The organism is Leisingera sp. ABM4_060, assembly GCF_056158765.1.
In genome coordinates this window covers 1,898,687-1,953,642 of the sequence record NZ_JBSWTX010000001.1, presented here as the reverse complement: position 1 = coordinate 1,953,642, position 54,956 = coordinate 1,898,687, and the positions used below count along the sequence as shown (strand labels likewise).

At 65.0% G+C, this 54,956-nt stretch carries 54 protein-coding genes, 1 tRNA gene and 1 riboswitch (2 of these 56 running past the window's edge); of the genes, 14 read left to right on the top strand and 41 right to left on the bottom strand.

The features are described 5' to 3' along the window. From ACXAEH_RS09705 to ACXAEH_RS09690, 4 genes are all read left to right on the top strand, one after another. A protein-coding gene (locus ACXAEH_RS09705) for a glycosyltransferase family 2 protein (RefSeq protein ID WP_475032335.1) crosses the window boundary here: on the top strand, positions 1-554 show its 3' end. Its footprint begins 1,726 nt before the window's first position; 554 of the gene's 2,280 nt are visible here — the last part of the coding sequence; the start codon falls outside the window, past its left edge; the stop codon is at positions 552-554. Positions 555-661: 107 nt separating this feature from the next. Next, the gene (locus tag ACXAEH_RS09700) at positions 662-2,230 is read left to right on the top strand and encodes a class I SAM-dependent methyltransferase (RefSeq protein WP_475032333.1); all 1,569 of its coding nucleotides are present in this window, start codon (positions 662-664) and stop codon (positions 2,228-2,230) included. 137 nt (positions 2,231-2,367) lie between these two features. After that, positions 2,368-3,741, top strand: a complete 1,374-nt coding sequence (locus ACXAEH_RS09695; RefSeq protein ID WP_475032332.1) for a hypothetical protein — start codon at positions 2,368-2,370, stop codon at positions 3,739-3,741. A 63-nt stretch (positions 3,742-3,804) separates the two neighbouring features. After that, positions 3,805-4,707: a hypothetical protein gene (locus ACXAEH_RS09690; RefSeq protein ID WP_475032331.1), complete on the top strand. Its 903-nt coding sequence runs from the start codon at positions 3,805-3,807 to the stop codon at positions 4,705-4,707. Between the two features lie 41 nt (positions 4,708-4,748). Here ACXAEH_RS09690 and ACXAEH_RS09685 read toward each other — a convergent pair whose 3' ends face one another. From ACXAEH_RS09685 to ACXAEH_RS09660, 6 genes are all read right to left on the bottom strand, one after another. After that, complete coding sequence (locus tag ACXAEH_RS09685; protein ID WP_475032329.1) at positions 4,749-5,681, bottom strand: hypothetical protein; 933 nt, start codon at positions 5,679-5,681, stop codon at positions 4,749-4,751. Positions 5,682-5,685: 4 nt separating this feature from the next. Next, positions 5,686-6,996: a TRAP transporter large permease gene (locus tag ACXAEH_RS09680; protein WP_475032328.1), complete on the bottom strand. Its 1,311-nt coding sequence runs from the start codon at positions 6,994-6,996 to the stop codon at positions 5,686-5,688. Positions 6,997-7,001: 5 nt separating this feature from the next. Then, complete coding sequence (locus ACXAEH_RS09675; protein ID WP_475032327.1) at positions 7,002-7,535, bottom strand: TRAP transporter small permease; 534 nt, start codon at positions 7,533-7,535, stop codon at positions 7,002-7,004. A 72-nt stretch (positions 7,536-7,607) separates the two neighbouring features. After that, positions 7,608-8,582 carry a TRAP transporter substrate-binding protein gene (locus ACXAEH_RS09670; RefSeq protein ID WP_475032325.1) on the bottom strand — a complete coding sequence of 325 codons (975 nt, stop codon included), beginning with the start codon at positions 8,580-8,582 and terminating at the stop codon, positions 7,608-7,610. A 51-nt stretch (positions 8,583-8,633) separates the two neighbouring features. Continuing rightward, complete coding sequence (locus tag ACXAEH_RS09665; protein WP_475032324.1) at positions 8,634-9,887, bottom strand: NAD(P)/FAD-dependent oxidoreductase; 1,254 nt, start codon at positions 9,885-9,887, stop codon at positions 8,634-8,636. After that, complete coding sequence (locus tag ACXAEH_RS09660; RefSeq protein WP_475032323.1) at positions 9,884-11,011, bottom strand: enolase C-terminal domain-like protein; 1,128 nt, start codon at positions 11,009-11,011, stop codon at positions 9,884-9,886. Before ACXAEH_RS09660 ends, ACXAEH_RS09665 begins: the two co-directional genes overlap by 4 nt. Before the next feature lie 102 nt (positions 11,012-11,113). Here ACXAEH_RS09660 and ACXAEH_RS09655 point away from each other — a divergent pair, with 102 nt between their 5' ends. From ACXAEH_RS09655 to ACXAEH_RS09645, 3 genes are all read left to right on the top strand, one after another. Further along, on the top strand, positions 11,114-12,016 hold the full coding sequence (locus ACXAEH_RS09655) for a LysR family transcriptional regulator (protein WP_475032321.1): 903 nt from the start codon (positions 11,114-11,116) through the stop codon (positions 12,014-12,016). Between the two features lie 195 nt (positions 12,017-12,211). Further along, positions 12,212-12,904: a GntR family transcriptional regulator gene (locus tag ACXAEH_RS09650; protein WP_475032320.1), complete on the top strand. Its 693-nt coding sequence runs from the start codon at positions 12,212-12,214 to the stop codon at positions 12,902-12,904. 9 nt (positions 12,905-12,913) lie between these two features. Further along, positions 12,914-13,648 carry an aspartate/glutamate racemase family protein gene (locus tag ACXAEH_RS09645; protein WP_475032318.1) on the top strand — a complete coding sequence of 245 codons (735 nt, stop codon included), beginning with the start codon at positions 12,914-12,916 and terminating at the stop codon, positions 13,646-13,648. Positions 13,649-13,763: 115 nt separating this feature from the next. On the opposite strand, the gene ACXAEH_RS09640 is transcribed toward ACXAEH_RS09645, so the two are convergent. From ACXAEH_RS09640 to ACXAEH_RS09610, 7 genes are all read right to left on the bottom strand, one after another. Beyond that, a complete protein-coding gene (locus tag ACXAEH_RS09640; RefSeq protein ID WP_475032317.1) occupies positions 13,764-14,696 on the bottom strand; it encodes an AEC family transporter in 933 nt (310 codons plus the stop codon). A 123-nt stretch (positions 14,697-14,819) separates the two neighbouring features. Next, positions 14,820-15,617 carry an MBL fold metallo-hydrolase gene (locus ACXAEH_RS09635; protein WP_475032316.1) on the bottom strand — a complete coding sequence of 266 codons (798 nt, stop codon included), beginning with the start codon at positions 15,615-15,617 and terminating at the stop codon, positions 14,820-14,822. Continuing rightward, positions 15,617-16,426: a TatD family hydrolase gene (locus ACXAEH_RS09630; RefSeq protein ID WP_475032315.1), complete on the bottom strand. Its 810-nt coding sequence runs from the start codon at positions 16,424-16,426 to the stop codon at positions 15,617-15,619. Before ACXAEH_RS09630 ends, ACXAEH_RS09635 begins: the two co-directional genes overlap by 1 nt. Before the next feature lie 37 nt (positions 16,427-16,463). Further along, a complete protein-coding gene (locus tag ACXAEH_RS09625) occupies positions 16,464-17,582 on the bottom strand; it encodes a DNA polymerase III subunit delta' (protein ID WP_475032313.1) in 1,119 nt (372 codons plus the stop codon). Continuing rightward, a complete protein-coding gene (gene tmk, locus ACXAEH_RS09620) occupies positions 17,579-18,226 on the bottom strand; it encodes a dTMP kinase (protein WP_475032311.1) in 648 nt (215 codons plus the stop codon). The genes ACXAEH_RS09625 and tmk overlap by 4 nt, the downstream gene beginning before the upstream one ends. Continuing rightward, positions 18,223-19,392, bottom strand: coding sequence for a D-alanyl-D-alanine carboxypeptidase family protein (locus ACXAEH_RS09615; protein WP_475032309.1), 1,170 nt, complete (start codon positions 19,390-19,392; stop codon positions 18,223-18,225). Before ACXAEH_RS09615 ends, tmk begins: the two co-directional genes overlap by 4 nt. A 10-nt stretch (positions 19,393-19,402) precedes the next feature. Continuing rightward, the gene (locus ACXAEH_RS09610; protein ID WP_475032308.1) at positions 19,403-20,332 is read right to left on the bottom strand and encodes an SPOR domain-containing protein; all 930 of its coding nucleotides are present in this window, start codon (positions 20,330-20,332) and stop codon (positions 19,403-19,405) included. A 252-nt stretch (positions 20,333-20,584) separates the two neighbouring features. Between ACXAEH_RS09610 and ACXAEH_RS09605 the strand changes: the two genes are divergently transcribed. Continuing rightward, a tRNA-Ser gene (locus ACXAEH_RS09605) sits at positions 20,585-20,674 on the top strand. Between the two features lie 36 nt (positions 20,675-20,710). Here ACXAEH_RS09605 and ACXAEH_RS09600 read toward each other — a convergent pair. Next, on the bottom strand, positions 20,711-21,136 hold the full coding sequence (locus ACXAEH_RS09600; RefSeq protein ID WP_475032307.1) for a hypothetical protein: 426 nt from the start codon (positions 21,134-21,136) through the stop codon (positions 20,711-20,713). A 215-nt stretch (positions 21,137-21,351) separates the two neighbouring features. Between ACXAEH_RS09600 and ACXAEH_RS09595 the strand changes: the two genes are divergently transcribed. Further along, positions 21,352-22,836 (top strand): CHAD domain-containing protein, encoded by a 1,485-nt coding sequence (locus tag ACXAEH_RS09595; protein WP_475032305.1) that lies wholly within the window; start codon positions 21,352-21,354, stop codon positions 22,834-22,836. A 2-nt stretch (positions 22,837-22,838) separates the two neighbouring features. Here the strand turns inward: ACXAEH_RS09595 and cobF are convergent, their stop codons facing one another. From cobF to cbiE, 6 genes are read right to left on the bottom strand one after another with little or no spacing between them, the layout of a single operon-like run. Next, positions 22,839-23,591 carry a precorrin-6A synthase (deacetylating) gene (gene cobF, locus ACXAEH_RS09590; protein WP_475032303.1) on the bottom strand — a complete coding sequence of 251 codons (753 nt, stop codon included), beginning with the start codon at positions 23,589-23,591 and terminating at the stop codon, positions 22,839-22,841. Between the two features lie 26 nt (positions 23,592-23,617). Further along, the gene (cobA, locus tag ACXAEH_RS09585) at positions 23,618-24,340 is read right to left on the bottom strand and encodes a uroporphyrinogen-III C-methyltransferase (RefSeq protein ID WP_475032302.1); all 723 of its coding nucleotides are present in this window, start codon (positions 24,338-24,340) and stop codon (positions 23,618-23,620) included. Continuing rightward, a complete protein-coding gene (locus ACXAEH_RS09580; protein WP_475032300.1) occupies positions 24,337-25,656 on the bottom strand; it encodes a cobyrinate a,c-diamide synthase in 1,320 nt (439 codons plus the stop codon). Before ACXAEH_RS09580 ends, cobA begins: the two co-directional genes overlap by 4 nt. Before the next feature lie 4 nt (positions 25,657-25,660). Further along, positions 25,661-26,455 (bottom strand): precorrin-4 C(11)-methyltransferase, encoded by a 795-nt coding sequence (cobM, locus tag ACXAEH_RS09575; RefSeq protein ID WP_475032298.1) that lies wholly within the window; start codon positions 26,453-26,455, stop codon positions 25,661-25,663. Next, positions 26,452-26,829, bottom strand: coding sequence for a cobalamin biosynthesis protein (locus ACXAEH_RS09570; protein WP_475032296.1), 378 nt, complete (start codon positions 26,827-26,829; stop codon positions 26,452-26,454). Before ACXAEH_RS09570 ends, cobM begins: the two co-directional genes overlap by 4 nt. After that, a complete protein-coding gene (gene cbiE / locus ACXAEH_RS09565) occupies positions 26,826-28,022 on the bottom strand; it encodes a precorrin-6y C5,15-methyltransferase (decarboxylating) subunit CbiE (RefSeq protein WP_475032294.1) in 1,197 nt (398 codons plus the stop codon). Before cbiE ends, ACXAEH_RS09570 begins: the two co-directional genes overlap by 4 nt. Between cbiE and ACXAEH_RS09560 the strand changes: the two genes are divergently transcribed. Further along, on the top strand, positions 28,021-28,761 hold the full coding sequence (locus tag ACXAEH_RS09560; RefSeq protein WP_475032292.1) for a cobalt-precorrin-6A reductase: 741 nt from the start codon (positions 28,021-28,023) through the stop codon (positions 28,759-28,761). The two genes, cbiE and ACXAEH_RS09560, sit on opposite strands and share 2 nt — an antisense overlap. Before the next feature lie 3 nt (positions 28,762-28,764). Here ACXAEH_RS09560 and cobJ read toward each other — a convergent pair whose 3' ends face one another. From cobJ to ACXAEH_RS09525, 7 genes are all read right to left on the bottom strand, one after another. After that, a complete protein-coding gene (cobJ, locus tag ACXAEH_RS09555) occupies positions 28,765-29,529 on the bottom strand; it encodes a precorrin-3B C(17)-methyltransferase (protein WP_475032290.1) in 765 nt (254 codons plus the stop codon). Continuing rightward, positions 29,526-30,242 (bottom strand): precorrin-2 C(20)-methyltransferase, encoded by a 717-nt coding sequence (locus ACXAEH_RS09550; protein WP_475032288.1) that lies wholly within the window; start codon positions 30,240-30,242, stop codon positions 29,526-29,528. Before ACXAEH_RS09550 ends, cobJ begins: the two co-directional genes overlap by 4 nt. A 5-nt stretch (positions 30,243-30,247) precedes the next feature. Continuing rightward, on the bottom strand, positions 30,248-30,877 hold the full coding sequence (locus ACXAEH_RS09545) for a precorrin-8X methylmutase (RefSeq protein ID WP_475032286.1): 630 nt from the start codon (positions 30,875-30,877) through the stop codon (positions 30,248-30,250). Position 30,878: 1 nt separating this feature from the next. Beyond that, entirely contained in the window at positions 30,879-32,051 is a 1,173-nt protein-coding gene (gene cobG / locus ACXAEH_RS09540) for a precorrin-3B synthase (protein ID WP_475032284.1), read from the bottom strand. Further along, positions 32,048-35,293, bottom strand: coding sequence for a cobaltochelatase subunit CobN (gene cobN, locus ACXAEH_RS09535; protein WP_475032282.1), 3,246 nt, complete (start codon positions 35,291-35,293; stop codon positions 32,048-32,050). Before cobN ends, cobG begins: the two co-directional genes overlap by 4 nt. 183 nt (positions 35,294-35,476) lie before the next feature. Then, positions 35,477-36,511 (bottom strand): cobalamin biosynthesis protein CobW, encoded by a 1,035-nt coding sequence (gene cobW / locus ACXAEH_RS09530; protein ID WP_475032281.1) that lies wholly within the window; start codon positions 36,509-36,511, stop codon positions 35,477-35,479. Between the two features lie 2 nt (positions 36,512-36,513). Continuing rightward, positions 36,514-36,924 (bottom strand): DUF1636 family protein, encoded by a 411-nt coding sequence (locus tag ACXAEH_RS09525; RefSeq protein WP_475032280.1) that lies wholly within the window; start codon positions 36,922-36,924, stop codon positions 36,514-36,516. Positions 36,925-37,022: 98 nt separating this feature from the next. Next, positions 37,023-37,230: riboswitch (cobalamin riboswitch) on the bottom strand. A gap of 50 nt (positions 37,231-37,280) precedes the next feature. Here ACXAEH_RS09525 and cobO point away from each other — a divergent pair. Beyond that, on the top strand, positions 37,281-37,916 hold the full coding sequence (gene cobO, locus ACXAEH_RS09520; RefSeq protein WP_039163474.1) for a cob(I)yrinic acid a,c-diamide adenosyltransferase: 636 nt from the start codon (positions 37,281-37,283) through the stop codon (positions 37,914-37,916). Positions 37,917-38,109: 193 nt separating this feature from the next. Here the strand turns inward: cobO and glpD are convergent, their stop codons facing one another. The 12 genes from glpD to metG form a co-directional block, all read right to left on the bottom strand. Continuing rightward, positions 38,110-39,687, bottom strand: coding sequence for a glycerol-3-phosphate dehydrogenase (glpD, locus tag ACXAEH_RS09515; protein WP_475032279.1), 1,578 nt, complete (start codon positions 39,685-39,687; stop codon positions 38,110-38,112). Further along, positions 39,680-40,465 carry a DeoR/GlpR family DNA-binding transcription regulator gene (locus tag ACXAEH_RS09510; RefSeq protein WP_475032277.1) on the bottom strand — a complete coding sequence of 262 codons (786 nt, stop codon included), beginning with the start codon at positions 40,463-40,465 and terminating at the stop codon, positions 39,680-39,682. Before ACXAEH_RS09510 ends, glpD begins: the two co-directional genes overlap by 8 nt. A gap of 139 nt (positions 40,466-40,604) precedes the next feature. Continuing rightward, positions 40,605-41,684, bottom strand: coding sequence for a DUF1513 domain-containing protein (locus ACXAEH_RS09505; protein ID WP_475032276.1), 1,080 nt, complete (start codon positions 41,682-41,684; stop codon positions 40,605-40,607). Positions 41,685-41,699: 15 nt separating this feature from the next. Next, a complete protein-coding gene (locus ACXAEH_RS09500; protein ID WP_475032274.1) occupies positions 41,700-42,701 on the bottom strand; it encodes an imelysin family protein in 1,002 nt (333 codons plus the stop codon). Between the two features lie 4 nt (positions 42,702-42,705). After that, complete coding sequence (locus ACXAEH_RS09495) at positions 42,706-44,268, bottom strand: di-heme oxidoreductase family protein (RefSeq protein ID WP_475032273.1); 1,563 nt, start codon at positions 44,266-44,268, stop codon at positions 42,706-42,708. Continuing rightward, on the bottom strand, positions 44,225-44,713 hold the full coding sequence (gene bfr, locus ACXAEH_RS09490; RefSeq protein WP_039163463.1) for a bacterioferritin: 489 nt from the start codon (positions 44,711-44,713) through the stop codon (positions 44,225-44,227). Before bfr ends, ACXAEH_RS09495 begins: the two co-directional genes overlap by 44 nt. Continuing rightward, positions 44,676-44,954: a (2Fe-2S)-binding protein gene (locus tag ACXAEH_RS09485; protein WP_475032271.1), complete on the bottom strand. Its 279-nt coding sequence runs from the start codon at positions 44,952-44,954 to the stop codon at positions 44,676-44,678. The genes bfr and ACXAEH_RS09485 overlap by 38 nt, the downstream gene beginning before the upstream one ends. Before the next feature lie 214 nt (positions 44,955-45,168). After that, positions 45,169-46,182: a porin gene (locus ACXAEH_RS09480; protein WP_475032270.1), complete on the bottom strand. Its 1,014-nt coding sequence runs from the start codon at positions 46,180-46,182 to the stop codon at positions 45,169-45,171. Positions 46,183-46,269: 87 nt separating this feature from the next. Further along, positions 46,270-47,538, bottom strand: coding sequence for an imelysin family protein (locus tag ACXAEH_RS09475; RefSeq protein ID WP_475032269.1), 1,269 nt, complete (start codon positions 47,536-47,538; stop codon positions 46,270-46,272). Between the two features lie 27 nt (positions 47,539-47,565). After that, complete coding sequence (locus ACXAEH_RS09470; RefSeq protein WP_475032268.1) at positions 47,566-48,045, bottom strand: hypothetical protein; 480 nt, start codon at positions 48,043-48,045, stop codon at positions 47,566-47,568. 10 nt (positions 48,046-48,055) lie between these two features. After that, complete coding sequence (gene hemP, locus ACXAEH_RS09465; protein ID WP_024089159.1) at positions 48,056-48,226, bottom strand: hemin uptake protein HemP; 171 nt, start codon at positions 48,224-48,226, stop codon at positions 48,056-48,058. A gap of 369 nt (positions 48,227-48,595) precedes the next feature. Next, positions 48,596-50,314: a methionine--tRNA ligase gene (gene metG, locus ACXAEH_RS09460; protein WP_475032266.1), complete on the bottom strand. Its 1,719-nt coding sequence runs from the start codon at positions 50,312-50,314 to the stop codon at positions 48,596-48,598. Positions 50,315-50,548: 234 nt separating this feature from the next. Here metG and ACXAEH_RS09455 point away from each other — a divergent pair, with 234 nt between their 5' ends. After that, complete coding sequence (locus tag ACXAEH_RS09455) at positions 50,549-51,310, top strand: OB-fold-containig protein (RefSeq protein ID WP_475032264.1); 762 nt, start codon at positions 50,549-50,551, stop codon at positions 51,308-51,310. Positions 51,311-51,384: 74 nt separating this feature from the next. Beyond that, complete coding sequence (locus tag ACXAEH_RS09450; protein WP_475032262.1) at positions 51,385-53,133, top strand: flotillin family protein; 1,749 nt, start codon at positions 51,385-51,387, stop codon at positions 53,131-53,133. 68 nt (positions 53,134-53,201) lie between these two features. Here the strand turns inward: ACXAEH_RS09450 and ACXAEH_RS09445 are convergent, their stop codons facing one another. After that, the gene (locus ACXAEH_RS09445) at positions 53,202-53,813 is read right to left on the bottom strand and encodes a hypothetical protein (protein WP_475032260.1); all 612 of its coding nucleotides are present in this window, start codon (positions 53,811-53,813) and stop codon (positions 53,202-53,204) included. A gap of 368 nt (positions 53,814-54,181) precedes the next feature. Between ACXAEH_RS09445 and ACXAEH_RS09440 the strand changes: the two genes are divergently transcribed. After that, positions 54,182-54,355, top strand: coding sequence for a hypothetical protein (locus ACXAEH_RS09440; RefSeq protein ID WP_475032259.1), 174 nt, complete (start codon positions 54,182-54,184; stop codon positions 54,353-54,355). A gap of 17 nt (positions 54,356-54,372) precedes the next feature. On the opposite strand, the gene ACXAEH_RS09435 is transcribed toward ACXAEH_RS09440, so the two are convergent. Continuing rightward, positions 54,373-54,956 carry the final stretch of an MFS transporter gene (locus ACXAEH_RS09435; RefSeq protein ID WP_475032257.1) on the bottom strand. It continues 640 nt past the right edge of the window, so 584 of the gene's 1,224 nt are visible here — the last part of the coding sequence; the start codon falls outside the window, past its right edge — the gene reads right to left on this strand; its stop codon occupies positions 54,373-54,375.

The following is a 54,956-nucleotide window of genomic DNA, read 5'->3' as shown; positions in this document are numbered from 1 at the left end:
GGGAGGACATCCGCTGGGTCAACGGCTCAGGGCGGGACATGCCGCGCGAAATGTTCCGCAACGGCTGGCGTTCGTCGATGAGCACCTACGGCTATGACCTGGTGCAGCTCAATCACTACGCGGTGCGCAGCGCCGAAAGCTTCCTGGTCAAACGCGACCGGGGCCGGGTGAACCACGTGGACCGCGACCAAGGCCTGTCCTACTGGTTCCGCATGAACAACAACGCCGAAGAGGAACGCTCGATCCAGCGGATGATCCCGGCGCTGGAGGCGGAGATGGCGCGGCTCTTGGCGGATCCTGATATCGCCGCTGCGCATGAATTCTCCTGCCGCAAGCACCGCGAGAAGATCGAGGAGCTGAAGGAGCGGGATGACATGATCGAACTGTTCCGCGAACTCACCGGCGGCAAGCTGTGCAAACTGTCGCGGATGCATGCGCATTTCGGCGCCAATGTTTTCTTGAGCGGCCCCGGCGTGATCCCGGACGAGATCGCGGAAAACGAGCCGGGCAGCGATTTCTGGTTCACGGTGGAGCGCGGCGAGACCACACATTGACGCCCGCTGCCTGCGCACATTGACAGGAATCCGGGCGCCGGGTTAAAATTCCTTAACAAAAGCTGCGGTCAAACCGCTGCACGGACAGGTATCGAGAGGCAGAAATCATGGCACTTCCGGCCATCGCGTCACTTTGGGTGGGGCCTGAGCTTAGCTGGCTGGAACAGCTTTGCCTGAAGTCCTTTGTGGACAACGGCCACGAGATGATCCTGTTCACCTATGACGAGGTCAAGGGCGTGCCCGACGGGGTGCGGGTGGCGGATGCCAACGACATCCTGCCGTCAGAGCGCATCATCCGCCATGCCAGGACCGGCAGCCCGGCCTATCACGCGGATGTCTTCCGCCTGCATATGCTGCGCCAGACGGATTATGTCTGGGCCGACACGGATGCCTATTGCTGCCAGCCCTGGGACATCAAGGGCAAGCACTTCCACGGCTGGATCTCGGACAAGAAGCCGATGGTCAACAATGGGGTGCTGCGGCTGCCCAAGACCTCCAAGACGCTGAAGGCGATGCTGCGCTTCACCAGCGACGAATATCCCATTCCGCCCTGGTACAGCGCCGGGAAACAGGCCGAGCTGCAGGCGCTGAAGGACAAGGGGGAGGGCGTGCATGTCTCGCTCCTGCCCTGGGGGGTCTGGGGGCCGGATGCGCTGACCTGGTTTCTGCAGGAAACCGGCGAGGTGTCCCATTCGCGGCCCGGCCATGTGATTTACCCTGTGCCCTTCAAACATGCGGGCGTGGTGCTGAACCCGAACCGCCCGAACCAGGCCCGCAAGCATATCCGCAGCGATACGCTGTCGATCCATTTCTGGGGCCGCCGGTTCCGCAATATCGCGGCCAAATACGGCGGTGTCCCGGCCGAGGGCTGCTATGTGCACGAGTTGCTCGCCAAGCACGGCATTGATCCTGAGAAAACCCGGCATCTGCTGCAGCCGGCTCCGGAACCGGAAGAGGAGACACCGGTGCACATTGATCCCGCCGCCCTGGATTTCTCCATGTTCACCGACCAGGATGTGGCCAACATCCTGCTGCAGCGCTCGGAACTGGCAAGCTCGGGCCAGGTCATCAAGGACTGGACGGCAGGCGACGCCGGCCCGCTGCTGGAAGATGCCCGGGCGCAGCGCGACCATATCCTGCAGGAATCGATCCGGATTGCCGGGCGGGAGTGTGATTTCTTCCTGACCTCCACCGACACCATCGCCCCCAAACGGGCTGCAGACATCGGCTGCGGCTATGCCTTTGCCAGCCTGCTGCTGCACCGCCGCTACGGCTGCGGCATCGTCCTGATCGATATCGAAGAAAGCAACGGCCGCCACTTCGGGTTCCAGGGCGAGGGTGCAGGCTACACCAGCCTGGACACCGCCCGGGCCTTTCTGGAGAAAAACGGCGTGCCGCCGGAGAAAATCACCACCGTCAACCCCAAGACGGACGACACCGCGGCGCTGGGCAGTTTCGATCTGGTCATCAGCCTGGCCTCCTGCGGCTTTCATTACCCGGTGGACACCTATCAGGAGCTGTTCCGCAATCAGATCAGCAAAGGCGGCGGCATCGTCCTGGATATCCGCAAGGGATCCGGCGGCATCCCGGCGATGAAAAGTTTCGGCGCTGTCGAGGTGCTGGCCAAACACGGCAAGTACTCCACCGTTCTGACCCGGGCCGGGCTGGAGGCGTGACCACCGGCAGGCAGAGCGCTGGTGACCGGATCCTTAACCCTTTTGGGGTAAACCAATGGCAAGGGGATGCCGCCAGCGGGCGCTCCGCATTGCACCGGTCCGGTGCCGGCGCGTTCCTTGGGGGCAGTTGAAACGGCATGCTGAGCGAAGATTTTGATTTCAAACCGGTTCTCCCGGCGCTGGATGTGGACGACGTCCGCACCATTGCCGATGTCAACGGCCAGGCCCCCGAACTGGCGATCCTGCTGCATCAGCGCTATGGCTGCAGCGTCGATTTTGTCAGCCTGGACCGCAAGGGCCAGCCGGTGGCGCCCGATGCGCAGCAGCTGCAGGACTGGCGCGCCCGGCTGGCGCGCGGCGGCGTGGACCCGGATGCGGCCACAACCGTGGACACACAGGACGGGCTCGGCAGCTATGATGTGATCCTGGCGCTGAACAGCTTTGGCGCCCGTCACAAGATCCAGAATTTCAAGCCGGTGCTGGATAAGGCCCTGCACCCGCTCAGCCGCCTGGTGATCGAAATCCGCAAAGGGTCGGGGGCCTACCCGTTCCTCAAGGCCTATGGCAGCTGCAACACGCTGGCAAAGCCCGCAGGTGACAGCAACGGGCTCGCCATCCTCTCGGTCGAGCCGCAGGAAGACCTGCAGCCGTCTGGAGAATGGTCCGGGATCGCAGCCCGTCTGGCGGGCAAGGAAGGGTTCTTTGACGAATTGGAAGAGCATTCCTTCCTGTTCATGCCGCGCGGCGACACGCTGGTGGTGACCTTCGACAATCTCGACATTGCCATGACCAAGCGGGATGACCGGCGGCCCTGGGGCTTCAGCTTCATCGAGGCGCAGGGCTGGTCGATGCTGGGGGTCATGGCCAACGGCTGGACCTGGTTCCGCCACCCGGAGGTTTCGGCCAAGTTCGAAGAGCTGCGCGACAGCGGCTTTTTTGCGCAGTTCAAGCGGGTGGTCTTTTACGGCGCTTCGATGGGCGGTTACGCGGCAGCGGCCTTTGCGGCGGCGGCGCCGGGATCGACGGTCTTTGCAATCAGCCCGCAGTCGACGCTGGACAAGACCCTGGTGCCCTGGGAGATGCGCTACAAGAAGGTCTGGGGCAGGGACTTCTCCGGCCCCTTTGGCGATGCCGCGCTGGCCAGCCAGGGCGCAGGCGATGTGCATATCATGTATGACCCCTATGTGGCGCCGGATGCGGCCCATGCGGCCCGGTTCACCGGTCCCAACGTGACCCTCTGGCGCTGCCCGCTGCTGGGCCACCGGCTGGGATCGTCCTTGCAGCAGATGGGCATCCTGCAGGAGATTGCCCGCGGTGCAATCGCCGGCAATCTGACTCCGCACCGGTTCCACCAGCTGCTGCGCAGGCGGCACAGCTTCCCCCGGTTTCAGCGGGAACTGGCCAATCTGGCGCTGGACCGCGGCCATCCGCGCCTTGCGAAACAGGTCTGCAGCTATATTTTGCGGCAGCGGGACGACCGGTTCTTCCGCCGCATGATGGCGCGGCTGTGAACCGGGCGGGTGCAGGCCGCGCGCGGGCTGCGGCAACGAGACGGGAAAAGGCCGGGCGATAAGATGAACCAGGCAAATGCCAGCATGCGGGACATTACCCTCGCCCTGCACCTAGGGGCGCCCAATACCGACAACGGCCAGCTGACCTGGTCGCTGCGCAAGGATGCGCAGCGCCTGTTGGAGCGCGGCGTCATGATCCGCCGCCCCGGCACCTATGTGAAGGCGGTCAGCCAGATGCTGCGCAGGCAGGACCAGGAGTTTGTGCCGGAGGAGGAGCGCGAGGCGCTGCTGGCGAGCCTGGTCAAAGGCAACCCGGTGTCCCGCATCATCCTGACCAACTCCGGCTTCATGGGGGTGCCGGGCTGGATGCTGAGCAAGGGGCGGCTGTTCCGCAATGCGGGCAAGAACGCCGCCGCGCTGCGCAACCTGTTTCCCGGCAATCCTTGCGGGTTCTTTCTGGGGCTGCGCAATCCCGCAACCCTGATCGGGCCGGTGTTCAAGTCGCAGTCCGGCAAGACCTGGGCCGAATTCACGGCAAACACCGATTTCCGAAGCCTGCGCTGGTCCCATGTCGCTGAGGATATTCTCAACAGCAACCCGGGCTGCGCGCTGACCGTCTGGTGCAACGAGGAAACGCCGGTGATCTGGCCCAGCGTCCTGGGCCAGGTGACCGGGCTGGGCGATGGTTTCAGGTTCAGCGGCGAGCTGGATATCAGCCGCGGCATCATGTCCAATTCCGGCCACGCGCGGCTGGAAGCCTATTTGGAGAGCCGCCCGGGGCTGAGCGAGGACCAGCGCGAGCGGGTGCGCGGGCTGTTCCTGAGCTACTTCCACTCGGAAGAGGCGGTGGAGGAGGAAATCGACCTGCCGGGCTGGTCGCAGGACCTGGTGGATGAGATGACGGAAATCTATCATCAGGACGTCAGCCTGATCCGGCATATGCCGGGAGTGACCTTCCTGTCCTGAAGACGGGCCGGCAGGGGGCTGGCAAGGGGGGGCTGGCGGGCCTAGGCCGGGTGTGCGGGCCGGCCATAGAACCGCTGCATCAGGATGGCGGTCAGATACATCGGGATCTGGTAGCAGCCGAGGAAAATCAGCAGCGGATCGGTCGTGGCTGCGGGCAGGGCGATCAGGAAAAGAGCGAAGTTCCGGTTGCCGGCCACAACGGAGACAGGCACGGCGCCGCTGCCCGCCCGGCGGCGCACCACAGCAAAGGTCAGCATTTGCAGGCCCAGGTTGGCGGCCAGCGCAAAGCCCAGCCATTGCAGAACCAGCGCTGGGTCCGCGTGCAGTGCAGGGCCAAGCGCGGCCATCAATCCCACCACGATCACCGCCAGCGCGATCACGGTCAGCCCGTCGATGGCCTTCCCTTGTTCCTCGCTCAGGCGGGGCAGGGTCAGGCGGCGCAGCAGAAAGGCGGCCGCGACAGTGAGGCCGATCACGCCGATCAGCCGCCCGGCGGCCCGCAGCACCTCCCCCAGATCGCCGAGACTGGGGGCCAGCAGGAACACCGGGATCACCGTCAGCGGCATCAATGCAGTGCCGAGGATCAAGAGGCGGAAGGCAGGTTCCGGCGCATGCCCCATCAGGGCGGTGATATTTGGGCTGCCGGTCACCGAAGGGGCGCTCAGCATCAGGATCAGCGCCACCGCGGCGGGCGTTTGCGCCACCCCGAGCAGCGAGGCTGCTGCCAGCGCCAAGAGCGGCAGGCCCATTTGCAGCAGGGCAATGGCCTTGAGTGAGCCGATCCCGTCCGCCAGTCCGCCCGCGGCTTTGCGGAAGCCGATCCGGTAGGCATTCAAGAACAAAAGCCCGGCCACCATTTCCGGCAGCCAGGGCTGGAGGGCAGCGGCGAGACCGGGCAGCAACAGCCCGGCCAGAAGCCCCAGGACCAAGGCGGCCCGCCCGTGCCGGGCGGCAAAGGCGAGCGCGCGCAACATGCCTCTAGACCGGCCCGGGCCTGAGGTTGTTGGGCAGGTAGGTCGCCAGCTCCGGGAAGGCGATCAGCACAAACACCATCAGCACCATGATCAGGAACATCGGGATCGCGGCGCGGGCGATATAGCTCATCTCATGGTGGGTCATGCCCTGCATCACAAACAGGTTGAAGCCGATCGGAGGGGTGATCTGCGCCATCTCGACAACCACCACGATGAAGATGCCGAACCAAATGAGGTCAATGCCTGCCTGGCGGATCATCGGCTCCACCACCGCCATGGTCAGCACCACCGAAGAGATGCCGTCGAGGAAGCAGCCCAGCACGATGTAGAACACCAGCAGCACCATCAGGAGTTCGATGCGCGTGAGCTCCCAGCCGGCAATCAGATCCGCCAGCCCGCGCGGCAGGCCGGTAAAGCCCATCGACAGCGAGAGGAAGGCCGCGCCTGCCAGGATCAGGGCAATCATCGCGCTGGTGCGGGTGGCGCCCATCAGGCTCTCGGTGAAGGTCTTCCAGTTCAGCGAGCCTTGTCCCAGCGCCAGCAGCAGCGAGCCGATGACGCCGAATGCGGCGGCCTCTGTTGCCGTTGCAAAGCCGAGGTACATCGACCCGATCACCACGATGATCAGTGCAATCACCGGCGCCAGGAAGCGGGAGTTGTGGATCTTCTGCGCAAAGGTCAGCTTGCTCTCCTGATCCGGGTTCCAGTCCTTGCCCACCTTGGAATAGATCGCCACGTAGCCCATGAACATCGCCGCCAGCACCAGGCCGGGCAGGATGCCGGCAAAGAACAGTTTGGTGATCAATTCATTGATGGTGACACCATAAACGATCAGCGTCAGCGACGGCGGGATCATCAGGCCCAGGGTGGCCGCGCCAGTCAGGGTGCCGATCACCATCCGCTCCGGATAGTTGCGCTTGCGGAGTTCCGGGATCGACATCTTGCCGACGGTGGTCAGGGTTGCGGCAGAGGAGCCAGAGACCGCGGCAAAGACTGTGCAGCCGACGATATTGGTATGCACCAGTCCGCCGGGCAGCGGCGCCATCCAGGGGCTGAGGCCTTTGAACATGTCCTCCGATAATCGGGTCCTATAGAGGATTTCGCCCATCCAGATAAACATCGGCAGCGCCGTCAGGGTCCAGCTGGAGGAGGCCGACCAGATCGTGGTCAGCATGACGTCGCCGACGGGGCGGGTGGTGAACAGCTCCATACCGACCCAGGCCACGCCCATCAGCGCCAGGCCAACCCAGACGCCGGTGCCCAGAAGGGTGAACAGCACAAAGAGAAACAGAATGATGACGGATATATTTTCCATGGGGCTTACTCCGCGTGGCTCTGGTCAGCCAGATCCGTGGTGATGCGGTGATCGCCGCGGAAAATCACATGGATCAGATGGTCAGTGAGAGCGATGGCCAGAATGACCGCGCCGATCAGCATCGCGCTCTGCGGCATCCACAACGGCGTGCGGTCCTGGCCCTGGCTCACGTCATGGAACTTCCAGCTCCAGTAGACAAAGCGGTAGGCGTAATAGCAGAAGTACCACATCACCGCGGTGCCGATGCCAAAGCACCAGATCTCCAGCACCCGGCGCAAGCGTTCGGGCACGGCATTGAGCAGGATCGATACCCGGATATGGCTGCCGCGGTTCAGTGCGTTGGCAAAGGCCAGGAAGGAGGCCGCGGCCATCGCGTAGCCCGCGTAATCCGGCGCGCCGGGAAAGACCTCTCCGGTCCAGCGGGCCAGCATCTGGACCACGATCAGCCCCAGAATGGCAATCAGGCAGAGGGCGGCCAGCACCCCCGCCGCAAGGTAGAGAAAATCCAGTCCGGAGCGCAGCCCCCTGAGCACAGTCATATCATCCCCATCGGCATATTTTTATGAGAATACGGGCGGCACCTGCCGCGCCGCCCGTATCATGCAAAGTGATTATTCGGCGTGGAAGGCGTCGACGATGGCCTTGCCCTCGTCACCGGCGGCTTCCAGCCATTCGTTCGTCATGGTGACGCCGATTTCCTTCAGCTCATTTGTCATCTGTTCAGATGCCGGCCCGACGGTCATGCCGCCGTCACGCAGGCCCTGCAGGGTAAAGCCGGTGTATTCCTTGGCACGCCAGTTGCCCGCATACTCCGCCAGCTTGGCGCAGCCCTGGATCACGTTCTTGTTGGCGTCCGAGGTGCCGCTCCAGACGTCGGAGTTCACCATCACGTAGTTGCGCGGCAGCCAGGCGTCCACTTCGTAGAAATAATTCAGGCTTTCCCAGACCTTGCGGTCATAGCCGGTGGAGCCGGACGACACCATCGAATCCGCAACACCGGTGGCAAAGGCCTGGCTGATCTCAGCCGCCTCGATGGTCACCGGCAGCATGCCGGTCAGCTCGGCCAGGCGCGAGGTGGCGTTGTTGTAGGAGCGGAACTTGATGCCCTTCATCTCGGCGACCGAGTTCACCTCGTTCTTGAAATAGAGGCCCTGCGGCGGCCACGGAACAGCGTAAAGCAGGGTTAGGTTCTGCTCGGCCAGCAGTTTTTCCAGCGCCGGCTTGGCGGCTTTCCACAGCTTGTCGCTGTCATCGAACGAGGTCGCCAGGAACGGGATCGAGTCAAAGCCGAACAGTGCGTTTTCGTTCTGGTGGCCGGACAGCAGCCGCTCGCCGATCGGCGCCTGGCCGGTCTGGATGGCGCGCTTGATGTCGGCGCCCTTGAACAAGGAGCCCGACGGATGGGTCTTGATCTCAATCTCGCCGCCGGTGCCGGTGGTCACGCATTCGGCAAACTCCGCGCCGGTGGCGGAGTGGAAGTTGGAGGCCGAATAGGCCATCGGCATGTCCCAGACCTCGGCCGCAGCGGGCAGGGCGGCAGCCGCGGTCAGCGCGGTGGCGGCCAGCAGTTTGGTCAGTTTCTTCATGGTCTTCTCCCTGTGTTTAGTCACGGCCCCTTATGGGGCACTGGTTCAAGTTCAAATCGCATAGCGCGCCGGGTCATAGGCGCTCATATCCATGTTCGGGGTGCGGCCCGAAATCATCTGCGCCAAGAGGCGCCCGGTCTTCGGCCCGCCGGTGAGGCCGATGTGATGGTGGCCAAAGCCGACATAGGCACCTGACAGCCCCGGCACCTCGCCGATCACGGGAATGGAATCCGCAGGCGCCGGGCGGAACCCCAGCCATTCTTCCTCGTGCTTCCAGGTGACACCCGGCAGGATGCGCCGCGCGTTTTTGCGCAGCAGCTCCAGCGGCCCTTTCGACGGCCCGGCCTCCAGCCCGCCGAATTCCACAATGCCCGCAATCCGGATCCGTCCTTCCATCGGGGTCACCACGCATTTGGCTGCTGCCACCATGACAGGCGCTTTCGGCATCGCCGAAGGCTCCCACAATTCAAGATGATAGCCGCGTTCTGCTTCCAGTGGTACGGAAATTCCCAGTTTATCGGCCAGCGGTTTAGACCAGACACCCGTGGCCACCACCACCGCGTCGCAAGCGATGGTCTCGCCGCCCGCCCGTACGCCGGTCACCTTGCCGTTCTCGCGCGCCACATCGGTCACAAAGGCCTGGATCATCTGGCCGCCGTTTGCAGTGACATGGGCCGCCAGATCCTTCACATACTGGCCCGGGTCGGAAATAATCCCGTGATCCTTCAGCCGGGCGGCAAAGCCGAATTCTTCGGCGTAGATCCCGTCATAATCGCGGAAATCGGCCCCCTCCAGCTCATCCCAGGCAAAGCCGTGTTTCTTGCGCAGCCCCCAGCCAAAGGCGTCATCGCCGAAATGCGCCCGGTCGTTGTAGATGAACAGATAGTCCGAGGGCTTCAAATGCCGCTCCGCCACGGTGCCCGTGGCCAATGCCTGGTGATCGGCCAGCGAATCCCCGACCACCGGCGCCAGGGCTGAGGCGATCCGCGTGGTATCCTCGGCATTGGCATGGCTCATGTATTTCATCAGCCAGGGCGCCAGCTTGGGCAGATACCCCCAGCGCATGAACAAGGGCTGGTTCGCATCCAGCAGCATCTTCGGCGCCTTCTTCCACAGCCCCGGTCCCGTGACCGGCACGATAGAGCAGGAGGCCAGAATGCCACCGTTGCCGTGGCTGGTGCCTTCTCCCGGCCCCTTGCCGTCGATCAGGATCACCTGATGCCCGTCGCGCTGCAGTTCAATCGCTGCCGAGACGCCGACAATGCCGGCGCCGATGATGGCAACGGTTTTCTTAGGCTGGCTCATGCCGCGACCTTCTTGGAGACCGCATAGCGGTCGAGCTTTTCCACATCCGGCTTGATGCCCAGGCCCGGCCCGTCCGGCACCACCACCTGGCCGTCCTCCACCTGGAACGGCGTCTCCAGAATGTCTTCCTTCAGGAAATAGCTTGCCTGGTAGAACTCGCAGCCCAGCTTGATCTCGGGCGTGGCCGCAATCATGTGGGTGCCCGCAAGATGCGCCAGCCCTGCCTCGAACATGTCGCCGCCATAGGCCGACAGCCCGTTCGCCGCCGCAATCCGCGCCACCGTCTGGCCGCGGGTCAGCCCGCCCGATTTCATGATCTTGACCGAGACACCGTCGCAGATGCCTTCACGTGCGGCACGCACCATGTCCTCGGGGCCAAAGACGCTTTCATCGGCCAACAGCGGCACGTCGATCATTCCGCGCAGCTTGGCCATCATGGCAAAGTGATGGAACCGCACCGGCTGTTCGATGAAGTCTGGCTTGAACTCCGCCACATCGCGCACCTGCGCCGGCGCGTCTTCGATGCTCAGGCCCTGGTTATAGTCCACCCGCACCCGGAACTCGGGGAAGTCCTTGGCGATCCGCTCCAGCCGCATGACGTCAAAGGCGTGATCCTTGAAGCCGGTCTTCAGCTTGATCAGCCCCACCTTGTCGGCGCGCAGCCGGTGCAAGAGGTCGATGTCCTTGTCAAAATCCGGATCGGCAATCGAACAGCTGAGCGGGATGGTTTCGCGGCACTTGCCGCCCAGCAGCGCCCAGACAGGCGCCCCGGTGATCCGTCCGGTCAGGTCCAGCAGCGCGCTTTCCAGCGCCGCCTTGGCCTCGGTGCAATGGGCGACCGCCTTGGCCGCGTCCTCCATGATCGCCGCGCGGTCCGCCACCCGGCGGCCTTCCACCAGCGGGCGGATGTAGCGGTCCAGTGCCGCCAGGCTGGCCTCCGGCGTGCCGGTGAACACTGACCAGGTCGAGGCCTCGCCATATCCTTCGGCACCGCTTTCGCCGCGCAACCGGACAATCACTACCTCGCAAGAGCCCTCAACAGAGCCGATCCCATGGTCGCGGCGCGACAACACGGGCAGCGCGAGATGCCACAGGTCCATCCCGGCAATCTTTTCTTCCAGCACGTCTCATATCCTCCCAGGTGCGGGCGGAAGGGTGCCTTGACTTAATCATCATTACAAATACAAAGAATTCGATAGAGTATCATAAAAAATGATGTGCTGCCGATGTCCCTCCGCTTCCGCCAGTTGCAGGCGTTCCATGCGATTGTCGAAACCGGCACCGTCACCGGTGCGGCAGAGCAGCTGGGGATTTCCCAGCCCGGCATCTCAAACCTGCTGTACCAGTTGGAACGCCAGACCCGCCTGAAACTGTTCGAACGCAGCAAGGGGCGGCTGATCCCGACGCCCGAGGCCGGGGTGCTGTTTCAGGAGGTCGACACCGTGGTGCGCGGCCTTGACCATGTGGCGCAGGCGGTGACTGATCTCCAGAACAAGCAGGCAGGGCAGCTGCAAGTCGCCTCGCAGCACTCCATGTCCTTCGGCTTCATGCCCGCGCTGATCGCCCGCTTTGCCCGCACCCGGCCCGATCTGTCGATCTCCTTCCAGGCGCAGTATTCGCTGAAGATCCAGGAATGGGTGATCTCCGGCTTGTTTGAGATCGGCATCTGCGAAATGCCCCTCATTCACGACGGGCTGGAGGTGCATCCGATCAACGTCGAAACCCGGCTGGCCATCCCGGCGGACAGCGCCTTGGCCGAACATGAGGTACTGACGCCGGAGCTGCTGGACGGTGTGCCCTTCATCGTCATGGGGCCTGAGCACATGACCCACCGTCGCACCCGCGAGGTGTTCCAGCAGGCGGGTGTGCCGCTGAAAACCCGGGTGCATTCGCATCTGTTCAAGAACCTCCTCAGCTTTGTGCAGGAGGGGATGGGGGTCTCGATCCTCGATCCCTTTGTGCTGGACTTCGAAGCCGGCGGCGGTTTTGTCTCCCGCCCCTTCCGGCCGCGGATCATGATGGAGATGGCGGTGGTCACCTCTAAGTCGCGGCCGCTGTCGGCGGTAGGGCAGGAGTTCCTGGCGCTCTTGAAGCAGGAGCTAGCGCCTTACACGGTGGGTGACGTCTGACCTGCAGAAATGCCACGCCCGGCCGATAGGCCGGGCAGCGCCTGACCTTCCCCCTGGGAAGGCGCTATCGCGCCCACCCAAGGTCAGGCGCTGCCCTCAGCGGTCCGAAGTAATTGTATGCAGTTTCGAATTCAATGTTGCGCAAGGCTGGAGCCTCCCCTAGTCTGCGCCTTGGATTGAACGAATGGCGGAACCATGGCCAAACGCGAAAGCAATGTGGATAGGGTGTATGAGGCACTGCGCCGGATGGCGGCGGATTTTGCCTTCAAGCCGGATCAGCGGATCAACGAAAGCGCCCTGTCCGAGGTGCTGGGCGCCAGCCGCACGCCGCTGCGTGAGGCGCTGAACCGGCTGGTGGCCGAGGGGTTCCTGACCTTCCAGAACAACCGCGGTTTCTTCTGCCGCCCGCTCACGCCCAGCTACATCATGGACCTCTACGAGGCCCGGGTAGCGGTGGAATGCGAGGCCGTGCGGCTGGCCTGCACCCGCGCCTCGGATGAGGACATCGCCGCGCTGGCGGATTACCTCAACCGGATGGAGCCGGAGTACCAAAGCGCCACCGACCCGGAGGCGCTCTTGGCGATGGACGAAAGCTTCCACGCCCGGCTGGCGCAGCTTTCGGGCAACAGCGAGCTGCAGCGGATCCTCAACAATCTCAACGGCCGGATCCGCTATATCCGCCTCATAGACCTCAAGCGCATGCGCGACCGGGCAGGGGGCAAGGCGCCGGGCGACATCTCGGCCCACCGCCAGATTGTCGAAGGCATCGCAGCCCGCAACGCGGACGCCGCCACATCAGCCATGCGCAGCCATATCGAAAAACGCCGGGAGGAGGCGACGGAAGCCGTCCGCATCGCCTTTTCCCAGCTTTACGTGCCGGACGAATAGGGGATTCACATGGAACATGGCGGCAAGACGGTCTTTGGCGCGGCAGTTGGCATCCTGATGCTGGAAACCCGCTTTCCCCGTATCCATGGCGATATGGGCAATGCGATGACCTGGGACTTTCCGGTGCATTACAAGGTGGTGCGCGGGGCAAATCCTGAGAACGTCGTGCGTGGCAACCCCAAGGAGCTGATCGACCTGTTTGTTGAAGCGGGGCGCGATCTGGTCGCCATGGGGGCTGACGGCATCACCACCAACTGCGGCTTTCTGGCGCTGATCCAGGACGAGGTGAAACAAGCGCTGGGCGTGCCGGTGGCCACGTCGTCGCTGATGCAGGTGCCGATGGTGCAGAACCTGCTGCCCGCAGGCAAGCGCTGCGGCATCCTGACGATCTCCAAGGCCACCCTGACACCCGCCCACCTTGTTGCCGCAGGTGTTGCGCCGGATACGCCCATTGCCGGCACCGACGGCCTCCGCGCTTTTACCCGCGACATCCTGGGTGATGCCGCAGAGATTGATTTCGAAGCCTGCCGCCTGGACATGATCGACGCCGCCCGCGCGATGGTGGCGGACATACCGGATCTGGGCGCCATCGTGCTGGAATGTACAAATATGGTGCCCTATGCCCGCGATGTGAGGAAGGCCACCGGGCTGCCGGTGTTCTCGATCCATTCCTTCATCAACTGGTTTCAGGCGGGTCTGCTGCCCAAAGGATTTCCGCTGGAGCTGGATGATCCCCGGTTTTGACGGCAGTAACCATTTGGTGGAAAATTGCTAATGAAATCTGAAGGATAAGGTCAGCCTTATTGTCCGAATGTTTCGCGCGCGAAACATTTGGGCAGGCCTGCTGACCTTTTTCTGATCAGCTCAGCACCAGCAGCCAGAACCATACAGTCAGGATGCTGGCCGCGGTGGCAATCAGCACTGAGGATGCCGCCACCCGTTTTGCCCGCCCGTACATATTAGCAAAGATATAGCCGTTGAACCCGGTCGCCATCGCTGCATTCAGCACGCCGGAGCGGAACAGGTCCTGCGGCAGCGCCAGTGCCGAGCCCAGCGTCCAGACAATCGCCGGGTGGATCATCAGCGAGGTGAAGCAGACAAACAGGATCGCCCGCAAATCGCCTTCGGGGCGGTACTTCACCAGCACGCCGCCAAGTGCAAACAGCGCCCCGGGCAGGGCGGCCCGGATGAGAAGCGACAGCGCCTCATCCACCACCAGCGGGATCGCCAGCCCGGAGAGGTTCACCGCAAATCCCAGCGCAATCCCCAGGATCAGCACATTGCGGAACATCGCGTTCAAAACCGAGATCGCGGTCTTAACCCCGCCCGCGCCGCGGTTGCGCACAAATTCCATCACGGTGATGCCGACGCCATAGCAGAACGGCGAATGGAAGGCGATGATCGCATAGTTGCCGGTCAGGTTCTCCGGGCCAAAGGCGCGCTCGGTGATTGGCAGCCCCAGCAGCACCGAGTTGGAGAACAAGCAGCAAAAGCCGATCGCCACGCAATCCTCCCACTCCCGCTTGAACAGGATGCGGGCGCCGAAGACGCCGATCAGGAAACAGGTGAAGGCACCGGTGTAAAAGCTCGCCAGCAGCCGCGGGTCAAAGCTTGCCGACAGGTCCAGCTCTGCCATCGCCTTGAACAGCAGGCAGGGGATCGCAAAGCCCTGCGCAAATTTCATCACCCCTTCGATATGTGTCTGGCTCAGGACGCCGCGGGCGGTTGCCGCGTAGCCTGCACCGACGACCAGAAACACCGGCAGGATGACGTCAATCAGGCTTTGGAACATTCACCGCCTCGTTGGAACCTGCGTGCCGTGCGGTTAGTCCGGGACGCCTCCCCTCTCGGCGGCAAAGCCGCCTGCCGGGCAAGGGGCATGAGTATTTGGGCAAAGAAGAAGGCGCTGGAACCGCTAGATTTCATACCGGATAACCATGCCGTCATAGGCAGGTGTGATGTGGTCCGGCGTCTCGCCCTCGACCGTGGCGTAGTCCATGTCGATATGCATGTTGGTGATGATGCCGCATTTGGGGGACATCTTTTCGAACCACTCCAGGGCTTCGGGGTAGCTGAAATGGGTCGGGTGCGGGGTGCGGCGCAGCCCGTCCAGGATCCAGATGTCGAGGTCTTGCAGCTCTGGCAGGGCGCTGTCCGGGATCCGGGCCACATCCGGCAGGTACGCCAGCCCGCCGATGCGGAACCCCAGCGCGTCGATGGCGCCGTGGTTGACCTGGAACGGACGGAAGGTGATGCCGCCGCCGGGGCCGCTGATGGAAAAGGGGCCATCAATGGTCTTCAGCTCCAGGATCGGCGGGTAGGGGGAGCCGTCGGGCTGCGCAAAGGCATAGCCGAACCGGTTCAAGAGGTCGTTCTGGGTCGGCCCGTCCGCATAGACCGGGATCCGCTGGCGCATGTTGAAGTAAACCATGCGCAGATCGTCGATGCCATGCAGGTGATCGGCGTGGGAATGGGTGTAGACCACCGCATCCAGCCGGCTGACTTCTGCGTCCAGCAGCTGGCTGCGCATGTCCGGCGTGGTGTCGATCAGCACCGAGGTGGTGCCGTCAGGCCCGTCGCGCTCCACCAGCATCGAACAGCGGCGGCGGCGGTTCTTCGGGTTCTTGGGGTCGCAGTCGCCCCAATGGCCGCCAATGCGCGGCACACCGCCGGAGGACCCGGAGCCAAGGATGGTAAAGCGCATCTCAGCCATCAGGCGGCGGCCTCATGTTCTGCGGCCTTCCAGAACAGCCGGTCGAAATTCGCCTGGGTCCGGGCGGCGAAGGCCGCGTAATCCATGCCAAAGACCTCTGCGCCCACTTTGGCGGTAAAGGCGGTATAGGCCGGCTCGTTGCGCTTGCCGCGGTAGGGCGGCGGCGCCAGATAAGGCGCGTCGGTCTCGACCAGGATGCGCTCCACTGGTGCGGCGGCAAAGATGTCACGCAACTCCTGGCTCTTGGGGAAGGCGGCAATGCCGGACATCGACAGGTAAAAGCCGAGGTCGAGTGCTGCCCGCGCCAGTTCTGCCGAGGAGGAGAAACAGTGCATCACGCAAGTATAGGCGCCGTTCTTCATCTCATCGCCCAGGATGCGCGCCATGTCGTCATCGGCAGCGCGGGAATGGATGATCAGCGGCAGGCCGGTTTCGCGTGCGGCGGCGATATGGATGCGCAAGGACTGCTGCTGCACGTCCTTGCTGTCTGCGGTATAGTGATAGTCCAGCCCGGTTTCACCGATGCCGACAAACTTGGGGTGCTTGGCCAGCGCCACCAGCTCATCCACCGTCACCATGGGTTCGTCCGCGGCGCTCATCGGGTGGGTGCCCGCGGCGTAGAACACCGGCGCGTGTGCTTCGGCAATGGCGCGCACCGCAGGCTCGTTCTTCATCTTGGTGCAGATGGTCACCATGCGGGTCACGCCGGCCTCGGCTGCGCTGGCGATCACCTCGTCCAGGCGGCCTTCGAAGTCCGGAAAGTCCAGGTGGCAATGGCTGTCCGTAATCTGGGGGGGCGTCTCGGTCATAAATCCTCTGGTGCCGCTTGCGCCGCGCCGGAAAGCCTCAGCGCGACGCGGTTTCCTGCATCTTGAAAACCGTATCTAGGACAAGGGCGGCGGGGTCAAGGTTCACCGCCTGCCCGTGGCGCGCCCGCGCTGTCACTTCCGCAGCCAGGTCGGCCCAGGCCCGGCCTTTGCGGGGATCGGGCGACAGGCGCTGCAGCATCGCCGCCTCCTGCGGTGCCGCTTCCGGCGCTGGCGGTGCACCGGTGGCGCCGGTGCGCGCCAGCCGGGCCAGCGCCATCTCGGTCAGCGACAGCAGCAGCTCGAATTTCTCAGCCGCACCGCGCTGGGCAGCCGCCTCGGCCAGGGCCATGGCGCGCTGACGGTCCAGCCGCGGCATGGAATCGAGGATCTGCACCAGTTCGGCATAGATCCTGAGCCCGCCCAGATTGATCAGCCGCAGCGCCGCCCCGACCGAACCGCCCGCAAGCGCTGCCAGGTTTTCCATGTTCTCCGGCAGCGCCACCCCGGACTGCGCCAAGGCAGCCTCCATGTCCGCAGCCGGCAGCGGCCCCAGCCGCAGGGTGCGGCAGCGCGAGCGGATGGTGGGCAGCAGGCGAGAGGGCTGGTGCGAGATCAGCAGGATCGTGGTGCGGGCAGGGGGCTCCTCCAGCATTTTCAGCAGGGCGTTGGCCGCGCTCACGTTCATGTCGTCGGCCGCATCCACAATCACCACCCGGCGGCCGCCGTCGGTGGCCGAGAGGCCAAAGAACCGGTTCAGCTTGCGGACGTCATCCACCACGATCTGGCTGCGCAGCTTGCCCTTGTCGTCATAAGAGCGGGTGATCGGCGCCAGACCCGGCTCCGCCAGCGCCTGGATGCGATGGGAGACCGGGTGTTCGGGATCAATGTCCAGCGTGTCCGGCGGCGGCGGGGCGCCGAACAGCCCGTCCTCAGCTGGCGGCGTGGCCAGCAGGAAGCGGGCAATCCGCCAGGCCAGCGTGGCCTTGCCGACCCCTTGCGGGCCGGTCAGCAGCCAGCCGTGGTGCAGCCGGTCGGAGGTGTAGGCGGTCAGGAAATCCTGCTCGGCGGCCTCCTGGCCAATGAGCCGCAGGGTTTCGCGCGGGTGCGGCGCACCCTCGGCCTGGTCGGCCCGCGGCAGCTCTTCGTCATTGCTCATGAACCGGAACCCTCCAGGGCCTCATCCGCCAGCTTGCGCACATCCGCAGCAACCTGTTCCAGCGGCCGGGCGCCGTCAACCACCCGGAAACGGGAGGAAAACTCCTGCGCCAACGCCAGAAAGCCAGCCCGCATCTTCTCCTGCAGCCCGACGCCGAAATCCTCGAAGCGTTCTTCCTTGCCCTGCCGCCCCTTGGCGCGGGCCAGCCCCTCGGCCGGGTCCATGTCAATGAGCAGCGTCAGATCCGGCTCCCGGGTGATCATCAGCTTGTGCATCTGGTCAACGGCCGCACGCAGATCGCCGCGCGACAGGCCCTGATACATCCGGGTGCTGTCGGCAAAGCGGTCGCAGATCACCACTTTGCCCGCGGCCAGGGCCGGCTCGATGGTGCGCTCCAGGTGGTCGCGGCGTGCCGCCATGAACAGCAAAAGCTCCGTCTCGGCAGACCAGCGGTCGGGGTCGCCCTCCAGCACCAGGCGGCGGATTTCCTCCGCCCCGGGCGAGCCGCCGGGCTCGCGCGTCAAGACCACATCGCGGCCCGCGTCACGCAAGGCCTCCGCCAGCAGGCGGCACTGTGTTGACTTTCCGGACCCGTCGATGCCTTCAAAGGTGATGAACAGGCCGGGCTTGGTGCCAGCCGTCACAGCGCCCCCTCGGGACCGGTGAGGAACTGCTTGATCAGCACCTGCGCGGCAGTCTTCACGCGCACCACAAATCCGCCCGCAGGCACGTCATTCTCGGCCACCAGCGGCAGCCGCACCTCGGGCAGCTCTTCGGGCTGCAAAACCAGTTCCGCCAGGCGCTGGCCCTTGGCCACCGGCGCCTCGATCGGGCCGTTATAGACAACTTCGCCCTGGATGGTCTTGGCCGACAGCGACGGCAGCAGGATTTCAAGATCCTTGGCAGGCACCAGCCCTACCGATCGTGCCGCGCCCCGCCATATTTCGGCCTCGGCGATGGCGACGCCCTCTTTGGCAACGGTTTTCTTGGTAAATTGGCGAAACGACCAGTTAACGAGGGCTTCTGCCTCCTCTGCCCGGCCGCGTTCGCTGGCCAGGCCGGACACCACGAAGATCACCCGCCGGTCCCCCTGTTTGGCGGAGCCAACCAGGCCATAGCCTGCTTCCTCGGTATGGCCGGTCTTCAGCCCGTCGGCACCGATCCCCAGCTTCAACAGCGGGTTGCGGTTGCGGGTGTTGGAGGGCGCACGGCCGTCGAATTCGAAATGGGTCTCGGCAAACAGCGGGTAATACTCGGGGAAATCCTCGATCAGCCGCTCCGCCAGGATGGCCAGATCATGCACCGACATCCGGTGCCCGGCCGCAGGCCAGCCGTTGGAATTGGCGAATGTCGAGGCGGTCATGCCCATGTCCTGGCCGCGCTTGGTCATGTAACGGGCAAAGCCGGCCTCGGTGCCGTCCGGGCTCAGCGCCTCGGCAATCACCGCGCAGGCATCATTGCCCGACAGCACGATAATGCCGCGCAAGAGGTCCTCCACCCGCACCCGGTCCTGGGTGTCCAGGAACATGGTGGAGCCCTTGTAGCTCATCGCGTGCTCGCTGACCGGCAGCCGCTCGTCCAGCGTCAGCCGTCCGTCGCGCAGCGCTTCAAACGCCACATAAAGCGTCATCAGCTTGGACATGGAGGCCGGCGGCAAGGGCACATCGGCGTTCTTGGACAAAAGCACCGTGTCGGTGCCCGCATCCAGCACATAGGCCGCGCGCGCCTTGGTATCAAAGGCCGCCGCAGACAGCGCCGAGAGGCTGACCATCAGGCCGGCGGCTAAGGCCAGCCGCAGCGCGGATTTCATTGTGCCGGGATCAGTTGGTGACAGCATAGGCATCCGCAAATCCGGTTTCCTTCACGCTTTTCAGCAGCTCGCTGCGTTCGGACTTGTTCTGGGCCGGGCCCACCAGCACCCGCCAGAATTTTTTGCCGCTGGAGGATTGCTCGCGCACCTCCGGCACCATCCCTGCGCTGCGCATCATGTTGGCGGTGCGCTTGGCATTGGCCTCGACGCTGAAGATGCCGATCTGGATGAACGGCTTGGCCAGCGCCGATTTCTGCGGCTTGGGCGCGGGTGCTGCGGCGGGCTGGGCTGCAGCCGGCTGAGCCGGGGCAGGGGCCGCAGCGTCAATGGCAGCCGCTGCGCCGGCAATCGGGTCCAGCGCGGTTTCCGCAATTTCCGGTCCGGCCGCTGATGCCAGCACCTCGGCAGTCTCCGCGCCGGTCTCCTCCGGGGCGGCTTCCGCGGCCTGCTCCTCAGGCGGCAGCTCGTTCTGAACCTCTTCCTTGCGCAGCGCGGTCACGTTCAGCTCAATCGGCGCGCCGGCCAGCATGCCAAGGGCCGATGCCGCGTCGGAGGAGACCTGCAGCCGGGGGCCGGGGATCTCCCGTTCCCGCCGGAACAGGGCGCCGATCACGAACTGGCCGTTGGCGTTGTTGCGGATGATGACCCGCTCGGGGTCCTTGGTGTCCGGATGCGCCACCCAGACGCCGCCGATCGAGGGCCGCCCGTCCCACAGGCCCGCTTCGGTGACCTGGAACACATCCGGCGCTTCGACGTCGCGCTCCACCAGCTTGGTGCGGCTGGAGGCCTTGGCGCCACCTGGTGTGCCCTCCACAACTTCCGCCTTCGGCTCCAGAAAGCCCAGTTTCGGCCCGTCCTCACAGCCGGCCAAAACCAGCAGTCCTGCGACCGCCGCGGCAATCCGCGGGGCCGTCCTTGCTCTCGACATGGTCTTGTTCATGCTCTCATCCTTGCCTGTGCCCGCGGCGCTTGTGCGCCCCCGCCGGAGTGCCCGGTCTTCTTGATTTGGCGGCATGATAGCCTGCACATCCCCCCATGAAAACCCTGACGCGGCCGGCCGCTGGCGAAACCTGCCGGGGCGGCAGAATTCCGCGCGCCGGAAGGGTGGCAGCGGTTTTCCCTTGCAGGGTTCTTGAGCCCGCGGATTTCCTCTTGCCTCGCCCGGTATTGCGCCCTAAACCGCTGACGGACCGGGGAGGTGGCAGAGTGGTCGAATGCGGCGGTCTTGAAAACCGTTGAACGTGAGAGCGTTCCCAGGGTTCGAATCCCTGTCTCCCCGCCACTCAATCAGATATTTTGCTGCCCCCCATGCCTCCTGTCATACGCAGGCGGTTGCAAGGCCCTGCCGGATCAGTTCAGCACCCGTCAGCTTGTACACCCCCCGGATCTTGTGCCGTCCCCGGGCCATGAACCAATCCGCCAGCCGCTTGGGGTAATGGCTTGCGATCACCTGGCTGAAATAGTCGAACTCCGCCGGCTCCAGCCGATGCCCGCCGCGGGAGGGGCCATGAAAGCCAAACACCGTACTGGGCGTGATGCAGGCGCCAGGCAGGCCCAGGAACATGGTGCAGGTGGAAAAACAGACCCGGCCCCGGATCTGCACGGAATGGCCCGCCGCCAGAATGCGCTCAATTTCCTGCAGCCGGACGGCCAGATCCCCGCCGCGATCCGTGCTGACAACATAGGGCGCGGCGGCCGCTTGCCCCGCAGCCAGTGAAACAACCAAAAACAGCCGGATGAACATATGCCCCCCGCATTGCAGTGTTCGCCAAAAATTGGGGGGTACTCTTGATGTAGCGGGCAGGCTCCGGCAGGCAAGGCCCGGGACGCCGGCCGTTTGCCGGGCGAAAGCCAGCCAAACCGGTGATGTGGACGCCGCCGGCCCTGGCCCTAGGTTGATGCCTGGGCGCATTTGATGCGCCCGCTCTATTTAGGGGACAGCATCCGGACCTGTGCAGAATGGCGGAAACCAGACAGTTCTTCCTGATCACGCCGCCTGCCGGGGGCGGCTTCGTGCTGTCCAAAGATCACGGGAAGCTGCGCCTCAGCCAGGGAAGGGCCGGAAAGCCAAAGCGGTTCACGGCCTGGGACTGCTTTGACGGCCCGGTCCGGGCCAGCGGCCGGCTGCTGCTGGAACGCGGCGGCAAGCTGTGGCTTCTGGGGCAGGGGGGCATCCTGCAGCAACCCGGCAAGCGCAGCGGCAATTTCGCGGCAGATCTGCGCGAGGGGCCGGTGAAGGCGGCCCTGGCCGGGCTGTCTCCCGTGCGCTGCCTGCTTCCCGTGGCGGAGGGGGGGCTGATCCGCTCCAGCTGCCGGGTGTCCTGGCGGCAGAAACCCTGCGGGAAACTGCTGTGCTGGTCGTTTTCCGGCCCGGCCGGGCGGGCCGTGCTCATCGGCCTGCCGGCAAAGACAGGCCGCGCGGGCCAGGCGATCGCGAACCGGCTCGCGCGGCTTGGCGCGGTGCCCGCCAGCCCCGGGGACACCTACGCCCGGCTGGCCCCGCACCGCACTGTTTGCAGCTTGAAACCGCAGGTGCCGCTGGCCCCGGACCAGCCGGCGGCAGCGGCTGCGGCGGCGCTTATCCGCGGCTGCCTTGGCGCGGCACGGCAGAACGAGCCGGGGATTGTCTCGGACCTCGACACCGAATTCCTGCATGGCTACCGGATTGCCCTCGGCCGGATCCGGTCGCTGCTGAGCCTGTGCAAGGGGGTCTACACAGCAGAAGACACCCGGCGGCTGAAACGGGTGTTTTCCGGCCGGATGGCGGCCACCGCCCGGCTGCGCCGCCTGGATACCTGCCTGCTTGAACGCCCCCGGCTCTACGCGCAGGTGCCGCAGGCGCTGCACCCCGGGCTGGATGCGTTGTTCGCCGCCGCTGCCTCGGAACGGCAGCACTGCCACCGGCAGCTTGCCCTGGATCTGGCCGGAGCGCGCTGCAAATGGCAGTCCGCGGCACTACGGGCGGAATTTGCCGAAGGTGCTGCCCCTGCGGCGGGGCCGAGGGGGCAGCTTCCGGTGCTGGCGCTTGCGCAGGAGCTGATCTGGAAGCGCTACGGCAGGGTGTGCCGGAATGCCGCCGGCATCACGCCCGCAACGCCGGAGGCTGAGGTGCACAGGCTGCGCGCCCGCTGCAGGAAGCTGCGCCACCCGCTGGAGCTGTTTGCGCCGCTGTTCCCGCAAGCCAGACTGAACCCGGCACTGAAGCCGTTGACGAAACTGCAAAACAGCCTGGGCATCTTCCATGACTGCTCAGCCTGGCAGAGGGTGCTGCTGGATTTTGCTTCAGGTCCCGCTGCCACGCGGGAAATTGCCCTCGGCGCAGGGGCACTGGCCGCCGTGCTGCATGGAAGACAGCGGGCAGCGCGGGCGCAAATCGAGGCAAAGTCCGCCGCATTCAGCAGCCCGGGCACCCGGTGCCGTTTCCAGGCGTTGTCCTGTGGCTAGGCTCAGCCCCGCCGCAGCAGATAGATGTCCATGATCCAGCCGTGCTCGGCCCGCGCCTGGGCCCGGGTCTCGATGATCCGTTCCGACACATCATCCAAGGGCCCGGCCATGGAAATCTGGTTCTCCATGCCCGCATAGGCGGTCCAGAAAATCTCCACACCTGCTGGGGCAATGGATTGGAACGAGCATTCGCCGTCCAGCATGATCACCAGCGTATCGGCGCTGTCCGGCCAGCCGTTTTCGCGCAGTTGCCGCCCGGTGGTGATGGTGAAGGGCGCGCCGATTTCATTGATCGGAATGGCATGGGCCGCCGTCAGCGCCTGCACCGAGGTGATGCCGGGGATCACCGTCAGCTTGATTTCCGCCAGTGACTTCAGCCGCTCGGCAATCCGCATGGTGCTGTCATAAAGCGACGGATCGCCCCAGACCAGGAACCCGGCCTTGCCGCCTTCCGGCAGATGCGCGGTGATGGTCTGCCACCAGATTTCCGCGATGGCGTCGTGCCAGTCATCCACCCGCTTGCGGTAGCTTTTGGTGGCCTCGTCGCGCACGGGCAGGGCGAATTCGACGATCTTCGGACCGTCGCCCCTGATCGCCCGGTTGCAGATCTCGCGGCGCAAACCCGCCAGATCATCCTTGCCCGCGCCCTTGTTGGGGATCAGGATCAGATCCTGCGCGTTCAGCGCCTCGATCGCCTGCAGCGTCATATGCTGCGGATTGCCGGTGCCGATGCCGATCAGGGAAAGCTCAATCATGGCGGGGTCTTTCTCAGGCTGCAGGCTCATTCCGGATCGGCCAGCGGGCCATAGAGGATCAGCACCGGTGCGGTGGTCTCCATCTGCCGCAGCAGTGCCGGCAGTTCGCCCACCGTGTGGCGGTGCAGCGATTGCTCCGGGGTCGAAACTCCCAGTGCGACCAGCGCAGGCGTGCTTTCGGGCAGCCCGGCCTCCATCAGCTTCTCCGACAGGCCCGCAAAGGTGCGTTTGCCCATGTAGACCACGGTGGTGGCCTCCGCATCGGCCAGCGCCGCCATGTTCAGATTGTCGGGCAGGCCGCCAGTCACGTCATGGCCGGTGATATACTGCAGCCGCCGTGCAGTCATGCGCCGGGTCAGCGGGATGTTCGCCGCCGCCGCCGCCGCCGAGGCTGCGGTCACGCCGGGCACAATCTCGAACCCGATACCCGCGTCGCGCAGGGCGGTGATTTCTTCTTCCAGCCGCCCGAACACGCCCGAGTCACCGGATTTCAGGCGCACCACATTCAGGCCTGACGAGGCGTAATCCACCAAGAGCCGGCTCACATGATCCTGCTTGGGCGAGGGCAGGCCTGCGCGTTTGCCGACGCCGACCAGATCGGCGTCCTCGCGGGCGTGGCTCAGGATCGGACCCGAAGAGAGATCGTCAAACAGCACCGCATCCGCCGCCTCCAGCCGCTTCACCGCCTTGACGGTCAGCAGTTCCGGATCGCCGGGGCCGGAGGACACAAAGGAGACAAACCCGCTCATGCGCTTTCTCCGGTGATCAGGTGAAAGAAAGTGCCGGTCACATGGCCCTTGATCGAGCCGGTCTCCGGCACCGGGCCGCCGTCGGCGTCCATGACATTGGCCAGCGGCGCGTCGGGTTCTTCCAGAATGGTGGAATAATGGAACTCATGCCCGCGCAGTGCTGTGCCTGCGTCAAAGCCGGGCATCCCGGCTTGCAAGATGGCGCGGCGGTAGCCGAGGTGGAACTTGCGCTTCTCGTAAGAGGTCACGAGGCCCAGAAGGCCCAGCATCTGGTGGCGGTTGCCCTCCTTGTCAATGAGCGCCTCGCCCAGGGCCATATAGCCGCCGCATTCGCCATGCACGGGCTTGGTCTCGGCGTGCTTGCGGACTCCGGCGCGGAAGGTTTCGGCTGCGGCCAGTGTGCCGCCATGCAGCTCCGGGTAGCCGCCGGGCAGCCAGACCAGATCGGCGTCCGCCGCCGGGGCTTCATCCGCCAGCGGCGAGAACGGCAGGATTTCTGCGCCTGCTGCGCGCCAGCCGGTCAGCAGATGCGGGTAGGTAAAGGAAAACGCCGCATCCCGGGCCAGCGCAATCCGCTGTGCAGGCGGTTTGGGCAGGCTGGCCGGGGCGGGTGCCTGACCGGCCATGGCGGCGGCTTTGATTGCCTCGAGATCCACATGCTCACGCAGGAAGGCGGCATAGCCGGCAATCGCGGCTTCCAGATCGGGATGCTCCACCGCCTGGATCAGGCCCAGGTGGCGCTCCGGCAGGGTCAGGTCGCCGCGCCGGGGCAGGGAGCCCAGCACCTTGATGCCAGCCTTCTCCATCCCCAGCCGGGTGAGGCGTTCATGCCGCGGGCTGGCCACCCGGTTCAGGATGACGCCGGCAAAGGGCAGCTCCGGGTCATAGTTCTTGAACCCCAGCGCGGTGGCCGCCGCGGATTGCGCCTGGCCGCCCACATCCACCACCAGCACCACCGGCCAGCCCATCCGTTTTGCTGTTTCGGCAGAGGAGCCAAAGCCCGACTGCCCGCGCGTTGCCACACCATCGTACAGGCCCATCGAGCCCTCGCCGACGCAGATTTCTGCGCCTGCCGACTGGCTGGTGACCGCATCCAGCAGCCCGCCGTCCATCGCCCAAGTGTCGAGGTTGAAGCTGGGCCGCTTGGCCGCCGCCAGGTGGAACGCCGGGTCGATATAGTCCGGCCCGCTTTTGTAGGGCTGCACGGTCAGCCCGTCCTCAGCCAGCGCCCGCAGCAGGCCCAGCATCACGGTGGTCTTGCCGGTGCCCGAGGAGGGCGCCGAGATCATCAGCCCGGGAGGGTTCATGTTGGTCATGGCCTTAGTCGTCCCCATGGTTCCAGCTCGACCACGGGCTGTCGGCGCTTTGCGGCCGGTAGCGGCGGTCGTAATCGGCAGCGTACAGGCAGCTTTCGTCAAAGCCCTCGCCCTTCAGCACCGGCCCCACCAGAATGAGGGCAGTGCGGGAGATCTTCTCGTCCAGCGTTTCTTTCAGCGTCTCCAGCGTGGCGCGGAGGATCTGCTGGTCCGGCCAGCTGGCCCGGTAGACCACGGCCACCGGGCAGTCGCCGCCATAATGCGGCGTCAGGCTGTCCACCACATGGTCCAGATTGCCGATCGACAGGTGGATCGCCAGGGTGGCGCCGGTCTTGGCAAAGTTCTCCAGCGACTCGCCCTCAGGCATCGAGGACGCGCGCCCCGGTGTCCGCGTCAGCACCACCGACTGGCCGAGGCCGGGCAGGGTCAGCTCAGTTCCCAGCGCGGCAGCCGCGGCGGCAAAGGACGGCACGCCGGGGGTGACGCTGACGGGGATGCCCTCAGCCTTCAGGCGGCGCAGCTGCTCGCCCATCGCCGACCACACCGACAAATCGCCCGAATGCAGCCGCGCTACGTCCTGGCCTGCCTCATGCGCCGCCTTGATCTCTGCCACGATGGCCTCCAGGTCCATCGCTGCGGTGTTCACGATTTTTGCGTCCGCCGGGCAGTGGCTCAGGATCTCCTCCGGCACCAGCGAGCCCGCATAAAGGCACACCGGGCAGGACGCGATGATGTCGCGCCCGCGCAAGGTCAACAGGTCGGCAGCGCCCGGTCCGGCGCCAATAAAGTGAACGGTCATGGCTCAAGTCTTTCTGCTATGGCCGCGGTGGCAAGCCCATCCGCGGTGACAACTCTGGGAGCGAGGAGACGCGCCCGCGCCCCCGATGCCCCATGGCGCGCGCCGGCCAGCGCCGCGGCTTCCGCCAGCGACCCGGTGCCGAACCGCGCCTTGATCCTGGGCGAGCAGGTCAAGGTCTGCTCCCCGCTAATATCTTGTTCCTGCAAGGCAATCACCGGCAGGCCGGTAGCCCGCGCAAATTCCTGCATGGCAGGCGCTGCGGCCTTCTCCGCGATTGAAGCCAGCGCATCCACCTGCATCCCGGTCAGCGCCAGCGCCGCCTGCAAATCCGCCGCCGTGGCAGCACCGCGAAACCCGATCCCCGCCACTTTCATCGCGTGACGCTCCACTGAATGACGGGGCGTGCCCGCCGCCAGTCGCGCATTGAGCCCAAGGGCCCCGCCTCGGCAATCTCTGCCTTCAGCAGATGCCCGCCGCGTGCCGCATGGGCCTGCATCAGCAGGGTTTCGGTTTCCAGCGTGACGCCATTGGCCACCAGCCGGGTGCCCTCGGGCAGCAGCTCCCACAGGTGGTCCAGCAATTCTTGCGAGCCGCCGCCGCCGATGAACACGCAATCGGGCAGGGGGTGGCCCTCCAGCACATCGGGCGCCTTGCCCAGTACCGCAGTCATCCGATGGTCCAGCCCAAAGGCAGCCGCATTGGCGCGGATATTCTCCAGCCGGCTCTCGCGCGGCTCAAAGGTGATGGCCCGCGCAGCAGGCGCCGCCAGGCACCACTCCACCGAGACCGAGCCGGAGCCGCCGCCAATATCCCACAGCAGCTCGCCCGCCCGCGGCGCCAGCGTCGACAGGGTCAGCGCCCGCACCGGCCGCTTGGTGATCTGCCCGTCGCTGATGAAATGCGCATCCGCCAGCCCCGAGGTCTGCGGCAGCCCGGGCCGCATGGCCTCGATGGCCATAAGGACCGGAGCCCCCCCCGGCGGCAGATCCCAGCCCTCAGCCGTGGTGCGGTGCAGGCGTTCCTTGGGGCCGCCAAGCCGCTCCATCACGCAGAGCCGTGCATCCGGCTGGCCGTTTGCAACCAGCCAGGCCGCCAGTTCGCCGGGTGCCGTCCCGTCCCGCAGGGTGCAGATCACCCGCACACCCCGCCCCAACAGCGGCCGCAGCCGCGCATAAGGGGCTGCATGCAGGCCAAGGCACAGCACCTCTTCCAGCTTCCAGCCCAGATGGTTCGCTGCCAGCGCAAAACACGACGGCGCCGGGTATGAGACCCAGTCCTCCGCCGCAAGATCGCGCATCAGCGACCCGCCGGCCCCATGCCAGAACGGATCGCCAGAAGCCAGAACAGCGACCTTGCGCCCGCGCATTGCCAGCACCGGTCCGGTGGAAAACGGCACCGGCCAGGGCTGGCCTTTGCTGCCCGCACCCACCAGTTCCAGATGCCGCGGGCCGCCAAAGATCACATCAGCCTCCGCCAGCGCCTTCCGGCTTGCATCGCCCAAGCCTTCCAGTCCATTTTCGCCCAGACCAATGATTGTGAGCCAAGGGTTCGAGAGGCCATCAGACATGACACGCATCCTTCTTCTGGGCGGCACCACCGAGGCCTCGGCGCTTGCCAAAACCCTGGCCGAAGCAGGCGCGGATGCGGTGTTCTCCTACGCGGGCCGCACCGCCAAACCGGTCAGCCAGCCATTGCAGACCCGTGTTGGCGGCTTTGGCGGCAGCGAAGGCCTGGCGGCCTATCTGAAGGCCGGAAACATCACCCATGTTGTCGATGCCACCCACCCGTTCGCGGCGCAGATGAGCACCAATGCGGTGCAGGCCTGCGAAGCGGCGGGCGTGAAGCTCTGCGCCTTTGAACGCCCGGCCTGGCAAGCGGGCGAAGGCGACCAGTGGGTTCATTCGGACAGCATCGAGGGCGCGGTAAACGCGCTGCCCGAAGCCGCAGCGCGGGTGTTCCTTGCGATCGGCAAGCAGAACCTGACCCAATTCGCCGCCAAGCCCCAGCACCACTATCTGCTGCGGCTGGTGGACGAACCCGAGGCACCCCTGCCGCTGCCGCACACAACTGTCGAGATTGCCCGGGGCCCGTTTGATACGGCGGGCGACACCGATCTGATGCGGCGCCATGGCATCACCCATGTGGTGGCCAAGAACGCAGGCGGCGCGGGCGCCGCAGCCAAGCTCACTGCCGCACGCGAGCTGAGCCTGCCGGTCATCATGATCGGCAGGCCGCAGGTGCCCGAGCGCCCCGTCAAGGGCAGCGTGGCAGAGGTTATGGCCTGGCTGTCGCATCCCGCCGGCTAATCCCTAACCCTCAGCCGCGTAGCGGGGGGTATAGACATACTTGCCCACCCGCCGCGTGTCGCGGTTGCCGACAATCACCACGGTGCGCATGTCGGCCATCTCGGGCGTGGCGTCCTTCAGCGGTACGGTCAGCAGTTCCTGTCCCGGTTTGGTCACGTCGCGGGCAAAGGTGATGAGGGTGTCCGCGCCGCAAGCCTCGCGCAGGATTTCCAGCGCGCGGGCAAACTGATGCGGGCGGGATTTGGAACGCGGGTTGTAAAATGCCATCGCCAGCCCGGCCTCTCCGACCAGTTGCAGGCGCTTTTCAATCAGGCTCCAGGGCTTCAGGTTGTCGCTCAGGTTGATGGCCGCGAAATCATGCCCCAAAGGCGCGCCGATGGCAGCCGCGGCCGCCAGCATCGCGGTGATGCCGGGCAGAACCTTGATCTCCAGGTCCAGCCATTCCGGGTTTGCTTCTGCGTTGTTCTCAAGCGCCTCGAACACGGCAGAGGCCATCGCGAACACCCCGGGATCACCGGAGGACACCACCACAACCCGTTTGCCCTCAGCAGCCATTTCCAGCGCATGGGTGGCACGGTCGACCTCGACCCGGTTGTCGGTGGCGTGCAGGGTCAGACCCTCGCGCGGCTCGATCCGTTTGACGTAGGGGATATAGCCAACGATGTCAGTGGCTTCCGCGATGGCGTCGCGCACTTCCTGTGTCACCAGCGCCTCGTTTCCGGGGCCAAGCCCCGCAATCACCACCCAGCCGTTTTGCGATAGTTTCATGGCCGGCGCCCCTGTCCGTGAACCAATACGATGGAGAAGTAAGGCACTTCGCCGTCGATCTCCGAGAGCTTCTGCACCGTTTGCCCCGGCATGGTGCCGCGTTCGACCAGCCAGGCGTCATCGGCACGGCCCGCACGCTCCAGCGCGCGGCGCAGCTTGGGCAGGTTGCGGCCGATCTTCATCACCACCAGCGCGTCGGTTTCCGCGGCGCGCTTGGCCAGCTCATCCTCGCTGAGGGTGGCCATCGCCACGGTCAGCACATCGTCCCCCCAGGTAATCGGCTGGCCGGAGGCGGTCCAGCAGCCGGACATTCCAGTGATGCCGGGCACGATTTCCTGCGCGGCACGGCCTTGCAGCCGGGTGTAAAGATGCATGTAGGAGCCATAGAGGAACGGGTCGCCCTCGCAGAGCACCACCACATCCTCGGTTTGCGCGATCTCGGCCAGAGTATCGGCCCAGCGGTCGTAGAACTCGCCCAGCACCCGGTTGTATTCGGGATCCGAGAAATGGATCTCGGTTGTCACCGGGTATTCCATCGCGTGTTCGGTGACGCCGTCACCCAGCATCCCCTCGACAATGGCGCGGGCCTGGCCCTGGCGGCCTGCCTTGCGGAAGTAAGCGATGTGGCGCGCGTTTGAGATCAGCCGGTGCGAGCGGACGCTCATCAGATCGGGATCCCCGGGGCCAAGCCCTGCGCAGATGACTTTTCCCATGGGTCTTACTCTTTCCAGCTCGCCAGCGCGTTCACGGCGGCGACGGTGATGGCGGAGCCGCCCAGGCGGCCCTTTACGATCATGGAGGGAACCGGCAGGTCCTCCATCAGTGCATCCTTGGACTCCATCGCGCCGACAAAGCCCACCGGGCAGCCGATGATGGCGGCGGGGCGGGGGCAGCCCGGGTCTTTCAGCATATTCAGCAGGTGGAACAGCGCAGTGGGGGCGTTGCCGATGGCCACCACGGAGCCCGCCAGCTTGGGGCGCCACAGTTCGAGGGCGGCGGCGGAGCGGGTGTTGGACATTTCCTTGGCCATCTCCGGCACCTTGGGGTCGCGCAGGGTGCAGATCACCTCATTGTCCGCGGGCAGGCGCGGGCGGGTGATGCCTTCGGAGACCATATAGGCGTCGCAGAGGATCGGCGCACCGTTGGCCAGGGCTGCGCGGGCGGTTTCAGCCATGCCCTCGGAGAAGCGCACGTGTTCCTCCAGCCCCACCATGCCGGCGGCGTGGATCATGCGCACGACAACGCTTTCCTCGTCCTTGTTGAAGCGTGCCAGGTCGGCTTCGCGGCGGATGGTGGCAAAGCTTTCGGCGTAGATCGCGGCGCCGTTGGTTTCATAGGTGTGGAGCATGTCAGCTGCCCTCTTTCAGAAGTTCGGGAGCGGCGCGCAAGGCGGCGGCGCTCAGGCGGGTCTTTAGCGGGAGATCCGCGGCAGTGCCATGGCGGATCAGGGAGAATTCGTTTTCGCCGGTGGCGGTCAGGGTCAGCGGTGCGGCGCCGGGGCAGGCACAGCCCTTGGCGCAGCCGGAGATATGCAGCTTTGTCCCTGCAGGGAGATCTGCGGCCAAGTCCCGCGCAAGATCACGGGTGGAGGAAAGCGCCTGCAGGCAGCCGGGTGCGCCGGTGCAGGCAACCACTTGCAGGCGCGGGTCTGTTGCATCAAGGATCAGGCCGGGCAGGGGCGGCAGGCTGGCGGCGCCTTCTGCCAGCAGCGCGCGCCAGGGGGTGAGGCGGATGTCTCCGTGCTCTGCCAGCTGTGCCAGCGTTGCCGCGGGCATCTGTCCGAACTCCAAAGCGGCCAGTGTCCCCGCGGGGACAGCGCCGGGTTTTGCGCTGAAGCTGGCCTTTGGCACCGGTGCGGCATGCGCCGGCGGCGGCCCGCGGCGCGCGATGAGACGGTGCATCCTGCCACGGCCCTCGGGCGCGCCGCCTTGGGTCAGGAACCAGCGGGCGAGTGCCAAAGCATCGGAGACGGCGGATTCACGTGTGACGGGCTTGCCGGTGTCAGCGCCGTCGGCCCGCAGGATCAAGGTGGTGGCGGAACGTTCAATACGGATGTCGGCGGCAGTGTCTTGGAGCACTGGCGTCTCGCCGCAATCGACGGCAAAGCCGAATTTTCCCGGCAGCGTGAGGTCCGTGGCGGCTGTCAGCGCCGCGCTCAGTTCCGTGGCGATGGCGTGGGTGTCGTCGCCCTCAGCCCAGAAGGGGGCGAGCAGGACGTTGCGGCGGGCTTCGGCCTGGGCGTCCGGGTCGATCAGGCGGAGATCGCGCAAGGCCGCGATCAATTCTTCATGGGCGTCTTCGCGGATGCCGCGCATCTGGAGGTTGGCGCGGGCGGAGATGTCCAGCAACCCGTTGCCGAAGTCTTGCGAAAGCCTTGCCACACCGCGCGCCTGGGTAACGGTCAGTTTACCCATTGGCGCGCGCACCCGCACCACCAGCCCGTCGCCGGACATCATCGGCCGCAAGGCACCGGGGCACCAGCCGTAGACTTTCGGCGTTTGGGAGATGGCCCCGCCATTCATGCGGCGCCCTCCAGCTCAGCCATGATCGAGTTGCGCCGGGTGCTCCAGAGGCCCGCATCGAACAGGGCGCGGAAGCGGTCGCGCATGGCGGCGAGTGCCTCGGGGTTTTCGCGCTCCATAAATTCGACCAGATCATCGCGGCCCAGGGTGGCCTCAAAATAGAGGTCAAAGAGATGCGGCTGCACCACCTGCGCCAGATGCGCAAAGGCGGCCATGTGGTCCAGCGTGGCGGCGATCTCGGCGGCACCCCGGAAGCCGTGGTTCATCATCGAGGTGGCCCAGTCCGGATTGGCGGCGCGGGCGCGGGTGACACGGGCGATTTCCTCGCCCAGAGACCGCGCCTGCGGCTTGTCGGGGCGGGTGGCGTCCATGTGGTAGAGCGCCGGGGCGGTCTGGCCGATGCGGGCCATGGCGGCGGCAAAGCCGGCCTCATGCGCGGCATAGTCGGAGGCCACCAGCAGGTCGGTTTCCGGCAGGTCCTGCAGGTGCACAAAGCTGTCGGCGCCTTGCAGCCGGGTCTCCAGCGCTTCGCGGGCGTCGCTGATGGCGCCTTTGGCGTCGATGGCGTGGGAGGAGGCGTTGAGCCAGGCCTCGCCCGCCGCCTGGCGCGCCGCATCGGTGTAATCGTCCAGATGCGGGTTCATCGAGAGGCCGTACTGGCCTGGCTTGGGGCCAAAGACGCGCGGGGTCTCGGTGAGGTAGGGATTGTCGGCCTTGGTTTCCTCGCGCTGAGCCAGAGCCGCAGCCGCGGTTTCGAACATCTGGGCAAGGCCTGGGAAGACGTCGCGGAACAGGCCGGAGACGCGCAGGGTCACGTCGATGCGCGGGCGGTTCAGCATCGAGAGCGGCAGCACGTCAAAACCGGAGACGCGCTCGGAGCCTTCGTCCCATTTGGGGGAGAGGCCTGCGAGATGCAGGGCCATGGCAAATTCCTCGCCCGCGGTGCGCATGGTGGCGGAGCCCCAGAGGTCGATGACCAGCCCCTTGGGCCAGTCGCCGTGGTCCTGAAGGTGGCGGCGCAGCAGCTCTTCCGCCAGTTTGACACCTTGCGCATGCGCCGCCCGCGACGGCACCGCCCGCGGGTCGGTGGTAAAGAGATTGCGCCCGGTGGGGATCACATCGGCGCGGCCGCGGAACGGCGAGCCGGAAGGGCCGGGGGTGACGATCTGGCCATTGAGGGCGGCGATCAGGCCTGCGCGTTCCTCGGGCCCGCATTGGCCGGTGCCGAAGATATGCAGCCCCTCGCCGTACTGGCTTTCCTTGATGTCGCAGACGAAGGCGTCGATGCGGGTGATCGCCTCGGCGGGGGAGGTGTCGGGAGTGAGGCCGAGGTCAGCCTCCACACCTGTCCCTTGCGCCTCAGCGCGGATGTCGCCGATCAGGCGGTCGCGGCGGGCCGGGTCGAGGCCGTCGGCGGTGGAATATTCGTCCAACAGGCTTTCGAGGCGGGACATGCCCTCGGGCAGGTTGGTCTGCGCTAAGGGGGGCGGCAGGTGGCCGAGGGTGACAGCGCCGATGCGGCGTTTGGCTTGGGCGGCCTCGCCGGGGTCGTTGACAATGAAAGGGTAGGCGACCGGCAGCGGGCCGGTCAGCACCTCGGGCCAGCAGGCGCCCGATAGCGCCACCGCCTTGCCCGGCAGCCATTCCAGGGTGCCATGGGCGCCGATGTGGACGAGGGCGTCGGTTTGTGCCCGCAGCCACAGGTAAAAGGCGACATAGGCGTGGCGCGGGGTGCGGTCGAGGTCGTGGTAGTCATCGACGCGGGTTTTCACTTCACCGCGTTCGGGTTGCAGGGCGATGAGGGCGTTGCCAGCGCGCAAGGCTTTGAAATGAAACGCACCATCGCGGCAGTCTGCGTCTTCTTCCGGGTCTCCCCAGGCCTCGGACAAGCTGTCTTGCAGGTCTTGCGGCAGGGTGGAGAGGGCGGTTTTGTAATCAGAGAGGGGGACGCTCAGCGTCTCTTCCATCAGCCGAAGGCCGGTGTTTTCCTGTGGTTCAACCGTGTATCCTTGGTCCCACAGCTCGCGCAGGATCTCGTCGCAGGAGGCGAGCGCGTCCAGTCCCACGGCATGCGCCAGATTGTGGTCGCGGCCGGGGTAGGTGGACAGGATCAGGGCGAGGCGTTTGTCTGCATTGGGCAGTTTCGCGAGGCGGAGCCAGCCTTCAACGCGGTCGACGGCTGCTTTGATGCGGTCTGTGTCGGCGCGATGGGCAAAGCGGGAATACTGCAGTTCCGGATCTTTCTTGCCCGGGGATTTGAAACTGACAACGCCTGCGAAGATGCGGCCGTCGACCTCCGGCAAGACCACGTGCATGGCAAGGTCGGCGGGCGAGAGGCCGCGGTCGGCCTCGGCCCAGTCCTTGCGGCGGGCGGTGGAGAGGGCGACCTGGAACACCGGGCAGCCGGTGGCGGAGAGCGGCGAGGCGCTGCCGTCGGTGCCCTGGGCGGAAAACGCGGTGGCGTTGATGATGGCGGCAGGGGCCAGTTCCGGGAGCTTTGCGCGCAGCCAGCCTGCCGCGGCGGGGGCCTTGAGGCTGGCGGCAAAGGCGCCGTAGGCGGCGTAGCCGTGGGCGCGGAGCTCTTCGATCAGGGCATCCACCGGGGCGGTGTCGGCCGCGGTGAGGTAGGAGCGGTAAAAGCTCACCAGCACCAGCGGTTTGTCCTGCGGCGGCAGGTCGGCGAGCACGCCCTTGGCCGGGTCGTAGAAACCGTGTTCTGGTGTGGTTTTCAGGCCAAGGACGGGGCCGGCGTAAAGCCCTGCGGCCAGCGACAGCTGGGCAAGTGCTGCCTGGGCGGCAACGGCGCCGCCGGCGTCGCACAGGGATTGCAGGCGGCGCAGAGTGGAGACGGGCAGGGTGGACAGCTCATCAAGCCGCGCATCCTCGCGCCCGTCGGCGGGCAGGATTGCGAGGGCAATGCCCTTGCGGCGGGCCAGGTCCTGCAGGGTGGCAAGCCCGTAGGACCAGTAGCTTTCGCCGCCGATCAGACGGACAAGGACGCCCTTGGCGCCCTCAAGTGTTTGTTCCGCATAGACGTCGACCGATAACGGATGTTTCAGCGCGACGAGGTTGGCGACCCGGAGGCTGGGCAGTTTGCCCTCCGCCCGGTGCCAGCCCGCGGCGAAGGCGCCGAGGTCGCTGTCGGAGAAGGACAGCACCACCAGGTCCGCAGGGGTCTGCCCGAGGTCCTGCGGGGTGTCGGTCTCGTCAAGGCCGTGGCTTTCGCGGAAGACGACGTGCATGGGTCAGGCCTTTTCTTTCTGCCAGGCTTTAGGCGCTCTGAGGGCTGCGCCCGAGCCTGGGAGGGAGCGCATGCGCCCTCCCATTTTGCCGAAGGCAAACCTCCGGTTTGACGGGAGGGTCGGGCGCAGCCCGGCCTGCGGCCAGGCTATGTCATTGGAAATGATGCGCCAGACCGGCATTGCTTATGCCCCCAGCTCGGCGCGGATGGCCTGTTCGTCGATGTCGTCATGCTCGGCGATGACCACCAGGGCGGTCTTGCGCGGCTGCGCGCCCCAGGGCTGGTCGTATTGGGCACGCAGGCGTTCGCCCACGGCCTGCACAAGCATCCGCATCGGTTTTCCCTCCACCGCGACATAGCCTTTGACGCGCAGGATATTGCGCTCGCGGGCGAGTTTCACGATGGCATTTTGCAGCGCTTCCGGGTCGGAGACTTCGCCCATTTCGACAACGATGCTTTCAAAATCGTCATGTTCATGGTTGTGGTGGCCGTCGTGGTGGCTGGGGCGGGCGTCGAGATCATCTTCCGCAGCCGCTTCCAGGCCCAGGATGATGCGCGGGTCGATGACGCCTTCGCTCATCGGCAGGATCGGCAGCTTGCGCGGCGCTTCCGCCTCGATCACCGCGCGGGCCTTCTCGACGCCTGCGTCGCCGGCCAGATCGGCCTTGGACAGCAGCACGATGTCAGCGCAGGAGATCTGGTCTTCGAACACCTCGGAGAGCGGGGTTTCGTGGTCGATGCTGTCATCCGCCTCGCGCTGGGCGGCAACTGCATCCAGGTCGGGGGCAAATTGGCCCTTGGCGACGGCCTCGGCATCGGCCAGGGCGATCACGCCGTCGACAGTAATGCGGGAGCGGATCGCGGGCCAGTCAAAGGCCTTCAGCAGCGGCTTGGGCAGGGCCAGGCCGGAGGTTTCGATCACGATGTGATCGGGCTTCTCCGGCAGGTCCATCAGCTGTTCGATGGTGGGGATGAAATCATCGGCGACGGTGCAGCAGATGCAGCCGTTTGCCAGCTCCATGATGTTTTCCGCCGGGCAATTGTCATCGGCGCAGGACTTCAGGATGTCGCCGTCGACGCCGGCGGTGCCGAACTCGTTCACCACAACCGCCAGGCGCTTGCCTTGCGGGTTCTGCATCAGGTGGCGGATCAGGGTGGTCTTGCCTGCACCCAGGAAGCCGGTGATGACGGTGACGGGGATCTTGTTGAGATCGCTCATGATTACTCCTCGGAAGGGAAGGCGGCCGGCGGGATGCGGGCAACGGATTGTTTGCGGAATGCGGTGGGGCGCTCGCGCCAGGGCACCAGGCCGTCGGCGGTGGCGGCATAGGCGGCAGTGCCTGCCAGGATCTCTGGGATATGCTCCTCCGGGTCCATGTCGCCGTAGACATAGCTCCAGCGTTCCTCGCCGCCGGTCAGCAGCACGGTGCAGCTGCGCGAGCAGGCTGACAGGCATTTGACACCGCGCAAGGTAACGCCCTCGGGCATGCCGGCCTCTTTCAGGGCGTCATGCAGCAAGGTGCCGGGGCGGGTCGCCTCGGGGTCGGCGCCTTCGTTGCGGCAAGTGAGGCACACGGTCAGGGTGACCGGTCCCGGTTTGCTGGCAGCTTGATCCGCCATATCGTCAGCCATCGGCGCGCCTCCTGTCGCGGCAGGGCATGCGGGATGGCCGAAAAGGAACTGTCTCGTGCCAGCCCCTCACCCGGTCGCAGAACACCCCGTCTGCCCGTTGATCTCTCCTCTTGCTGGCAGGTCTCCCGGCTTGCGGATGCCAAGGCACGGGGGCCTTGCCGGCCATCCTGCCTTCCCGGGGGTGATCTCCCAGTGGCATGGCGGCCTCATCCGGTCACGGTCGCGGGGGCGGCTGTGCTTGAGCCTTGCGGCCTTCACATTCCCTCTTCGCCTGTTTTCACAGGAACCAGCGGAACCCCCTTGCGCTATGGCAGGCTTCTTTGTCAAGACATGGGGTCAAACAGCTGGAGCACACCATGAGCGAAAAGTCTGAAACCGTCATTTCAGAGGAAGAAGCCGCCCGCCACGCCTCGAAGATGGCCAAGAAGAAGGCCGCGCGCGACCGGATGATGAAGACCAAGGAGGGCGAGAAGGGCCTGATCATCGTCCATACCGGACCGGGCAAGGGGAAATCGTCTTCTGGTTTCGGCATGATCATGCGCTGCATTGCGCATGGGATGCCCTCTGCCGTGGTGCAGTTCATCAAGGGCGCCTGGCAGACCGGCGAGCGTACCCTGATCGAGGAGAACTTCAGCGATCTCTGCCAGTTCTACGCGATGGGCGAAGGCTTTACCTGGGAGACCCAGGACAAGGCGCGGGACATCGCTGCTGCGCAGAAGGGCTGGGAGAAGGCCAAGGAGATGATCCTGGACGAGCGTAACACCATGGTGCTGCTGGATGAGATCAACATTGCGCTGCGCTATGAGTATCTGGACCTGGAAGAGGTGCTGGAGTTCCTGGTGGAGCAGAAACCGCCGATGACCCATGTGGTGCTGACGGGGCGCAACGCCAAGGAGGAGCTGATCGAGATCGCCGATCTGGTGACCGAGATGGGGCAGATCAAGCACCCGTTCCGCGCCGGGGTGAAGGCGCAAAAGGGTGTGGAGTTTTAATCTCTTACAGGCGGCAAAAGGCGGCAAATCCGATCGGGCCTGAGGTTTTGCGCTTTGCTTTGCAAATCGCCGGGGGCGGGGGCGCTGCCTGCGGCAGCGCCCCCGCCCGGCCCAATGCTTTTCAGGGAACCTCTGGTTCCTTGAAAAGGGGCGGGAGTGCCCTCGTGTCTTGATGCCCCGCCTGCCTCCGCGCTTAAGCCGCCAGCCTCGCGGCTTTCTCGCTGATATAGGCATCCACCGCGGCGCGCTGCGCCTTATCCAGGCGCAGGCCCAGCTTGGTGCGGCGCCACAGATAGTCGTCGCCTGCGCGCACCCATTCCCGGGCAATTGCCCAGTCAAGCTCGCGGGTGGTGATGGTGGCGCCAAAGTCCTGGCCCAGATCACCGGCGGATTTGGCATCGCCCAGTACCGCCCAGGCCTCCAGCCCGTAAGCACGGATCAGCCGGGCCGCCCAATAGGGCGTCAGGAAGGGGTATTCCTTGGCGAGCCGGGTTTTCAGCTTTTCCACATCTGCCACCGGGAAATCACCGCCCGGCAGGGCCGCGCCCGCGGTCCAGTCGGCGGGCAGCTGCGGGAAGACCTCGCCGATCTTTGCCAGCGCCGCCTCGGCCAGCTTGCGGTAGGTGGTGATCTTGCCGCCAAACACATTCAAGAGCGGTGCCTGCGCCTGGTCCAATGTCAGCACGTATTCACGCGTTGCTGCGGTGGCCGAGCTGGCGCCGTCATCATAAAGCGGGCGGACGCCGGAGTAAGTCCAGACGATGTCCTCGCGGCTTAGCGGCTGCTCGAAGTATTGCGATGCGAAATCAACCAGATAGTCCTGCTCGGCCTCGGTGCACTGCGGCGCGGTGTCCGGGTCCGGATGGTCGGCGTCGGTGGTGCCAATCAGAGTGAAGTCGCCCTCATAGGGGATGGCGAAGATGATCCGCCCGTCGGTGCCTTGGAAGAAGTAGCAGCGGCCATGGTCGAACAGTTTCGGCACCACGATATGGCTGCCGCGCACCAGGCGCACGTTCTCGCGGCTGTTCTGGCCCAGCTTCTGGTGCAGCACGTCGGCCACCCAGGGGCCGCCCGCGTTGACCAGCATCTTGGCGCGGTGTTCCATCTCTTCGCCGGTGGCGTGGTCCCTGGTGCGGATCACCCAGTGACCGGCGTGGCGGTCTGCTGACAGTACTTCGGTGCGGGTCAGGATCTCTGCGCCGCGGGCCTGGGCGTCGCGGGCGTTCAGCACCACCAGCCGGGCGTCCTCGATCCAGCAGTCGGAATATTCAAACGCGGTCTTGAATTTGCTCTTCAGCGGCAGGCCCGCCGGGTCGGCTGCCAGGTCCAGCTTGGCGGTGCCGGGCAGGATGCTGCGTTTTCCAAGCGAGTCGTAGAGGAACAGCCCCAGGCGGATCAGCCAGGCCGGGCGGCGGCCCTTCATCCAGGGCATGACGGTTGTCAGCAGCTTGGACGTAGGGGTCTCGCTGTCGAACCGCATGTCCTTGTGAAACGGCAGCACAAAGCGCATCGGCCAGGAGATATGCGGCATCATCTTCAGCAGCACCTCGCGTTCGATCAGCGCTTCGCGGACCAGGCGGAACTCGAAGTATTCCAGGTAGCGCAAGCCGCCGTGGAACAGCTTGGTCGAGGCCGAGGAGGTGGCAGAGGCGAGGTCGTTCATCTCGGCCAGGGTCACCGACAGGCCGCGGCCGGCCGCGTCGCGGGCGATGCCGCAGCCGTTGATGCCGCCGCCGATGATGAAAAGGTCTGTGACGGGTGCATCAGTCATTTTCGCTGCTTTCGTTTTGTCCTGCGGTCAGGATGCGGGTGCCGGCGGCCTGTGCGGCCTCGGCAAATTCTGCCGGCACGGGCCGGTCGGTGATGACGACGTCCAGATCCGCCACGTCGCAAATCCGCACCGGGGCGGAGCGGGCGAACTTGCTGCCGTCGCAGATCAGCACTTTTTGGCGGGCGTTTTTCAGGATGGCGCGGGCGACAGACACTTCGCGGGCGTCATGGTCCATCACCGCGCCGTCCGCATCCAGTGCCGAGGCGCCGATGACGGCAAAATCCACCTTGTAACGACCAAAGAAATCAACCGCGTCCTCGCCCACGATGGCGCCGTCGCTTTGCCGCACGGTGCCGCCGGCCAGGATCAATTCCTTGGCCTGACCGCCCATCATCATGTTGATAATGTTTATATTGTTGGAAATCACCGTCAGGCCGCTGTGGCCGGACAGCACCCGGGCAACCTGTTCGGTGGAGGTGCCGATGTTGAGCGAAAGCGAGCAATTGTCGGGGATCACCTCTGCGGCCATGGCTGCCATCGCCAGCTTATTGCCCGCGTTCAGCTTGCGCCGGTCCTCGTACCCTTGACTGGCGGCGGAACTGACCCGGACGGCGCCGCCGTGGACGCGGGACAGCGCACCGCGTGCCGACAGGTCGCGCAGGTCCGCGCGCACGGTCTGCAAGGAGACGCCAAAGCGGCGGGAGAGATCTTCAACTTCGACCCGGTCCTGCTGGTTCAGCAAAGAGACGATTTCGTTCTGACGGCCAATGGCATCCATTTGCTTTCCTTTCGCTGCAATTCTCTAGCGTATTGCGTGCAGGGAGTCACGGTTTGTTTTCGTATTGGTTTCGCGGGCCCGCAAAACGAAAAGACGCGCCGGTTTCGGCGCGCCTTGGCTGGTTCTGGCGGAAGCGGGCTCAGCTAAGCGGGATCAGGTGGTTGTCCCAGGCCAGCTCCGCGCGGTCCAGCGGGTGCAGGCCAATGTCCGAAACCGCGACGAGCCTGCCGGTTCCTGTGCTGGCGGTGAACCCCGCGGCAGAGGGGGCCAGGCCGCAAACATCCGGCATCCTGTGTTCCTGCAGCAGGGTGCCGGAAACCGTATCCATCACTTGCAGCACCCCGCCGCGCGGCGAGGTGACGCCGATGTGCGATCCATCCGCGGAAAAGGCGATGGAGCCGCCGTAGCCCTGCATGTTCAGGATGCGGGGGTCGTCCTCAGCCAAAAGGCGCGCCGGGTTGCCGGGATGGTGCAAGCCCGCGGTGGGAACTTGCTCGCCCAGATCGCCCTGCCACTGCATGGCAAAGCCCACGGTGCCATCCACGCGCATAGCCAGGTGGCGGATCGAGTTCAGATGCAGTTCCCGCGGCAATTCCATCTGCTCTTGCAGGGTGCCGTCCAGGCTCAGATAGCTGAGGTTCGGGCGCATGACGGCCAAGTTCAGCTTGGCGCGGCCGCTGTCCGGGTGGGTCTCAATCCCGCCATTGGCCACCACCAGCCCCGGCGCGTCCCGGCGCAGAAGCATATCGTGCGGACCAATGCCGCCGGAGGCGAAGGCGCTGATCCGCCGGTAGCCGTCTGACGCGTCCCAGACGCCGATCACACCGCGGGCGTTTTCATAATCGTTTTCGGTGGTGAACAGGCGGCTGCCATCCGGCGAGAAGGTGCCGTGGCCGTAAAAGTGATGGTGCGAGGGGGGCTGCAGCCGGGCAATGGAGGCGCCGCTGCGGCAGTCGATCACATCGGCAAAGCGGCCCGGGCGGCGGGCAAAGGCCACCGCCTCGGGGCGGAGGGGATGGGCCGCGGCGGCGTGGCCGCGGGCGGGCAGGGGGTGGCGGAATAGGACCGCTCCGCTGGCGCTGAGGCCTGCGAGCAGGAAATCTCCGCCCGCGTCTTTGCCTGCCGATAGAAAGTCCGGGCTGCCGGCGCTGGCCCAGGTGGTTTGCGGGGCAAGGCCGGTGGCGAGAAGGCCGGACAGAAATCCGCGGCGGGAGGTCATGGTGCTTGCTTTCCCTTAGTCGCCGTCCAGCGCGTTGAAACCGGCCGCGACGCCCAGTGCGGGGCCGAGTTCATCAGCCATCAGGCGGCGCAGATCCTTGACCTCCTGCTGCAGTGATTCGATGCGGAAGCGGCTGGCGGGATCGGCCACGCCGGCAAAGACCGGGTCGCCGAGGTTTTCCGCCTTCATGCGGGCCGTGGCAAAGCCCGCGGTGATCTTGGCTTGCAGGTCCGCGTTGCCATCCGCGAGGGCCAGGGCCAGAGGCTCCAGCGCGTTCAGCGAGACCAGCACATGGTGCAGGCTGCGGCCCGAGCGGCGGGCCTCGGCGCGGTTGGGGCGGGGCTTTTCAAATGTGCCCAGCGGGCGGCCCAGGCGCATGCCGTCCAGTACTTGCAGGCCGGTGTTGAGGGCCTTGAACAGCTCCTGGATAACCTCAGCGTCATTCTGATAGCGGTTGCCGGGGCTGCGCATCTCGGCGGCGTAGTTTTGCTCCCAGTCCGCCTGGATGGCCTGGGTGGTGATGGCGATGCCGGTGCTGATGGCGCGGGTCAGGGTGCAGCGGTAAGCGTCGCTGCCGGCCGCCGAAAGCTGGGGGTCATAAAGCAGGTACTCCAGCGCGTAGAACCCGCGGGCGGCGATGGAGTAGGTGGCGAATTGGGCCGGGTCGGCGACACCGGGGTCTTCCTTGCGGATCAGTTGGCCAAGCGCCTTGGGCGTCTTGCCGCGGCTGTCGGGCCAGAAGGCCAGCGCAAAGGCGCGGCTGTCCGTTTCGGTGGGGCCGAAACGGAAGTGGCTGGCGGCGATCCAGGCGTCAAAGGCTTGGCCGTAGGCCGCGCGCAATGTTCCGGAGTCCGGGGCGCAATCTGCCTCGGCCGCTTGGGCCAGGGCGGCGGAGCCTGCTGCCAGCTCCTGGAAGGCGGGCAGGATCAGCTGGCCCACGATCTGCTCCGCGGGTTCTGCGGCGGCGATCGGGGCGGCGGCGAAGGCCAGGGCCAGGGAGAGGGCAAGTTTGCGCATGGGATCAGAGGCTTTCCAGGAAAGTGATCAGGGCGGCCCGGTCTTCCGGTGCCAGCCCCACGACGCGGTTCTTGGCCGCTTCCGCCTCGCCGCCGTGCCACAGGATGGCCTCCAGCAGGCTGCGGGCGCGGCCGTTGTGCAGGAAGGTGGCACGGGGCGAGACCTGTTGGGTGAGGCCAATCCCCCAGAGCGGCGCCGTGCGCCACTCGCGGCCCGTGGCGCGGGCTTCGGGGCGATTGTCGGCGAGGCCCTCGCCCATGTCGTGCAGCAGCAGATCGGAATAGGGCCAGATCAGCTGAAAGCTCTGCTCCGGGCGGTCCTCCAGCCGGTGGGTCACGTATTTCGGCACATGGCAGGCGGCGCAGCCGGTGTCGTAGAACATCTGTTTGCCGCGCAGCACCTTGGGATCGCCGGTGTTGCGGCGGGCAGGGACGCCGAGGTTGCGGCTGTAGAAGGTGACCAGGTCCATGTTGGGCTGGTCAATCTCGGTTTCACGGGAATCACCGCCGCCGTGCGGGGCGGCCTGGCATTCCGTCTGCAGATCCGTGCATTCGCCGGCATGGGCCGGGAACAGCGGGGTGGAGATGCCGATGTCACCGGAGAAGGCGCCTGCGGACTGCTGGTGCACCGTCGGGGTGCCGGCCTTGAGGCCGAAGCGTCCCAGCATGATCTGGCCGAACTCAGGCGACCAGACCAGGTTGGCGCGGCCGGAGATGCCGTCGCCGTCGGCGTCGTCCTCATCGGCATGGGCCAGGATGTCGGCGGCCGGGATGGCTTCCAGCAGGCCCAGGCCGATCATCGGCGGGGCAACGCGGGGGGAGAGCATGGCGCCCTCGGCCAGCGGGCCGTAGCCGAGGTTTGCGGCGCTATAGCTGGGGCGGCGCAGGGTGGCGGTGTCACCGCCGTTCAGCGCGACCTCGAATTCCTCATAGTCCACTTGCAGCTTGTATTCGGGTGCGATGCCGGGGGCAGAGAAATCCTGCAGCTGGGTGCCGTAATTGGGATCGGGTGCAGTGCCGATGTAATCGGTGATCTCCTGCAGCTGCGGCGGTACCGGACCCGGAGTGGAGACACGCAGGAACATGGCGGTGGAGTCGTAATCGGGTTGCTCCGGCACATGGCCGCGGCCGTCTTTCAGGTGGCAGCGCTGGCAGGAGCGGGCGTTGTAGAGCGGCCCCAGCCCGTCGGAGGCCTTGGTCGAGGCCGGTGAGAACACCCAGATCTTCTTGAACAGCCCGTTGCCGAGCTTGAACTCCAGCTCCTGCTCGAAGCTGAGGTTGGCGGAATGCTGCGAGAAGGCCTCGTCATCGCTGCGCGCACGCACGGTGGCCGCGCCCGCAGGCAGGTCTTCGAAGGCTTCCGGTTTGGTGAAATCCGCAGCCGGCGCGGTGACACTGGCAATCCGGGCGCGTTCTGCATCGCTGCGGGGCAGGGAGGAGAGATGCGGCTCGGCCTGGTATTTGCCGGCCAGGTCCTGCGCCGCAAGCGGGGTGGCCGCCGCAAGCGCGGCAGCCAGTGCGATGTCAGTCTTCCACGTCCGCCATCTTGGTGGCGTTGAGCTGGGCATAGTTTTCGGCGCCGATCCGGTCATGCAAATCAAGCTGCGTTTCGAGGAAGTCGATATGGCCTTCTTCATCCGCCATCAGCTCTTCAAATAGCTTCATGGTGACATAGTCGCCGGCGGCCTGGCAGACCTCGCGGGCCTCTTTGTAGAGCGCGCGGGCGTCCACTTCGGCGGCGAGGTCCGCTTCCAGGGTTTCCTTGGGCGTCTGGCCGATCCGCAGCGGGTCCAGTTTCTGAAGGTTCGGGTGGCCCTCGAGCAGCAGAATCCTTTCAATCAGTTTGTCCGCGTGCTGCATCTCCTCGATGCTTTCCTCGCGGCTTTTCTTGGCCATGCTGCCCAGACCCCAATCGTCCTGCAGCCGGTAATGCAGCCAGTACTGGCTGACCGCGGTCAGCTCGTGGCGCAGTGCTTTATTGAGATAATCTATGACCTTGGGGTCGCCCTTCATATACGCTCTCCTGAGTTTTCCCTGCCCGTAAATTTTGCAGTTGGGCAGGCACGCTCAGCTTAGCGTTGGACCTCATGGTGTCGAGAAAAAGCGGCATGCAGCCGCCGCAATCGGCGGATTTCCCCAGCGCGTGATAGATCTTACCGGGTGTAATTATCGTTTCAGGGTCAGCACTTCGCATCCAGTCGATGGCGGCGTGGATGTCGTGGTCCGATATATGCGTGCAGTGGCAGATGATCATGCTGCTCGCGTCCTTGCTCGCTGGTGCCAAAGGCCAAGTGATTCCGTTGGAAAATATATCTGACAGAAATGCTGGGGTTTCAAGGAGTATTCAGAGTAAAATACTTGGGATTGGGCGGCGCGGCCGCAAACCGCGAACAAAAAAGGGCCGCGCAGAACGCGGCCCTTGAGTTTGGTGGTGTTCAGGGGATGCCAAAACGTCACCGAGGGAAAGCTCAGGCGCCGAGCGGGATGATCAGGTTCACGCCGAGAACGGTGCTTTTGGTGCCGTCTTCGTCGACGCGGGCAATGCCGCCGCCCAAGGTGGCGCCGCTTTGAAACTCGTAGTCGGCGCCGATGGTGAGGAGGTCGGTTTCGCCGGAAGTGTCCAGGTCGCGGTGCACGTAGCCGCCGGACAGGGTGACGCTGCCGATGGTGTAGGCGCCGGTGAGGGTGGCATAAAGCGCGTCATTGGCGGTACCGCCCGCGTTGGAGAAGGAGGCGATTTCGCCATAGACGTCAAAGCCGCCGTCGAAGGCATGCGCAAGGCCGGCCACGAAGCCCTGCTCGTCATCCACATCGCCGGTTCCTGCGCTGAGGTGGCGGGCGCCGATGTGGAAACGGGTATCGCCGGCTTCCTGGCTCCACTGGATGGCAAAGTTGTCGAGAGTGCCGGTGTTGCCTGCGCCGCCGTCCGCGGTGCTGGTGCGGCCGCGGTCATAGCCGACAGAACGGCTGAGGCCGCTGTCATCTGCATAGAACACGCCAAAGGACAGGGTGCCCGCACCGTTCAGTTCGACATCGGCCAGGATGCCGATTTGCTCGACAAGCTCGTAATCCTCGGCGATGGCGCTGCCGAAGTAACCCGCCGCGTCGTCCCAGGCGGTGCCAAAGGCGGGCGCGAGCTTACCCACCGAAACGGTGGTGGCTTCACCGATGCCGAAGGAGACGCCCAGCTCTTCGATATAGACGCCCATATCATCAAAGGTGCGGTCATCAGCGGCGTCAGTCAGCGACTCGGCGGTAACGGTGGCAAACAGCTCCACGCCATTGCCAAAGCTATAGGCGCCGGAGGCGGTGATCACGGCAAAAGTGTCGCGGATCTCGGCGGTGGCGTCATCGGAAGAGACGACGCTTTCATTGGCCAGCTCGATTTCGCCTTCCCAGCTGAAACCCTGGGCCAGGGCTGCGTTTGCGCACAGGAAGACGGGGGCGCTGAGGGCCAGCGCCGCGGAAGTTTTGATGTTCATGGGGGTCTTTTTCCGGAGAGGAGCCGGGCCGCCGATGGCGGCCGGCTCCTGATTGATGGTTCAGCTCGTTAAGTGTGTCACGCGCGTTTATTCGAAGACTGCCGAAGGATTATCCAGGCTGTCGGAACCTTCAAATTCAAGCCCGTCCAGATTGAGCAGTTTCACGACGCGCTCGATGGAACGGGTTTGGTCGATCAGACCGTTGACGCCGCCCATGACCAATGTCTCGCCAGCGACATTGCCCTGCGCCAGCATCTGGTCGTAGGAGGTGCCTGCTTCGGCGGTGGATTTGATGCGGCCAAGCGCCTGCATGGTGGTGGACAGCTTGCCGCGCATTTCGGCGTCCAGATCCGCGTCCTTGGCGGCCACCAGATCGGACAGGGAGGGACCGGAGACCAGCGCGCCGTTCACCCGCACGTATTCGCCCAGATAGACGTTCTGCACGCCCAGGCCATCATAGTAGTGGCTGTTGTGGGTGTTGTCGGAGAAGCAGTCATGCTCTTCTTCCGGGTCGTTCAGCATCAGGCCCAGGCGCATCCGCTCACCGGCTTGTTCGCCATAGGACAGCGACCCCATGCCGGTCAGCATTGCGGAAATGCCGGCCTCTGGGTCGCCCAGCAGGGCGGTGCGGGCTTCGCCGGAGGCGGCCCATTGCGCAGCCATCCATTCCAGGTCGGACACCAGCAGATCGGTGGCGGCCTGCAGGTATTCGCCGCGGCGGCCGCAGTTGCCGTTGGTGCAGTCTTCACCGGCCGCAAAGTCAGTCCAGGGGCGGTCGCCTGCGCCGTTTTCAGTCCCGTTCAGGTCCTGTCCCCAAAGCAGGAACTCGACGGCGTGGTAGCCGGTTGCGACATTGGCTTCGATGCCGTCGGCCTCATGCAGGGCGCCTTCCAGCAGCTCTGGGGTGATCTTGGCCGCGTCGATCACCTTGCCCGACAGCTCAAAGCTGGGGTTGGCGATCACATTGAGCGCCGCCAGGGTGTTTTCGTCGCTCGGCCCGCCATAGGAGGCGTCGACATAGTCGATCAGGCCCTCGTCCAGCGGCCAGGCGTTCACCTTGCCTTCCCAGTCGTCAACGATGGCGTTGCCGAAACGGAACACCTCGGATTGCTGGTAAGGCACCCGGGCGGCGATCCAGGCAGCGCGGGCGGCTTCCAGGTTTTCGGCCGAGGGATGCGCGACCAGCGTGTCAACGGCGGCCTTCAGCGCTTGCGCGGTGATCAGGCTGTCCTGGTATTTGGCCTCGGCGATATTGGCGTAATTGGTCAGCACCGCAGCCTTGTCAGCGGCAAGGGCAGTTGTGGCGCCAAAGGCGAGACCGGCGAGGGCAGTGCCCGCGAGAAACAGGGATTTCATCAGCTAAGTCCTTGGTTGCTTTGGAATTCAGTGTAGGGTGGCCGCCGCGGGCCGCGCTGGTTGCTGCGGCAGATGCGGGGTCATGATCTGTTGCAGCAGCAGGCCGCAGTCAGCGGCAAGCTGCGTCAGCTCCTGCGCCTTGTGCGGGGTGACGATTAGCGAGGCGAGGATACGGGCGTCATCGTCCTGGCCCTCGGCAGCGGAGGCCAGCAGGTTGGCAAAGCAGTTTTCATCGGCGCCCAGGCATTTGCAGCTCATGCCGTGGCGCACCAGCGGGCGGCGGCCGTGGGCGGCGCAGAAGTTGCAGAGGAACCCGAAGGCCTCGAACGCCGCTTCGGCCATTTCAGGGCCGAAGTTCACCTCAAAGTCGCGGCGCATTTGCTCCCGGGTCTCGGAGCCGGAAAACCAGTGGCGCAGGTAGATCACGGCGCCGGCTTCCAGCGGCGGCAGATCGGACAGGGTGCCGACGGTGACGCCGCCACGGGGAGTGGATTGCGCAGGGCTCATGTGCGGCGCCTTACTTGGTCAAGATCAGCTTGCCCGCGCGGGTGATGCGCAGCGAATAGATCTGGCCGTTCAGCAGGATGCGGGCCTGCGCGCCGCCGCGGGTCAGGTCCTCGGCGTGGTAGGTGGGAAACACTTCGGTGGTTGCGGTGGTGGGTACCGGCTTGGATGCGATCTGGTTCATGACTTCCGCCCATTGCTGAATTCCGCCCTGTCCAGAAGCCATTCCAGACAGAAGCCGGACAGAGCGCCGGAAGGGGCAAAGACCTGCGGCCACAACTGGCGCATGTCGTCTGCTTCCGGGTCCTTGTGCAGGGGGCCGCGCAGGCGGCTGTCTCCGTTCGGCATGGTGGCGATCTCGATTGAATAATGACACTCGGGCTCGCCTGAACCGAGTCAGGCTGGCTGGAATGCCGTATACCTGAATTATTCACTCAGGTATGTCAATCTGAGTTTTTTAGTAGGGATTGATTTTTATGGTCTGCCAAAGGGATGCGGCAAAAGAAAAGGCCGCCCGGCGGGGCGGCCTTGGGGTATTCCTGAGTTGCAGAGCTTAGCTGCGGGTGCCGGAGAAGCGCTGTTGCCACTCTTCGCGCTGCTCGTCGGTGATCTTGGCAAACAGCACCTCCGGCACGGTAAAGCCGTGGCCCGCGGGCAGGGCAGAGAGCGCCGCTGCCACGTCCTCGGGCCAGCTGCGGTTGTCTGAGTTCAGCGCCGCCATCAGTTTGTCGCTGGCTTGCGGGATGAAGGGCGCCGACAGCACCGCGTAAAGCCGGATCAGGTTCAGGCCCAGGCGGACCTGTGCGGCGGCGCGCTCGGGGTCTTCCTTGAACACCGACCAGGGCGCGGCGGATTGCAGGTACTCGTTGCCCACGACCCAGATCGCCCGCAGCTCTTGCGCCGATTTGCGCACCTCCATCGCCTCCATATGGCCTTCATAGGCGCGGATGCGGGTGGTGAGTTCGGCAATCAGCGCTTGCTCCTGCTCGCCGTGTTCGCCGCCAGCGGGAACTTCCTCGCCAAACTTGGAGCGGCAGAATTTGGTGATGCGGCTGACAAAGTTGCCCAGCACGTCCGCCAGATCCTTGTTCACCGACTGCTGGAAATTCTCCCAAGTGAACTCAGAGTCGCTGCTTTCCGGCGCGTGGCTCAGCAGCCACCAGCGCCAGTAGTCGGCAGGCAAGATCTCCAGCGCCTGGTCCATGAACACACCGCGCCCCTGCGAGGTCGAGAACTGGCCGCCGTCGTAGTTCAGGTAGTTGAACGATTTCAGGTGGTCGACCATCTTCCACGGCTCGCCCGAGCCCAGAATGGTGGCCGGGAAGCTGAGGGTGTGGAAGGGGACGTTGTCCTTGCCCATGAACTGGACGTATTTCACGTCCTCGGCGCCTTTGTCGGTGCGCCACCAGCGCTGCCAGTCGGCGTCCGTCTTGCCGTTGGTATCGGCCCATTCGCGCGAAGCGGCGATATATTCAATCGGCGCGTCGAACCAGACGTAGAAGACCTTGCCTTCCATGCCCGGCCAGTCCGCGTCGCCCTTCTTGACCGGCACGCCCCAGTCCAGGTCGCGGGTGATGCCGCGGTCCTGCAGGCCGTCGCCGTCATGCAGCCACTTCTTGGCGATAGAGGTGGTCAGCACCGGCCAGTCGTTCTTACTGTCGATCCAGGCGTCCAGCTGATCCTTCAGCTGCGACTGGCACAGATAGAGGTGCTTGGTCTCGCGCACTTCCAGGTCGGTGGAGCCGGAAACGGCCGAGCGCGGGTTGATCAGGTCGGTCGGGTCCAGCTGCTTGGTGCATTCCTCGCATTGGTCGCCGCGGGCTTTTTCATAGCCGCAGTTGGGGCAGGTGCCCTCGATATAGCGGTCCGGCAGGAACCGGCCGTCGGCGTTGGAGTAGACCTGCTTCTCGGTCACTTCGCGGATCAGGCCCGCCTCGGCCAGCTTGCCGGCAAAATGCTGGGTCAGCGCGTGGTTCTGCGGGCTGGAGGAACGGCCGAAGTGGTCGAACGACAGCGCAAAGCCCTTGGCGATCTCGGACTGGACGGCATGCATTTCGGCGCAATATTCCGCCACCGGCTTCTCTGCCTTGGCGGCGGCCAGTTCCGCGGGGGTGCCGTGCTCGTCGGTGGCGCAGAGGAACATCACCTCATTGCCGCGTCCGCGCTGGAACCGGGCATAAAGGTCGGCGGGCAGCTGCGAGCCCACCAGGTTGCCCAGATGCTTGATCCCGTTGATGTAGGGGATTGCCGAGGTGATCAGAATGCGTGCCATGCCATCCATCCAGGTAATGCGTCAAAGGCCCGTCTAGCCTATGCAGGCAGCGGCGGAAACCCCGTGTGCTGAAATCGCGGGAAATAAGGGGCGCGGCGGCAGTTCGCGCTTGATCCGGGATAACGGCTGGCGCACTCATGGGGTGCGAATTTCTATCTTAAACCCTTGAAACGTCACGAGGGCGTTACCACATGTTTTGTATACCAATGCATACAATTGAGGGGCAATTCATCGGTGTTTGATTTTCTGCTTGATGGCGCCTTTGCGCCGTTCTCCCTTGCTTTGGCGCTGCTGGGCGGTCTGGCGGTGCTGGAGCTGGCGGCGCTCTTGCTGGGCGGCAGCCTGATCGGCAGCGACGGCGATGCGGGGCTGGACGCGGCAGAGGGTGCTGACCTCGGCGAGTTTCCGGATGCTGGCGGCCTGGGGGACCTGGGCGCCGATGCCGCTGCGGATGCATTGGGCGATCTGGGAGACATCGATCTTGCAGATCTGGACGGTGTGGACGCGCCGGACGGTGCCGGGGCGGCAGATGCCTCGGGCAGCCTGGCGTCCTGGCTGGGGCTGGGGAAAGTGCCGACGCTGATCTGGCTGGCAGCCTTGCTGATGGGCTTTGGCCTCAGCGGCATCGGCCTGCAGATGGTGCTGAAGTCCTACCTGGGCTTCACCGCGCCTGCCTGGATGGCGGGGCTGCCTGCCGGTGCCTTTGGCCTGTGGTTTGCGCGCGGCTTTGGCGGGGTTTTTGCCCGTCTCTTGCCGCAGACCGAGACCGAGGCGCTGTCGATGCGCAGCCTGGGCCGCCGCCGCGGGGTGATCACCCAAGGCACTGCTGCGCAAGGCCGCCCGGCCGAGGTGCGCGTCATGGATGGCTACGGTAATGCCCACTATCTGCGTGCCGAACCCTTCGCGGCTGGCGAGGAGCTGGCCCAGGGCACCGAGGTGCTGGTGATGCGCGACCGCCGAAAGGACCGGTTTGTGCTGATCCCTCTGTCCGAGTGACCCGCTGGGCTGATCAGCCCGGCTGACTGAAACCAACAAACCAAAAAATCCTATTATCCAAGGAGGTATTCCGCATGGAATTTCCATTTATTCTCATTGCCGTTGCGTCGGCATTGGTTTTGCTTCTTCTGATCGGTCTTGTTCTGAACCGTATCTACAAACGGTCTTCCCGTGAAATCAGCCTCGTTCGGACTGGTGCCAACGGGAAGAAGGTCATCATGGATGGCGGCGTAATGGTTATACCGCTGTTGCATGAGGTGAGCCCGGTCAACATGAAAACCCTGCGCCTGGAAGTGCAGCGCAACAATGACGGCGCGCTGATCACCAAGGACCGGATGCGCGTTGATGTCGGGGTCGAGTTCTATGTCTCGGTCATGGCGACGGTCGAGGGTATTGCCCGCGCCGCGCAGACGCTGGGCGACCGGACTTTTGATGTCGAGCAGCTGCGCGAGATGATCGAAGGCAAACTGGTTGACGGTCTGCGTGCTGTGGCGGCGCAGATGACCATGGACGGGCTGCATGAAAACCGCGCCGATTTTGTTCAGGAGGTGCAGAATGCGGTGTCCGAGGACTTGCTGAAAAACGGTCTGTCGCTGGAATCCGTCTCGCTGACCGCGCTGGACCAGACCCCGTTTGAGGCGCTGGACGAAAACAACGCCTTTAACGCCGTGGGGATGCGCAAGCTGGCAGAGGTGATTGCCACCTCCAAGAAGGAACGCGCCCAGATCGATGCCGAGGCAGAAGTGGCCGTGCGCCGCGCCGCGATGGAGGCGGAGCGGCAGCGTCTGGCCATCGAGCAGGACGAGGAGCAGGCCAAGATCGAGCAGGCCCAGCAGATCGAGACCATGAAGGCCGCGCAGGAGGCCGAGGTGGCCCAGCGGCGGGAGGACTCGATGCGCGAAACCGAACGGGCGCGGATTGCCCGCGAGGAGGCCATCCGCTCGGCTGAGATCGCCCGGGAGGGGAAGATCCGCGACGCGGAGATTGCCAAGGAACGTTCGGTCCGCGAGGCGGAGATCACCAAGGAGCGCGAGCTGGAGGTGGCAGAGCAGGAGCGCCAGATCATCATCCAGCAGAAGTCCGAGGAAGAAAGCCGGGCGCGGGCCTCTGCCGACCTGGCGCGGGCCGAGGCAACCAAGGCGACCGAGGCCGTGGCAACCGCCCGCGAAGTGGCCGAGGCCGAACGTCAGAAGCAAATCACCCTGATCGAGGCCACCCGCGAGGCGGAGCGTCAGGCCACCGGTATCCGCCTGGCCGCCCAGGCCGAGAAGGAAGCCGCCGCCGACCGCGCCGAAGCCCGCCGCGAGGAAGCACAGGCCGAGGCCGATGCGCTGAACATCCGCGCCGAGGCCAAGAAGAACGACATGCTGGCCGAAGCGGAAGGCAAGCGCGCGATTGTCGATGCCGAAAACGCGCTGTCGGGCGAGCTGATCCGGATGAAGATCGACCTGGCCCGGATCGAGGCGATGCCCGCGATCATCACCGAGATGGTGAAACCGGCGGAGAAGATCGACTCGATCAAGATCCATCAGGTCAGCGGCATCGGCGCCGGTGCGCCCTATACTGCGGCAGGGGCTGGCAATGGCGCGGAGAAGCCGGTGGTGAATCAGGCGCTGGACTCGATCATGGGCATGGCGGTGCAGATGCCCGCGCTGAAGAAGCTGGGCGAGGAGCTGGGCCTGTCGATGGAAAACGGCGTCAGCGGTGTTGCCAGCCAGGCGCTGGGCGTGGAACCGGAGGCGGAAGAGGCCGAAGCGGCTGAGGTGCCGCTGCTGAATGGCGCGGCAGAGGAGGTTTCAGAGGAGGCCGCCCGGGGCCAGTAAGGCCGGCATTCGGGCGCGCGCCCATGCGGCCCGCGCCCGAATGTCTGGGCCGGTTCTTTGCCGGCCCGTCATTCCAGGCTGCCGCGCAGGCCGAGAACACTTGTGATGGCGGCCTCAACCTCTTGCAAACAGCTGGTTTTGTTCACCACGTCCTCTGCTTGGAGGATGTTCTTGAGTTTGCTCCGCTCAGCGATGCCTGCCTCTGTCAGTTCAATGTCCGTCGACTCGCGCCAGGTCAGCCAGCCACTGGTTTTCCACCGGTTCAGCTTGGAGATCAGCGAAGGTTTTTTCACATTCGGGTCAATGGATTGAGCCACGGTCAGCAGGGTAGTCTGGCCAATCGCCAGCCCGAATTGCGGCCGATAGTGAAAGGTTTGAAGGAGGCCATAGTCGACGGCACGGTTTCTCTTGTTGCGTTTACGGCCCTTTTCCGGGGCCGGCTCTGGTTGCGGAGTTTGCGCAACACTTCTTTGCGGAAACACGCCGAAAAGCTCAGCCATCATTTGGAGGCTGTCCCGGATATCGTTATATTTCGGGTCATCACCCGGCAGAAGACCGGTGGCCCTGTGGACCTTCCGCACGGCCTTACTAAGAGGCAGATAGCAGTCGTCGAGCTGTTCCAGGAAGTTTTCGATCACCTGTTCAGGCGAATCGTCTGGCATGTGCTCGTCGCTGCTCACGTCCGTGTTCCGCCTCTGCTGGCGTGCGCTGCCAAGAAAAATCAGCGCACCTAACTTCGCTTGCACTGCATCCGGTTTGCAGTGCAATCTATTGATATGCCGCGAGATACGTCCCGAACACACGGGTATTTTCGATACCAGTCGATACCAGTTGTTTTTTTGTGTGTTTCCAAGTCCCAGGTGCAGCGATCATACGATAACATGACATAGCAAAATTTCTAGAAAATTTGAATGTGATCGGCGCGCAGCCGGTGCGGAGGCGGTATTTACGGCAGGCTGCGGTTCAAACTGCGAGCTTGGATTTCGTTCAAATAATTGAAAGTAAAGGATAAAATTACCCTCAGATAACCGCAGTTGAGGAGGGTGATATGGAGCTTGAAGCCGTTTTCCTGGGAACTGTCGCTCTGATGGCGATGATAATCGTGTTTTGGGGGGAACTGACCAGACCAACAGAATCCGGCACGCTCAGGCTGTTGCTGGTCAAGGTTGTGCTGGCCTGTATTGGCGGGCTGCTGGTGCTGTTGGGGTTGTCCAGCGTTTGACGCCGGGCAGGGCGCCGCTAGCGCCGCTCGCGTGAGCGTTTCAGCAGGCGGCCGATGGTGAAGGAGGTGCGCGGCGCATAGACATAGCTGGTGCGCTCTTCCGGGGTGGCGCGGACCTTCATCCGGCTGAGGCCGAAGACGATCAGCAGCACATGGCCGCAGGCCACATAGGCAAAGAGGGCCGGCGGGCCGTAGGCCTCGATCAGGGCCGAGGACACATAGGGCGAGGCGATGGCGCCAAGTGCGTACCAGAACATCAGCGCCGCCGACAGCTCGACCCGCTCGGCTGAGGTGGCAAAGTCGTTGGCGTGGGCGGCGGAGACCGAGAAGATCGGGAAGGTGGTGAAGCCGAAGAAGCCTGCCGCCAGCATCACGCCCAGGGTGCCGGTGCCGCTGGCCGCCATGGTGATGCCGCAGCTGAGGATGGCGACGCCCGACAGCCAGATCAGCACCCAGCGGCGGTCGTATTTGTCGGCAAGCCAGCCCATCGGATATTGCGCCAGCGCGCCCCCCGCCACAAAGGCCGCAAGGAAAAAGGCGATCTGGTCCACGGCAAGGCCGACTTCCTGGCCATAGACCGGGCCGACCATCCGAAAGGAGG

Coding starts and splice junctions, on each gene's coding strand:
- ACXAEH_RS09700 (WP_475032333.1), top strand. CDS start 662: ATGGCACTTCCGGCCATCGCGTCACTTTGGGTGGGGCCTGAGCTTAGC.
- ACXAEH_RS09695 (WP_475032332.1), top strand. CDS start 2,368: ATGCTGAGCGAAGATTTTGATTTCAAACCGGTTCTCCCGGCGCTGGAT.
- ACXAEH_RS09690 (WP_475032331.1), top strand. CDS start 3,805: ATGAACCAGGCAAATGCCAGCATGCGGGACATTACCCTCGCCCTGCAC.
- ACXAEH_RS09685 (WP_475032329.1), bottom strand. CDS start 5,681: ATGTTGCGCGCGCTCGCCTTTGCCGCCCGGCACGGGCGGGCCGCCTTG.
- ACXAEH_RS09680 (WP_475032328.1), bottom strand. CDS start 6,996: ATGGAAAATATATCCGTCATCATTCTGTTTCTCTTTGTGCTGTTCACC.
- ACXAEH_RS09675 (WP_475032327.1), bottom strand. CDS start 7,535: ATGACTGTGCTCAGGGGGCTGCGCTCCGGACTGGATTTTCTCTACCTT.
- ACXAEH_RS09670 (WP_475032325.1), bottom strand. CDS start 8,582: ATGAAGAAACTGACCAAACTGCTGGCCGCCACCGCGCTGACCGCGGCT.
- ACXAEH_RS09665 (WP_475032324.1), bottom strand. CDS start 9,887: ATGAGCCAGCCTAAGAAAACCGTTGCCATCATCGGCGCCGGCATTGTC.
- ACXAEH_RS09655 (WP_475032321.1), top strand. CDS start 11,114: ATGTCCCTCCGCTTCCGCCAGTTGCAGGCGTTCCATGCGATTGTCGAA.
- ACXAEH_RS09650 (WP_475032320.1), top strand. CDS start 12,212: ATGGCCAAACGCGAAAGCAATGTGGATAGGGTGTATGAGGCACTGCGC.
- ACXAEH_RS09645 (WP_475032318.1), top strand. CDS start 12,914: ATGGAACATGGCGGCAAGACGGTCTTTGGCGCGGCAGTTGGCATCCTG.
- ACXAEH_RS09640 (WP_475032317.1), bottom strand. CDS start 14,696: ATGTTCCAAAGCCTGATTGACGTCATCCTGCCGGTGTTTCTGGTCGTC.
- ACXAEH_RS09635 (WP_475032316.1), bottom strand. CDS start 15,617: ATGGCTGAGATGCGCTTTACCATCCTTGGCTCCGGGTCCTCCGGCGGT.
- ACXAEH_RS09630 (WP_475032315.1), bottom strand. CDS start 16,426: ATGACCGAGACGCCCCCCCAGATTACGGACAGCCATTGCCACCTGGAC.
- ACXAEH_RS09625 (WP_475032313.1), bottom strand. CDS start 17,582: ATGAGCAATGACGAAGAGCTGCCGCGGGCCGACCAGGCCGAGGGTGCG.
- ACXAEH_RS09615 (WP_475032309.1), bottom strand. CDS start 19,392: ATGAAATCCGCGCTGCGGCTGGCCTTAGCCGCCGGCCTGATGGTCAGC.
- ACXAEH_RS09610 (WP_475032308.1), bottom strand. CDS start 20,332: ATGAACAAGACCATGTCGAGAGCAAGGACGGCCCCGCGGATTGCCGCG.
- ACXAEH_RS09600 (WP_475032307.1), bottom strand. CDS start 21,136: ATGTTCATCCGGCTGTTTTTGGTTGTTTCACTGGCTGCGGGGCAAGCG.
- ACXAEH_RS09595 (WP_475032305.1), top strand. CDS start 21,352: ATGGCGGAAACCAGACAGTTCTTCCTGATCACGCCGCCTGCCGGGGGC.
- cobF (WP_475032303.1), bottom strand. CDS start 23,591: ATGATTGAGCTTTCCCTGATCGGCATCGGCACCGGCAATCCGCAGCAT.
- cobA (WP_475032302.1), bottom strand. CDS start 24,340: ATGAGCGGGTTTGTCTCCTTTGTGTCCTCCGGCCCCGGCGATCCGGAA.
- ACXAEH_RS09580 (WP_475032300.1), bottom strand. CDS start 25,656: ATGACCAACATGAACCCTCCCGGGCTGATGATCTCGGCGCCCTCCTCG.
- cobM (WP_475032298.1), bottom strand. CDS start 26,455: ATGACCGTTCACTTTATTGGCGCCGGACCGGGCGCTGCCGACCTGTTG.
- ACXAEH_RS09570 (WP_475032296.1), bottom strand. CDS start 26,829: ATGAAAGTGGCGGGGATCGGGTTTCGCGGTGCTGCCACGGCGGCGGAT.
- ACXAEH_RS09560 (WP_475032292.1), top strand. CDS start 28,021: ATGACACGCATCCTTCTTCTGGGCGGCACCACCGAGGCCTCGGCGCTT.
- cbiE (WP_475032294.1), bottom strand. CDS start 28,022: ATGTCTGATGGCCTCTCGAACCCTTGGCTCACAATCATTGGTCTGGGC.
- cobJ (WP_475032290.1), bottom strand. CDS start 29,529: ATGAAACTATCGCAAAACGGCTGGGTGGTGATTGCGGGGCTTGGCCCC.
- ACXAEH_RS09550 (WP_475032288.1), bottom strand. CDS start 30,242: ATGGGAAAAGTCATCTGCGCAGGGCTTGGCCCCGGGGATCCCGATCTG.
- ACXAEH_RS09545 (WP_475032286.1), bottom strand. CDS start 30,877: ATGCTCCACACCTATGAAACCAACGGCGCCGCGATCTACGCCGAAAGC.
- cobG (WP_475032284.1), bottom strand. CDS start 32,051: ATGAATGGCGGGGCCATCTCCCAAACGCCGAAAGTCTACGGCTGGTGC.
- cobN (WP_475032282.1), bottom strand. CDS start 35,293: ATGCACGTCGTCTTCCGCGAAAGCCACGGCCTTGACGAGACCGACACC.
- cobW (WP_475032281.1), bottom strand. CDS start 36,511: ATGAGCGATCTCAACAAGATCCCCGTCACCGTCATCACCGGCTTCCTG.
- ACXAEH_RS09525 (WP_475032280.1), bottom strand. CDS start 36,924: ATGGCTGACGATATGGCGGATCAAGCTGCCAGCAAACCGGGACCGGTC.
- cobO (WP_039163474.1), top strand. CDS start 37,281: ATGAGCGAAAAGTCTGAAACCGTCATTTCAGAGGAAGAAGCCGCCCGC.
- glpD (WP_475032279.1), bottom strand. CDS start 39,687: ATGACTGATGCACCCGTCACAGACCTTTTCATCATCGGCGGCGGCATC.
- ACXAEH_RS09510 (WP_475032277.1), bottom strand. CDS start 40,465: ATGGATGCCATTGGCCGTCAGAACGAAATCGTCTCTTTGCTGAACCAG.
- ACXAEH_RS09505 (WP_475032276.1), bottom strand. CDS start 41,684: ATGACCTCCCGCCGCGGATTTCTGTCCGGCCTTCTCGCCACCGGCCTT.
- ACXAEH_RS09500 (WP_475032274.1), bottom strand. CDS start 42,701: ATGCGCAAACTTGCCCTCTCCCTGGCCCTGGCCTTCGCCGCCGCCCCG.
- ACXAEH_RS09495 (WP_475032273.1), bottom strand. CDS start 44,268: ATGCCCAGCTCAACGCCACCAAGATGGCGGACGTGGAAGACTGACATC.
- bfr (WP_039163463.1), bottom strand. CDS start 44,713: ATGAAGGGCGACCCCAAGGTCATAGATTATCTCAATAAAGCACTGCGC.
- ACXAEH_RS09485 (WP_475032271.1), bottom strand. CDS start 44,954: ATGATCATCTGCCACTGCACGCATATATCGGACCACGACATCCACGCC.
- ACXAEH_RS09480 (WP_475032270.1), bottom strand. CDS start 46,182: ATGAACATCAAAACTTCCGCGGCGCTGGCCCTCAGCGCCCCCGTCTTC.
- ACXAEH_RS09475 (WP_475032269.1), bottom strand. CDS start 47,538: ATGAAATCCCTGTTTCTCGCGGGCACTGCCCTCGCCGGTCTCGCCTTT.
- ACXAEH_RS09470 (WP_475032268.1), bottom strand. CDS start 48,045: ATGAGCCCTGCGCAATCCACTCCCCGTGGCGGCGTCACCGTCGGCACC.
- hemP (WP_024089159.1), bottom strand. CDS start 48,226: ATGAACCAGATCGCATCCAAGCCGGTACCCACCACCGCAACCACCGAA.
- metG (WP_475032266.1), bottom strand. CDS start 50,314: ATGGCACGCATTCTGATCACCTCGGCAATCCCCTACATCAACGGGATC.
- ACXAEH_RS09450 (WP_475032262.1), top strand. CDS start 51,385: ATGGAATTTCCATTTATTCTCATTGCCGTTGCGTCGGCATTGGTTTTG.
- ACXAEH_RS09440 (WP_475032259.1), top strand. CDS start 54,182: ATGGAGCTTGAAGCCGTTTTCCTGGGAACTGTCGCTCTGATGGCGATG.